At 41.3% G+C, this 57,671-nt stretch carries 46 protein-coding genes, 2 tRNA genes, 3 rRNA genes and 1 riboswitch (2 of these 52 cut by a window edge); of the genes, 3 read left to right on the top strand and 48 right to left on the bottom strand.

Annotated elements, in window-relative coordinates:
- The 20 genes from J5A74_01335 to J5A74_01430 form a co-directional block, all read right to left on the bottom strand.
- Window positions 1-538: the 5' portion of an HD domain-containing protein gene (locus J5A74_01335; GenBank protein ID QUI96029.1), read on the bottom strand. Its footprint begins 71 nt before the window's first position; 538 of the gene's 609 nt are visible here — the first part of the coding sequence; the start codon lies at window positions 536-538; its stop codon lies off the left edge, out of view.
- A 158-nt stretch (window positions 539-696) separates the two neighbouring features.
- Window positions 697-769, bottom strand: a tRNA-Gly gene (locus tag J5A74_01340).
- A gap of 62 nt (window positions 770-831) precedes the next feature.
- Window positions 832-3,726: ribosomal RNA gene (locus tag J5A74_01345) — 23S ribosomal RNA — on the bottom strand.
- A 199-nt stretch (window positions 3,727-3,925) separates the two neighbouring features.
- Window positions 3,926-3,998, bottom strand: a tRNA-Ala gene (locus J5A74_01350).
- Between the two features lie 4 nt (window positions 3,999-4,002).
- A 5S ribosomal RNA gene (gene rrf, locus J5A74_01355) occupies window positions 4,003-4,120 on the bottom strand.
- Between the two features lie 60 nt (window positions 4,121-4,180).
- Window positions 4,181-5,710, bottom strand: a 16S ribosomal RNA gene (locus tag J5A74_01360).
- Together the 16S, 23S and 5S rRNA genes with 2 tRNA genes alongside form the textbook arrangement of a ribosomal RNA operon.
- Window positions 5,711-5,959: 249 nt before the next feature.
- On the bottom strand, window positions 5,960-6,823 hold the full coding sequence (locus tag J5A74_01365) for a hypothetical protein (protein ID QUI96030.1): 864 nt from the start codon (window positions 6,821-6,823) through the stop codon (window positions 5,960-5,962).
- Window positions 6,820-7,371 carry a transcription repressor NadR gene (locus tag J5A74_01370; GenBank protein QUI96031.1) on the bottom strand — a complete coding sequence of 184 codons (552 nt, stop codon included), beginning with the start codon at window positions 7,369-7,371 and terminating at the stop codon, window positions 6,820-6,822. The genes J5A74_01365 and J5A74_01370 overlap by 4 nt, the downstream gene beginning before the upstream one ends.
- Window positions 7,328-8,983 (bottom strand): energy-coupling factor ABC transporter ATP-binding protein, encoded by a 1,656-nt coding sequence (locus tag J5A74_01375; GenBank protein ID QUI96032.1) that lies wholly within the window; start codon window positions 8,981-8,983, stop codon window positions 7,328-7,330. The genes J5A74_01370 and J5A74_01375 overlap by 44 nt, the downstream gene beginning before the upstream one ends.
- Window positions 8,956-9,738, bottom strand: a complete 783-nt coding sequence (locus tag J5A74_01380; protein ID QUI96033.1) for an energy-coupling factor transporter transmembrane protein EcfT — start codon at window positions 9,736-9,738, stop codon at window positions 8,956-8,958. Before J5A74_01380 ends, J5A74_01375 begins: the two co-directional genes overlap by 28 nt.
- Window positions 9,738-10,340, bottom strand: coding sequence for an ECF transporter S component (locus J5A74_01385; protein QUI96034.1), 603 nt, complete (start codon window positions 10,338-10,340; stop codon window positions 9,738-9,740). The genes J5A74_01380 and J5A74_01385 overlap by 1 nt, the downstream gene beginning before the upstream one ends.
- A gap of 56 nt (window positions 10,341-10,396) precedes the next feature.
- Window positions 10,397-11,929, bottom strand: a complete 1,533-nt coding sequence (locus J5A74_01390) for a HAMP domain-containing protein (GenBank protein ID QUI96035.1) — start codon at window positions 11,927-11,929, stop codon at window positions 10,397-10,399.
- The gene (locus J5A74_01395) at window positions 11,922-12,602 is read right to left on the bottom strand and encodes a response regulator transcription factor (GenBank protein ID QUI96781.1); all 681 of its coding nucleotides are present in this window, start codon (window positions 12,600-12,602) and stop codon (window positions 11,922-11,924) included. Before J5A74_01395 ends, J5A74_01390 begins: the two co-directional genes overlap by 8 nt.
- A 67-nt stretch (window positions 12,603-12,669) precedes the next feature.
- Complete coding sequence (gene aspS / locus J5A74_01400; protein QUI96036.1) at window positions 12,670-14,460, bottom strand: aspartate--tRNA ligase; 1,791 nt, start codon at window positions 14,458-14,460, stop codon at window positions 12,670-12,672.
- Window positions 14,461-14,471: 11 nt separating this feature from the next.
- Window positions 14,472-15,737 carry a histidine--tRNA ligase gene (hisS, locus tag J5A74_01405; GenBank protein ID QUI96037.1) on the bottom strand — a complete coding sequence of 422 codons (1,266 nt, stop codon included), beginning with the start codon at window positions 15,735-15,737 and terminating at the stop codon, window positions 14,472-14,474.
- Window positions 15,738-15,754: 17 nt separating this feature from the next.
- Window positions 15,755-17,230 carry a coproporphyrinogen dehydrogenase HemZ gene (gene hemZ / locus J5A74_01410; protein ID QUI96038.1) on the bottom strand — a complete coding sequence of 492 codons (1,476 nt, stop codon included), beginning with the start codon at window positions 17,228-17,230 and terminating at the stop codon, window positions 15,755-15,757.
- 7 nt (window positions 17,231-17,237) lie between these two features.
- Window positions 17,238-17,876 carry an MBL fold metallo-hydrolase gene (locus tag J5A74_01415; protein QUI96039.1) on the bottom strand — a complete coding sequence of 213 codons (639 nt, stop codon included), beginning with the start codon at window positions 17,874-17,876 and terminating at the stop codon, window positions 17,238-17,240.
- Complete coding sequence (locus J5A74_01420) at window positions 17,876-20,167, bottom strand: bifunctional (p)ppGpp synthetase/guanosine-3',5'-bis(diphosphate) 3'-pyrophosphohydrolase (GenBank protein QUI96040.1); 2,292 nt, start codon at window positions 20,165-20,167, stop codon at window positions 17,876-17,878. Before J5A74_01420 ends, J5A74_01415 begins: the two co-directional genes overlap by 1 nt.
- A 162-nt stretch (window positions 20,168-20,329) precedes the next feature.
- Complete coding sequence (locus tag J5A74_01425; GenBank protein ID QUI96041.1) at window positions 20,330-21,091, bottom strand: ECF transporter S component; 762 nt, start codon at window positions 21,089-21,091, stop codon at window positions 20,330-20,332.
- 72 nt (window positions 21,092-21,163) lie between these two features.
- Window positions 21,164-21,281, bottom strand: a riboswitch (FMN riboswitch).
- A gap of 45 nt (window positions 21,282-21,326) precedes the next feature.
- The gene (locus J5A74_01430) at window positions 21,327-21,974 is read right to left on the bottom strand and encodes an HAD family phosphatase (protein QUI96042.1); all 648 of its coding nucleotides are present in this window, start codon (window positions 21,972-21,974) and stop codon (window positions 21,327-21,329) included.
- A gap of 103 nt (window positions 21,975-22,077) precedes the next feature.
- Between J5A74_01430 and J5A74_01435 the strand changes: the two genes are divergently transcribed.
- A complete protein-coding gene (locus J5A74_01435) occupies window positions 22,078-22,353 on the top strand; it encodes an N-acetyltransferase (protein ID QUI96043.1) in 276 nt (91 codons plus the stop codon).
- Here the strand turns inward: J5A74_01435 and J5A74_01440 are convergent.
- From J5A74_01440 to J5A74_01465, 6 genes are all read right to left on the bottom strand, one after another.
- Window positions 22,350-23,255, bottom strand: a complete 906-nt coding sequence (locus tag J5A74_01440) for a LysR family transcriptional regulator (GenBank protein QUI96044.1) — start codon at window positions 23,253-23,255, stop codon at window positions 22,350-22,352. The two genes, J5A74_01435 and J5A74_01440, sit on opposite strands and share 4 nt — an antisense overlap.
- Window positions 23,233-24,435, bottom strand: a complete 1,203-nt coding sequence (locus tag J5A74_01445; GenBank protein ID QUI96045.1) for a glycosyltransferase family 4 protein — start codon at window positions 24,433-24,435, stop codon at window positions 23,233-23,235. Before J5A74_01445 ends, J5A74_01440 begins: the two co-directional genes overlap by 23 nt.
- On the bottom strand, window positions 24,398-25,366 hold the full coding sequence (locus tag J5A74_01450) for an ABC transporter ATP-binding protein (GenBank protein QUI96046.1): 969 nt from the start codon (window positions 25,364-25,366) through the stop codon (window positions 24,398-24,400). The genes J5A74_01445 and J5A74_01450 overlap by 38 nt, the downstream gene beginning before the upstream one ends.
- A complete protein-coding gene (locus J5A74_01455; GenBank protein QUI96047.1) occupies window positions 25,341-26,969 on the bottom strand; it encodes an iron ABC transporter permease in 1,629 nt (542 codons plus the stop codon). Before J5A74_01455 ends, J5A74_01450 begins: the two co-directional genes overlap by 26 nt.
- Before the next feature lie 5 nt (window positions 26,970-26,974).
- Window positions 26,975-28,060 carry an ABC transporter substrate-binding protein gene (locus tag J5A74_01460; protein QUI96048.1) on the bottom strand — a complete coding sequence of 362 codons (1,086 nt, stop codon included), beginning with the start codon at window positions 28,058-28,060 and terminating at the stop codon, window positions 26,975-26,977.
- A 71-nt stretch (window positions 28,061-28,131) separates the two neighbouring features.
- Window positions 28,132-28,683, bottom strand: coding sequence for a hypothetical protein (locus tag J5A74_01465; GenBank protein ID QUI96049.1), 552 nt, complete (start codon window positions 28,681-28,683; stop codon window positions 28,132-28,134).
- A 129-nt stretch (window positions 28,684-28,812) separates the two neighbouring features.
- Here J5A74_01465 and J5A74_01470 point away from each other — a divergent pair, with 129 nt between their 5' ends.
- Complete coding sequence (locus J5A74_01470; protein QUI96050.1) at window positions 28,813-29,052, top strand: hypothetical protein; 240 nt, start codon at window positions 28,813-28,815, stop codon at window positions 29,050-29,052.
- Window positions 29,053-29,193: 141 nt separating this feature from the next.
- Window positions 29,194-29,895, top strand: a complete 702-nt coding sequence (gene srtB / locus J5A74_01475) for a class B sortase (protein QUI96782.1) — start codon at window positions 29,194-29,196, stop codon at window positions 29,893-29,895.
- Between the two features lie 83 nt (window positions 29,896-29,978).
- On the opposite strand, the gene J5A74_01480 is transcribed toward srtB, so the two are convergent.
- The 22 genes from J5A74_01480 to J5A74_01585 all read right to left on the bottom strand — a co-directional run.
- Window positions 29,979-31,154: a pyridoxal phosphate-dependent aminotransferase gene (locus J5A74_01480; protein QUI96051.1), complete on the bottom strand. Its 1,176-nt coding sequence runs from the start codon at window positions 31,152-31,154 to the stop codon at window positions 29,979-29,981.
- Between the two features lie 3 nt (window positions 31,155-31,157).
- Window positions 31,158-32,315, bottom strand: coding sequence for a PLP-dependent transferase (locus J5A74_01485; protein ID QUI96052.1), 1,158 nt, complete (start codon window positions 32,313-32,315; stop codon window positions 31,158-31,160).
- Between the two features lie 250 nt (window positions 32,316-32,565).
- Window positions 32,566-34,188 (bottom strand): trypsin-like peptidase domain-containing protein, encoded by a 1,623-nt coding sequence (locus tag J5A74_01490; GenBank protein QUI96053.1) that lies wholly within the window; start codon window positions 34,186-34,188, stop codon window positions 32,566-32,568.
- Window positions 34,189-34,387: 199 nt separating this feature from the next.
- A complete protein-coding gene (locus J5A74_01495) occupies window positions 34,388-37,036 on the bottom strand; it encodes a calcium-translocating P-type ATPase, PMCA-type (protein QUI96783.1) in 2,649 nt (882 codons plus the stop codon).
- Between the two features lie 24 nt (window positions 37,037-37,060).
- A complete protein-coding gene (locus J5A74_01500; GenBank protein ID QUI96054.1) occupies window positions 37,061-37,654 on the bottom strand; it encodes a TerD family protein in 594 nt (197 codons plus the stop codon).
- Between the two features lie 12 nt (window positions 37,655-37,666).
- Window positions 37,667-38,473: a toxic anion resistance protein gene (locus J5A74_01505; GenBank protein QUI96055.1), complete on the bottom strand. Its 807-nt coding sequence runs from the start codon at window positions 38,471-38,473 to the stop codon at window positions 37,667-37,669.
- Window positions 38,440-40,398, bottom strand: a complete 1,959-nt coding sequence (locus tag J5A74_01510; GenBank protein QUI96056.1) for a hypothetical protein — start codon at window positions 40,396-40,398, stop codon at window positions 38,440-38,442. Before J5A74_01510 ends, J5A74_01505 begins: the two co-directional genes overlap by 34 nt.
- 68 nt (window positions 40,399-40,466) lie before the next feature.
- Entirely contained in the window at window positions 40,467-41,045 is a 579-nt protein-coding gene (locus tag J5A74_01515; protein QUI96057.1) for a TerD family protein, read from the bottom strand.
- A 13-nt stretch (window positions 41,046-41,058) separates the two neighbouring features.
- On the bottom strand, window positions 41,059-43,821 hold the full coding sequence (locus tag J5A74_01520; protein QUI96058.1) for an InlB B-repeat-containing protein: 2,763 nt from the start codon (window positions 43,819-43,821) through the stop codon (window positions 41,059-41,061).
- A 93-nt stretch (window positions 43,822-43,914) separates the two neighbouring features.
- On the bottom strand, window positions 43,915-45,279 hold the full coding sequence (locus tag J5A74_01525) for an LCP family protein (GenBank protein QUI96059.1): 1,365 nt from the start codon (window positions 45,277-45,279) through the stop codon (window positions 43,915-43,917).
- 20 nt (window positions 45,280-45,299) lie between these two features.
- Complete coding sequence (locus J5A74_01530; protein QUI96060.1) at window positions 45,300-46,706, bottom strand: undecaprenyl-phosphate glucose phosphotransferase; 1,407 nt, start codon at window positions 46,704-46,706, stop codon at window positions 45,300-45,302.
- Complete coding sequence (locus J5A74_01535) at window positions 46,703-47,686, bottom strand: glycosyltransferase family 2 protein (GenBank protein ID QUI96784.1); 984 nt, start codon at window positions 47,684-47,686, stop codon at window positions 46,703-46,705. The genes J5A74_01530 and J5A74_01535 overlap by 4 nt, the downstream gene beginning before the upstream one ends.
- Window positions 47,686-49,890, bottom strand: a complete 2,205-nt coding sequence (locus J5A74_01540; protein QUI96061.1) for a glycosyltransferase — start codon at window positions 49,888-49,890, stop codon at window positions 47,686-47,688. The genes J5A74_01535 and J5A74_01540 overlap by 1 nt, the downstream gene beginning before the upstream one ends.
- Window positions 49,880-50,743 carry a bifunctional 5,10-methylenetetrahydrofolate dehydrogenase/5,10-methenyltetrahydrofolate cyclohydrolase gene (locus tag J5A74_01545; protein QUI96062.1) on the bottom strand — a complete coding sequence of 288 codons (864 nt, stop codon included), beginning with the start codon at window positions 50,741-50,743 and terminating at the stop codon, window positions 49,880-49,882. The genes J5A74_01540 and J5A74_01545 overlap by 11 nt, the downstream gene beginning before the upstream one ends.
- 9 nt (window positions 50,744-50,752) lie before the next feature.
- Window positions 50,753-51,373 (bottom strand): cyclodeaminase/cyclohydrolase family protein, encoded by a 621-nt coding sequence (locus J5A74_01550; protein QUI96063.1) that lies wholly within the window; start codon window positions 51,371-51,373, stop codon window positions 50,753-50,755.
- A 1-nt stretch (window position 51,374) separates the two neighbouring features.
- Entirely contained in the window at window positions 51,375-51,995 is a 621-nt protein-coding gene (locus J5A74_01555; protein ID QUI96064.1) for a GNAT family N-acetyltransferase, read from the bottom strand.
- A 131-nt stretch (window positions 51,996-52,126) separates the two neighbouring features.
- Complete coding sequence (locus J5A74_01560; protein ID QUI96065.1) at window positions 52,127-52,441, bottom strand: hypothetical protein; 315 nt, start codon at window positions 52,439-52,441, stop codon at window positions 52,127-52,129.
- A 225-nt stretch (window positions 52,442-52,666) separates the two neighbouring features.
- A complete protein-coding gene (locus J5A74_01565; GenBank protein QUI96066.1) occupies window positions 52,667-53,968 on the bottom strand; it encodes a citrate:proton symporter in 1,302 nt (433 codons plus the stop codon).
- Between the two features lie 20 nt (window positions 53,969-53,988).
- Complete coding sequence (locus tag J5A74_01570; protein ID QUI96067.1) at window positions 53,989-54,921, bottom strand: glycosyltransferase family 2 protein; 933 nt, start codon at window positions 54,919-54,921, stop codon at window positions 53,989-53,991.
- A complete protein-coding gene (locus J5A74_01575) occupies window positions 54,918-55,994 on the bottom strand; it encodes a zinc-binding dehydrogenase (protein QUI96068.1) in 1,077 nt (358 codons plus the stop codon). The genes J5A74_01570 and J5A74_01575 overlap by 4 nt, the downstream gene beginning before the upstream one ends.
- Window positions 55,991-57,130 carry a methyltransferase domain-containing protein gene (locus tag J5A74_01580; GenBank protein QUI96069.1) on the bottom strand — a complete coding sequence of 380 codons (1,140 nt, stop codon included), beginning with the start codon at window positions 57,128-57,130 and terminating at the stop codon, window positions 55,991-55,993. The genes J5A74_01575 and J5A74_01580 overlap by 4 nt, the downstream gene beginning before the upstream one ends.
- A protein-coding gene (locus J5A74_01585; protein ID QUI96070.1) for an NAD(P)-dependent oxidoreductase crosses the window boundary here: on the bottom strand, window positions 57,102-57,671 show its 3' portion. It continues 363 nt past the right edge of the window; the window shows 570 of its 933 coding nt (coding positions 364-933); the start codon falls outside the window, past its right edge; it ends in the stop codon at window positions 57,102-57,104. The genes J5A74_01580 and J5A74_01585 overlap by 29 nt, the downstream gene beginning before the upstream one ends.

Here is a 57,671-nt window from a genome sequence, read left to right on the forward strand (position 1 = left end):
AAAGATCAAGTTCCTCTCTCAATTCAGTCAAATACTTTGAAAAAGCTGTGTTCTTTACAGCATAAGTAAATTGTAAAGTGTATTCCAGTGGGATCCAAGTTTGAATATCTGATTCATCATGTGAAATCACGGCCTCTAATTTATCCAATGCCTTATAAGTCTTGGCCTCTATGGTCTTAAGATCTTCCATCTCCCTTAAAAGCTCTTGCCACTCTCTTTTTTGTGATTCAGGAAAAGTTTCTACCCAAGAAGTAAAAATTTTCTCCTCTTCCTTGACATCCGCATCTGTCTTGTCAAAAAACGGTATATCTCCTGTAAATGCTTCACCTAAGTCATGAATTAAACACATCCGAATCACTTTATTCATGTCCACCTTGGCAAATTCCTCTTCCCAGGACAAGAGCATTGCCATTAGTGCCATTCGATAAGTATGATCTGCGACACTTTCCTTTCGATTTTCCTCTGTGTAGCAATGGCGAGTATTCACCTTCAATCTCCCTGCAATTTTTAAAATTTCTAAAAATTCTGTTGTTGTCATCTCCTACCTCCCTAAAAAATTATCACTGATTACCATTCTATCGATATTCAAGAATCTCTTCAAGTCATAAATTCCAGTAATATTTAACCAACGAAAAAACGACATTGTAAACTACCTACAATGCCGTTCTCATCTATAAAACTATTCTTATTCATTAGAGCGCGAGACGGGACTCGAACCCGCGACCCCGACCTTGGCAAGGTCGTACTCCACCAACTGAGCCACTCGCGCAAATTCATACCTTCAAAACCACATATCAAACACCATCTATCCATTTCCAACCAATCCGACTTGTTGGTTAAACCCTCGACCGATTAGTAACAGTCAGCTAAGTATGTTGCCACACTTACACCTCTGCCCTATCTACCTCGTCGTCTTCAAGGGGTCTTACTACTTGCGTATGAGATATCTCATCTTGAGGGGGGCTTCACGCTTAGATGCCTTCAGCGTTTATCCCGGCCCGACTTGGCTACCCTGCGATGGGGTTGCTCCCCAACAGGTGCACCAGCGGTCAGTCCATCCCGGTCCTCTCGTACTAAGGACAGCTCCTCTCAAATATCTTACGCCCACGCCGGATAGGGACCGAACTGTCTCACGACGTTCTGAACCCAGCTCGCGTACCGCTTTAATGGGCGAACAGCCCAACCCTTGGGACCGACTTCAGCCCCAGGATGCGATGAGCCGACATCGAGGTGCCAAACCACTCCGTCGATGTGAACTCTTGGGAGTGATAAGCCTGTTATCCCCAGGGTAGCTTTTATCCGTTGAGCGATGGCAATCCCACTTTATACCACCGGATCACTAAGTCCTACTTTCGTACCTGCTCCACCCGTCGGTGTCGCAGTCAAGCTCCCTTCTGCCTTTGCACTCTTTGAATGGTTTCCGACCATTCTGAGGGAACCTTTGAGCGCCTCCGATACCCTTTCGGAGGCGACCGCCCCAGTCAAACTCCCCATCTGACAGTGTCCCCCACCCGGATCACGGGTGCAGGTTAGAAATCCAATCATACAAGGGTGGTATCCCAACAGCGGCTCTGCAAAGACTGGCGTCCTTGCTTCTTCGCCTCCCACCTATCCTGTACAGGTATAATCGAATCCCAGTATCAAACTAGAGTAAAGCTCCATGGGGTCTTTCCGTCCTGGCGCAGGTAACCAGCATCTTCACTGGTACTTCAATTTCACCGGGTGCATTGTTGAGACAGTGCTCAAATCATTACGCCTTTCGTGCGGGTCGGAACTTACCCGACAAGGAATTTCGCTACCTTAGGACCGTTATAGTTACGGCCGCCGTTTACTGGGGCTTCAATTCAAAGCTTCGTTGCCTGACTTCTCCTCTTAACCTTCCAGCACCGGGCAGGCGTCAGCCCATATACCTCACCTTTCGGTTTCGCATAGACCTGTGTTTTTGCTAAACAGTTGCTTGAGCCTATTTTCTGTGGCCATCCCGGAGGATGGCACCCCTTCTCCCGAAGTTACGGGGTCATTTTGCCGAGTTCCTTAACAATGCTTCTCCCGCCGGCCTTAGGATTCTCTCCTCATCCACCTGTGTCGGTTTACGGTACGGGCACTTATTATACAATAGCGGCTTTTCTTGACAGCTCCTTCTCCAACTTCCCTACTTGATTTCGGTCCGCATCACCTATTCCTGTTGCATGGCGGATTTTCCTGCCATACCAGTACTTGGCTTGCCCCAGTCTTTGCATTCCTGGGTTTGGATACGTCTCTGTGTCCCCACATTTCTGATAATAAGCGGTACAGGAATCTAAACCTGTTGTCCATCGACTACGTCTTTCGACCTTGCCTTAGGCCCCGACTTACCCAGAGCAGATCAGCTTTACTCTGGAAACCTTAGATATTCGGCCTGAAGGATTCTCACCTTCATCTCGCTACTCATTCCGGCATTCTCTCTTTTTATTACTCCACTGCTCCTTATCGGTACAGCTTCTACGCCTATAAAAATGCTCCTCTACCAATGTATTGCTACATTCCTAAGCTTCGGTGTTGTGTTTTAGCCCCGGACATTTTCGGCGCAAGACCTCTCGACTAGTGAGCTATTACGCACTCTTTGAATGTGTGGCTGCTTCTAAGCCAACATCCTAGTTGTCTCTGAAATCTCACATCCTTTTCCACTGAACACATACTTTGGGACCTTAGCTGTAGGTCTGGGCTCTTTCCCTTTTGACTACCCAACTTATCTCGTGCAGTCTGACTCCTGTTCATCATTTCGATGGCATTCGCAGTTTGATATCTCTTAGTAAGCTTTGACGCCCCCTTAAGAATTCAGAGCTCTACCTCCATGAAACTAAAACAAGGCTAGTCCTAAAACTATTTCGAGGAGAACCAGCTATCTCCGGGTTCGATTGGAATTTCTCCCCTATCCACACCTCATCACCACCCTTTTCAACGGATGTGTGTTCGGTCCTCCATTCACTTTTACGCGAACTTCAACCTGGACATGGATAGATCACCCGGTTTCGGGTCTACATCCACTGACTATCTCGCCCTATTCAGACTTGGTTTCCCTTCGGCTTCACACCTGTAGTGCTTAACCTTGCCAGTCAATGTAACTCGCCGGACCGTTCTACAAAAAGTACGCGGTTGTGCGTTCATGTATCGCACTTCCACAGCTTGTAAACATAGGGTTTCAGGTTCTCTTTCACTCCCCTCCCGGGGTCCTTTTCACCTTTCCTTCACAGTACTATGCGCTATCGGTCACTAAGGAGTATTTAGCCTTGGGGGGTGGTCCCCCCGACTTCCCACAAGGTTTCTCGTGTCTCGTGGTACTTTGGATCCTGCTCGCTGTCTATTGCTTTCCCATACGCGGCTCTCACGCTTATTGCCAGCTTTTCCAAAACTGTTCTGGTAACAAATCGACTCACTTGTTGCAGTCCGTAACCCCGCGGTGCACGCACCACGGTTTAGGCTCTTTCGGTTTCGCTCGCCGCTACTCCCAAAATCGAGTTTTCTTTCTTTTCCTCCGGCTACTTAGATGTTTCAGTTCACCGGGTTCCCTTCCATACGTTATGTATTGGCGCATGGATACTTGGAGTTTGTCCAAGTAGGTTTCCCCATTCAGATATCTACGGATCAAAGGATATGTGCTCCTCCCCGTAGCTTTTCGCAGCTTATCACGTCTTTCATCGGCTCTTAGTGCCTAGGCATCCACCCTACGCTCTTTATGTTTAACCAACTTCGTCATCTTCTGCGGTGAAGATCACTTTCTCAGATACTAGCGTGTATCTAGTTGGTCGGTTTGGTTTGTTTCTTTTTTCGGATACTAAATCATTGCGATTTAATATCACCTCGGATGTCTAAAATATTTAATCAAATATTCTAAATCTGTTTGATATGCAGTTTTCAAAGTACGATGCTAGATCTCTCTAGCGAGTGGAGATGGAGAGATTCGAACTCTTGACCCCCTGCTTGCAAGGCAGGTGCTCTCCCAACTGAGCTACACCCCCATAAATTTGGCACCCACCTACTCTCCCATACCGTCTCCAGTATAGTACCCTCGGCCGCTTAGGTCTTCACCATCGTGTTCGGGATGGGAACGGGTGTTACCCCTAAGCGCATCGGCACCAAAAAGGTTGATGACCTTGGATTAAAGATTAAACAGTACCCACAACCCCTACTTCTTCCTTAGAAAGGAGGTGATCCAGCCGCACCTTCCGATACGGCTACCTTGTTACGACTTCACCCCAGTTATCCTCCCTGCCTTCGGCAGCTCCCTCCTTGCGGTTGGGTCACTGACTTCGGGCATTGATGACTCCCATGGTGTGACGGGCGGTGTGTACAAGACCCGGGAACGTATTCACCGCAGCATGCTGATCTGCGATTACTAGCGATTCCAGCTTCATGTAGGCGAGTTGCAGCCTACAATCCGAACTGAGACGTTATTTTTGTGATTGGCTTGACCTCGCGGTTTCGCTTCACTTTGTTTACGCCATTGTAGCACGTGTGTAGCCCAAATCATAAGGGGCATGATGATTTGACGTCATCCCCACCTTCCTCCAGGTTATCCCTGGCAGTCTCCCTAGAGTGCCCATCTGACTGCTGGCTACTAAGGACAAGGGTTGCGCTCGTTGCGGGACTTAACCCAACATCTCACGACACGAGCTGACGACAACCATGCACCACCTGTATCCGCTGTCCCGAAGGAAAGTTCCCATTACGGAACCGTCAACGGTATGTCAAGACTTGGTAAGGTTCTTCGCGTTGCTTCGAATTAAACCACATGCTCCACCGCTTGTGCGGGTCCCCGTCAATTCCTTTGAGTTTCATTCTTGCGAACGTACTCCCCAGGTGGAATACTTAATGCGTTAGCGGCGGCACCGAAAGACTATGTCCCCCGACACCTAGTATTCATCGTTTACCGCGTGGACTACCAGGGTATCTAATCCTGTTTGCTCCCCACGCCTTCGAGCCTCAACGTCAGTTATCGTCCAGTAAGCCGCCTTCGCCACCGGTGTTCCTCCCAATATCTACGCATTTCACCGCTACACTGGGAATTCCACTTACCTCTCCGACACTCTAGCTTCACAGTTTCCAAAGCAGTCCCGGGGTTAAGCCCCGGGCTTTCACTTCAGACTTGCCAAGCCGTCTGCGCTCCCTTTACACCCAGTAAATCCGGATAACGCTTGCCCCCTACGTATTACCGCGGCTGCTGGCACGTAGTTAGCCGGGGCTTCTTAGTCAGGTACCGTCATTTTCTTCCCTGCTGATAGAGCTTTACATACCGAAATACTTCTTCACTCACGCGGCGTCGCTGGATCAGGGTTCCCCCCATTGTCCAATATTCCCCACTGCTGCCTCCCGTAGGAGTTTGGGCCGTGTCTCAGTCCCAATGTGGCCGATCACCCTCTCAGGTCGGCTACTGATCGTCGCCTTGGTAAGCCTTTACCCCACCAACTAGCTAATCAGACGCGGGTCCATCTTGCACCACCTCAGTTTTTACCCCTGTACCATGCGGTACTGTGGTCTTATGCGGTATTAGCAGTCGTTTCCAACTGTTGTCCCCCTGTGCAAGGTAGGTTACCCACGCGTTACTCACCCGTCCGCCACTCAGTCTGTTATTCTTCCACCCGAAGGTCTCCAAACAACAGCTTCGTTCGACTTGCATGTGTTAAGCACGCCGCCAGCGTTCATCCTGAGCCAGGATCAAACTCTCATGTTTAAGTTTTTGATCTAGGTCATGATTGCACTAGCAATTTGTATCCTATGATTACTGAAGCTTTGTTTTCACAAAGCCAAAGGTTTTATTACATTCTTGAAATTCTTTAAGAAATTTCAGGGTTATGTGTACTGTTTAATCTTTAATTTTCAAGGTTCTTTGTTGTCGCTTCGTCAGCGACTCAGATATAATATCATAGTACTATATCTGCGTCAAGTATTTTTTTGATTTTTTTTATTTTTTATTCAAACCTTATGATAAATCAACTAACTCCTCTAATTTTGGCGGATCAAAGTGGAATCCAACGCCAATACTTCCACTCTTCATCACAATTTCTGCCGCATACTCTGTAGCCATTTTCAACGCCCTCTGCACATCTTGGTCTTTCAAATAACTGACCAAAAAAGCAGCAATAAAAGAGTCTCCTGCCCCCAGTGCATCCTTTGCCGCCACTGCCTTGACATCCTGCTCATAGTAGTTCTTGCCATCATAGGCAAAGGCTGATTGCGTCCCTCTCGTTCCAATGGCAATTTTGCACCCCGCCTCCACAGCAGAGCGTAAAACAGACTTTGTCTTCTCATCATCTAAGTGACTGCACGAAAAAAATCCATAGTGAATATAGGGTGCCATTTCTTTAATTTCTTTTTCTGTAAATACTTCATAAAAGTCATAGCAAACCTTAATCCCTCTGTGCGATAACATTTCAATTTTTTCTCTGGAAACATTGGCACATCGCCCAGCACAGAGCACATCAAATGTCTCAATATATTGAAGTTCCTCTTCCGTAAATTGGATAGGATTTTTATCTGCTGCTCCTTCTTGATTCCACATCAAAAAAATGCGGTCGCCATCTTCCTTCAATTCCACAAGGCTGTATCCACTGGAGCCTTTTTCCCTTCGACAAGCACACATATCCACACCCAAATTCTTCAATGTGTCCTGCAAATATCCTGCCGCCAAATCTCTAGCAAAAACACCTAAAAAGCCAGCTTCTTCGCCCAGTAATGCGACATTACAGGCAATATTATACTCATTTCCTCCCGGAAACATTTCCTTATGTGCTGGATAGATGTCCATTGTCGGTACACCCGTCCCCAATATTCGTATTTTTCTCATTCGTCTTTCTTTTCTTCCCAAAAATTTACTGGCTCATAATCTTGCAATTGAGCCAAAAATCCCCTCTCTTTCAATTTTTCTTGAACCAAATCAAGAATCTCACTGCTTTCTGCCACAATGGTGTGGTAGTGATATCCGGCCGTTGTATTCTTCAGTAGACTTGATTTTCCCGTGCGAATATCTTCCATAAAGCGTTCAATATCGATGCGGCTTTTAATATCCAATTTGGCACGCACCACGCCGTAAGCTCTATGATAGACAAATACATCCTCAACCACTGCTCCACAATCGACAATTAAGCTCAACTCCTCCTCCACCTCATTGTCACTGTGAACAACTTTAAAAATTCTTTTTGCTTTCTTGTTCAGACAAATATAGCCCGAACTGGTTGCTACGATTTCATCGCCTGATGCACGCAATATTGCCATATCCTGTACTATGACTTGTCTACTCACTGCACAGAGTCTTGCCAATTCCTTTCCAGAAACAGGAATGCTACTCTCTTTAAGAATTTTCATTATCTTTTCTCTTCGTTTTGCTGCCTCCATATATTTCCTCAATCTTTTCTTTTAATGCTATGCGATAGGGTTTTTCCAATTTTGCCTGCTGAAGAATCTCATCCTGACAAAATACTTCTTCGGCTTCGCCCTCTGCCAATATTTTACCATGAAATAACACCATGACACGCTCAAAATTTTCTAACACAAAATCCATGTCGTGCAAGATAGCAATCACACATTTTCCCTTTGCCCTGAGCACTTTAATGATATTTGCAATTCTATCCTTTCCCACACTATCTTGTGCAATGGTTGGCTCATCAAGAATCATAACTTTTGGATCCATTGCAATAACACTGGCAATTGCGATCATCTTTCTTTCTTGTAAACTCAAATCATAGGGATTGGCCTGTGCTTGATGGGAAAGTCCCACCATCTCTAGTGCCTCGTTTGCCATTTCTTCAGCATTTTTCATTCCTAAATTTTTCGGGCCAAACATCACTTCTTGTAAGACATTCGATTGAAAGATTTGGTCATCTGGATTTTGGAACACATAGCCAACCTCTTTCGCTAGGCTTGCCACCGTTTTTTCCTTGATATTCTCTCTGCCATATAGAATATCACCTTTCTGCGGGCTCAACAATCCCTTTAGTAATTTGACTAAAGTGGTCTTTCCCGCACCATTTTCTCCCACAATCGCAGTAGAACGGGCATCTAGAGAAAGAGAGAAATCTGAAAAAATAGGGGAATCCTCGACATAAGAAAAATCCATTCCTTGAATGCGAAATACCTCTTCTGCTTGATAACTTTCTCTTTTTTCATCTAGTGAAAGATTCACCTTCTGTTTCACACTTTGTAAAAATTCTTCTGCGGTGATCGGATAGCGTCCTTGTGCTGTCTTTATATTGTGTTCTCTTGCTATACGAACATAGATTGGAGGGGCAATCCCTAGGTCTGTTCTCTGTAAAACTTCTTCTGTCTTTCCAAAGGCAATGCATTTTCCTCCCTCTAGTACCAACAACTTGTCACAATGTCTTGCCATCAATTCTATCTTTTGCTCGACAATGATGATGGTCTTGCCCTCTTTTGCCATGTCTTCTACAATTGAAAATATTTCCTTTGTTGCTCTAGGATCTAGCTGTGATGTTGGCTCATCAAAAATCATCACCTTGGGATTCATCACAAGCATTGAGGCAATCGCCACACGCTGCATCTGTCCACCGGAAAGCAAAAATGGATTTTTCTCTCGGTATTCCCATATACCCAATTTTTTTAATACTTTTTCGACTCGCCTGTGAATTTCATCCCTTGGAATCCCCAAATTTTGAAGCCCATAAGCAACTTCTCCATAGACATTGTCCTTTGCTCCTGATAGTTGTGTAAATGGATTTTGAAAGATCATTCCAACATCTTCGCACATCTGCTCCACTGGACATTCCCCCACAACCTTTTCTCCTACTCTTACCCGTCCACCATAGGCTCCTCGGTAGAAATTTGGAACTAGACCAATCAAAGCTTGAGCCAAAGTGCTCTTTCCCGATCCACTTCTTCCTATCACACCAATAATTTCTCCCTGCTCAATCTCCACATTGATGTCATCCAGTGCCAGTTTATTCATCCCTGGATAGCGATACTTTAAATGCCCAATAGAAATGATCCCCATTTTACTAACCTCCACAAAAATGCAATTAAAAGAATAAGCCCACACATCCACAGTATCACTCGATCTGCATTTGTTTTCTCTTTCCTATCTAAATAGGTCTTTTTTGTCTTTCTTCCAAACCCTCGAACCTCTAGAGCCATGGCCCTTTCTCTGGAGGCATTGAGTGCACTAATCACTACAGGAGAAACTAATGGCAATGTGGCACGAATTCGTAGCCAAAGATTGCCATCCACCTCCATTCCTCGACTTCTTTGTGCATCAATAATGGCATCCTTTGTTCCAAGCATTTGAGGCACAATTTGAAATACCGCAATAATCATGTAGCCCATTTTTGTTGGCATTCCCATTTGTTCTAATTCTTCTACAAATTCATCGATGGAAGTAGTCAACACAAAGACAGCAAAGGCAAAGAGCATATTAAAGAGATTAAGCCCTAGAGAAAGTGCATAGAGTAATCCCTCTCGAAAAAACTTCGCCATAAAAATATGAAAGACTTGCGTTTGATTGTGCTTATAAAACATTCCTTGAATAATGAAAATCACCACCACCAAAGTAATCGAAAATCCAAAGAGTGGAAGTGCTCGGAAAAACACCTTTCCACTCCAAAGGAGTGCTAAGCTACAGAGTATAGTCACCACAAAGAGCCATCTCTTTCCAACCAATAATGGCAATAAAATAGCTGTCAGTGCATACACAGCCATTGTACATGGATGCAGGCGATTTAGCCATGTTCCTCTATTTTGATATAATTGCATTAGTCCAACCTCTCAATCTCTGTATTGACATCATACAGTGCCACTAGTTGTTTTGGTAAACCACGAAGTAATTGCCTAGCAATAAGGACAGTAATGACCTTATCGGGAATATCTACCACCATCTCATCGACAAAGGAACCAAAGAGCAAACTCATTCCTCTTGCCTGTGTCAAGCCAAATAATGCATCCCCCCAGACATTGCCCGTAGTACCTCCCCAAAACAAAATATTGAGCGGTGTCGAAATGCACACGGCAACCAGTCCAGCCACAATGGCCGTAATCACTGCACCGACTGGTGTCCTCACCAAATCAAGCCGTGCCAAAAGTCCAACAAAAAAGCCAATTCCCGCACTGGTGAGCGAATAAATTAAGGTGATGTTATCTCCCGTTGTCAATCCATAAATCAAATTATTGAATGCTCCACACAGTGCGCCAACAATTGGTCCACCAAGACATGCCCCCATACAAGTTCCAATGGAATCCAGCCAAAGTGGCAATTTTAATAGCGTTGCAAAAAACTTTCCCAAGTAATTCATTCCGATACAGGCTGGAATCAACACCACCACTGCTGTCGAAAACCTTGTTTTGAGTAACTTTCCCATGATGACCTCCATTTTCTAGCTGACAAGACAGCTGTAAATACAGTCACATCATACTTCTAGCACTCCTTTTTGTCAAGATTCTTCAGTGATTTTTCCAATGTAAACCAAAAACACACACCCTCTTTTGTGTTATACACACCACAATGTTGATGATGAGCTTCCACAATCGCCTTGACAATAGACAAACCAATGCCACTTCCGCCATAACTTCTAGAATGTGCCTTGTCCACCTTGTAGAACTTATCCCAAAGATGTTCCAAATCCTCGTCTGAAATACTTTTTCCTGTATTCTTTATGCTCACACACACACCGTCTTCTTCTTTCAGTTCAATCTCAATTTTTCCTGGCTCACTGACATGGTGAATGGCATTGCTCACAAAGTTTGTTACCACCTCTTCTATTTTAAATTCGTCAGCACAAACAAAAATAGATGCGTCCCCTTCCAATGTCATTTCCACATTCTTATCGACAAGAAGAATTTTTGTTGAGTCCATCACATCGTGAATGAGTTCACAAATATCAAAGGTAGACAGCTGCATTGACTGTGTTCCTGATTCGAGGGCACTTAAATTTAATAATTGCTTGACCATTAAATTCATCTTCTCTGCCTCATCCATAATGACTTCTGTGTAGTAATTTCTGCTCTCCTCATCCTCACAAAGACCATCATTTAGCCCCTCAGCATACCCCTGAATCAAAGCAATCGGTGTCTTTAATTCGTGAGAGACATTGGCGATAAATTCCCTTCGCATCTCATCAATTTCTTCCTTTTTCTTGATGTCCTCTTGGAGCAGAGCATTGGCCTCCTTTAATTGTGCAATGGTTTCTTTTAACTTCTGTGCCATCACATTCATATTTGTTCCCAACACCCCAATTTCATCCAAACTATTGCCCACATATTGAGCATCAAAATCCAGTTTTCTCAATCGCTCGGAGACTTGAGCCAAATCTTGAATTGGTTTTGTAATATGTCTTGCAATCGTGTAACTAGCTATGGTCGCAAGAATAAGCGTGACAATTCCAATATAGAGCAAAAAGCGGTTAGACAAATCCACACTCTCTTTTAGACCTGCAACTGGCGTTGACATCAAAATCATACTCTGATTGTCTCTACTATAGCCGAAGCATTCAATATAGACATAATCTGTATTCTGCACACGGTGAATCATAATGCGATAATTTTCATTCTTGTAAATGCTAGTGACCCCATTGCCTTTTGTACTGTCAAACAGTCCTGCCCGAACTCTCTTATCTAACAACTCGCCATCTCTTTCATTAGAAACAACGCCTACATTGGTAACGGAATCCACAACCGCTACCGAAAGATTATATTTATTGGAATAACTTTCGATTAAATTTCCTAATTTTTTTAGTGTGTCTGTGTCATCTGAAATCGCCGTGTCCTTATTTTCTCTGGTTATAATAATTTTATCTATGCTCTCATAGGCATTTTTAATTACCCCCACCTTTTGAGCACGATAAAACAATTCAAGCCCAAATGTATTGAGCAAAAATAGACTCGCAAAGAGCAGACAAATAATGCCCCAAATTAAAAATGTCAGCTTTGCCTTGATGGAATATCTATGCATTTTCCACCTCAAACTTATAACCCATTCCCCAAATGGTCTTAATATACTCTCCCTTTGTGCCCATCTTTGCTCTCAACTTCTTGACATGGGTGTCAATGGTTCTGGCATCTCCAAAATAGTCATAGTTCCAGACATTATTCAAAATCTTTTCTCTAGACAGTGCAATCCCCTTATTCTCCATAAAGTAATTGAGCAACTCAAACTCCTTATAGCTAAGTTCAACAATCTTTCCATCGATACTCACTTCGTGAGCAGCCTTATCAATGACAATACCACCCATTTCAATTTTTTCTTCCTCTACCCCAAAACTTCTTCTCAAGATAGCCTCGACTCTCGCCACCAAAATTTTAGGACTAAATGGCTTTGTGATATACTCATCTACTCCCAAAGAAAATCCCTGCAATTCATCTCTTTCCTCACTTCTTGCTGTCAGCATGATAATTGGCACATTTGAATTTTCCCGAATAATACGCAAAGTCTCCCACCCGTCCATCTTTGGCATCATAACATCAAGTAAAATCAACTTGATATCTCGATTGGCCATAAATTTTTCTACGGCATCTTCCCCATTTTCTGCTTCCATTACCCGGTAGCCCTTAATCGACAAAAAGTCTTTCACTAACTTTCTCATTCTCGCCTCATCATCTACCACCAATATTTTTACTGCATCCATCATTTTCCTCCTCTAAAAAAAATCTGCCAAAATCAGTAGGTCACCGATTCTAGCAGATCTTTTGTTTCTAATTATTTGTTTCCTTGATTTGAATATTTAATTCTTCCAATTGCTGTGGATCCACAAAGTCAGGTGCCTGTGTCATCAAATCTGATGCATCCTTTACCTTTGGAAATGCCATAACATCGCGAATAGAGTCTGCACCAACCATTAACATTACCACTCGGTCAAGGCCATAGGCCAATCCTGCATGTGGTGGAACACCGTATTTAAATGCTTCCAACAGATAGCCAAATCTCTCTTCGGCCACTTCCTTTGAAAGTCCAAGAACTTCAAACATCTTCTCCTGAATATCTGCTTGATGAATTCTCACTGAACCGCCACCAAGCTCTGTTCCATTGAGTACAATGTCATATGCCTTTGCACGAACTCGGCCTGGATCAGAATCAATATATTGCCAATCTTCTTCCATTGGCATAGTGAATGGATGATGCATCGCCTTAAAGCGATTTTCCTCATCAGACCACTCAAGTAATGGAAATTCAGTAACCCACAAAAACTTAAAATCATCTTTCTTAAAAAGTCCAAGTTGTGCAGCAATTTCACAGCGAAGAGCACCGAGCACAGACCAAACAATGGTGTTTTTATCTGCTGCAAAAAGGAGTAGATCTCCTGGCTCTCCCTCCATTGCCACCACAATATTTTTCAATTCTTCCTCAGACATAAACTTTGCAAAGGAAGACTTTACATTTCCATCTTCCTCCAGTGCAATGTAGGCCAGTCCCTTTGCCCCATATCCCTTGGCAAATTCTACAAGTGCATCAATCTTTTTTCTTGGCATATGTCCCTGTCCCTTAGCATTAATGCCTCGAACTGTTCCGCCAGCGGTGATCGCATTTTTAAAAACTGCAAATTCTGTATTTTTTACTACTTCTGTAATATTCTTTAATTCCATTCCAAAGCGAAGGTCTGGTTTATCTGAACCAAAGCGATCCATAGCCTCTTGCCATGTCATTCTCTGAATTGGAAGGCTAATTTCTACACCAAGCACTTCCTTAAATAGTCTTTGCAATAGACGCTCATTGACTTCCATAACATCTTCTTGATCGACAAAGGACAACTCCATATCAATTTGAGTAAATTCTGGCTGTCGATCTGCTCTTAAATCCTCATCTCTATAACAGCGAGCAAGCTGAAAATAGCGGTCATATCCAGAGCACATCAACAATTGCTTAAAGAGCTGGGGAGATTGTGGAAGTGCATAGAATGCACCTGGGTGTACACGGCTTGGTACAAGATAATCCCTTGCTCCCTCTGGAGAGCTCTTAATTAATGTCGGTGTCTCAATCTCTAAAAATCCCTCCTGTGCAAGAAAAAGTCTCGTCAAAGTTGCAATCTGACTTCTTGTCATAATATTCTTTTGAAGATCTGGACGACGAAGATCAAGATAGCGATACTTTAGTCGAATGTCTTCCTTGGTCTTTGCATTTGCCTCAATTGGAAATGGAGGTGTCTCTGACTCAGAAAGAATGCGAATAGCTTTTGCCCTTACTTCTAAATTTCCTGTGGTAAGATTTTCATTGGATGCACCACTTCTTTTTTCCAGCACCCCTGTCACAGCAATACAAAATTCTGCACGCAACTTTCCTGCCTTTGCAAAGGCCTCACTTCCACAGTCATCCTCCTCAAAGACGATCTGCAAAAGCCCTGAGCGGTCTCGAAGGTCAACAAAGATCAGACTTCCCTTATTTCTGCTCTTTTGTACCCAACCCATCACCGTCACTTCATCGCCAATACTAGCATTGACTACTTCTGCACATCTATGGCTTCTCTTTAAGCCCAACATTGATTCTGCCATTATCTTCTCCCCTACTTCTTTAATTCTTCTCTATAAAATTCTCTAAATTCTGTATAGCCCTCTGCCTCTAATTGTGTCTTTTGGAATTTCTTATTCTTGTTCATTCCTGAAACAAGGACAATATTTCCTGCATTTCTTTCTGCATCTGCTGTCTGTAAAATCTCGGCCATTTTTTCCACCTCTATTCCCTTTTCAAATAAAAAGGCCTTCTTCTCTCTGGCAGGGATTTGAAATTTTTGATCCAGCAATATCGTAATAATTCGCTCAAAGCCAATAGAAAATCCACAAGCTGGTGTATCCTTTCCTGTAAACTTTCCAATCATCTTGTCATAGCGACCACCACCAGCAACCGATCCACCAAAGCCCTCCATAGAAACCTCAAAAATCGTTCCCGTGTAATAGCCCATTCCACGCACAAGTGTCGGATCAAATTCCAGTGAAAAACTTCCCTTCTTGCAAGCACTGACCATATCCATAATCTGTGCAAGATTTTCTACGGTCTCCTTTTTGATATGTTCTTGTCCAAGCTTTTCAAAGAGTCCACGAACAGCACTAGCATCCTTTCCAAGGGTTGTAAACAATGCCATATACTTGTCCACGGCTTCCCTTGAAAATCCATTTTCAACCAATTCCCCAGCAACACCATCCGCACCGATTTTATCCATCTTATCTAAGATAATAAACACCATATCGGTGCTTTCTTCTGGAAATCCTGCATAGGAAGCCATCGCACGAAGAATTTCCCTATCATTCATTCTTACACAAAATTGATTGTCTGGGCAAATTCTAGAAAGTGAGGTTGTCGCCGCCAAAATCAATTCAATCTCTGCCAGATGGCTGGCCTCACCCAAAATATCAATATCACATTGTGTGAATTGACGAAATCTTCCCTTTTGTGGACGGTCCGCTCTCCACACACTTCCAATTTGCAATGCTTTAAATGGCGAAGGCAAGTTTGCAGCATTATTGGAGTAATAGCGTGCCAAAGGCAAAGTTAAATCGTAGCGAAGCCCAGAATCTGTTAAATCTACCTCCTCCTTAGCTTCCTCTACATTTAATTTTTCTCCACGCTTTAACACTTTAAAAATTAACTTTTCATTATCTCCACCTTGTTTTGAAAGCAAGTTTTCAATATGCTCCACACAAGGCGTTTCAATGGACGAAAATCCAAAACTTCTATAGATATCCTTAATTACATTCATCAGATAATCTCTGATAGCCATTTCTTCTGGAAGAATATCCTTCATTCCAGTCACCGGTTTTTTTATCAATGCCATAGTTTTCTCTAAACCTTTCATCTATTGTATACATCTATCTTAGCGTCTGTGTCTGATTTTGCAAGTAAAAATTGTTCTTTTCTTTGAATCAATTGATCAAGTCGCTCGATATAGAGCTTTGGGTCTTTGACATTTTCCACACGCTCAATGCGGTCTTCTTTTGGAAATACAATTTTTGAACTCGTCCCTGCACCACAGGCGACAATCGTCTGTTTTTCTTCCATAATTAGAATATTGTAGATGCACACCTTTCCCTCTTTCGCATAGCCCACATTTTCAAAATTTCCTGCCATATTCTTTTGTCGATACAAATAATAGGGAAGCAGTTGATTCTCTTGGCAAGCACTTGCTGTCGCCTCAATCATCTGCCAAGTATTTTCAATCTTTAAATCGATAAACTCTTCTCTGTTGGTATTTAGCCTTGCCGCACGCTTAATAGCAAGAGAATGGACGGTCACCGAATCAGGAGCAAGGGCCATGACTTGAGCGAGAGTATCCTGTACATCCTCTAAGTTCTCCTCTGGTAGTCCAACAATCAAATCCATATTAATATTTTCAAAGCCCAATTGCCTAGCGAGAAAAAATTGCTCCCTCACTCGCTCCACACTATGTCTTCTGCCAATAATATCCAATGTTCTCTGTTGCATAGTCTGTGGATTGATCGAGATTCTCTGCACACCATGTCTTCTCATCACTTCCAATTTTTCTCTTGTGATGCTATCTGGTCGTCCTGCTTCAATGGTTATTTCTAACAGATGAGAAAGATCAAATTCTCTTTCCACACAGCACAAAATCTCATCTATCTGTTCTGGAGAAAGAGAAGTGGGTGTTCCCCCACCCATATAGATAGTCTGCAACTTTCTTTTTCTCATCATTTTGGCCACCGCAACCAATTCTTTTTTTAGTGATGCCAGATATTCATCTGCCCCACCATTTTTCCAGCGGTCAATAGGATAGGAGGTAAAGGAGCAATACGCACATCTTGTCGGACAAAATGGAATGCCAATATATAGACTCCAGCCATTTTGATAGTCCAAAGGATCCAGAATTTCCTTTTCCCTTTTCGCTGTCAAAATACACAACTTTGTCTTTTCATCGCTAACCAAATAGACCTCTTGTAAATGTCTTTTTACTTCTTCTTCGCTCTTTCCCTCTTCGAGCATTTTCATTGCAATTTTAGTTGGGCGAATCCCGGTGAGTGTTCCCCACGGCAGGGATTTTCCTGTCTCCTCTGCCAAGATTTGATACAAATTTCTCTTCAATTCATTCTTTGTGTCAATCCGCTCTGTGTGCTCCCTAAATGTAAACTCTCTTTTGCTTCCATCTCCAAAGCGAAGAAAGGCTCTATAGTGATCTTCCAAATGCTCCGCCCAAAAAGTAAGAAAGGCTTTTGCTCCAGATTCGTGAATAAACTCCTCCCCTGGATAAAAAGCCATCAGCAATTCTCGGATGTCTTGTTCAAACAAGACATCCTTTAGTAGTATTTCAATCATTTCTGCCTCAATTTGCTGCTAATGGATTGTGCAGCTTTTCGTATTCTATCGTTGTCGCACCACCATGTCCTGGAAGAACCAAGGTCCTCTCAGGCAGTTGAAATAACTTCCCACGGATGGAATCTTCAATCTCTATCTGCGAACCGCCTGGAAGATCCACTCTTCCATAGCTTTCACGAAACAAGGTATCTCCAGAAAACAAAATATCCTCGCTCTCACAATAATAACAGCAAGATCCCTTTGTGTGTCCTGGTGTTGCCATCATCACCCACTCACAATCAAGGAAAAAAATCTTTGCCCCATCTTTGAGGTACTCATCTGCAACCACCTTTTTTCTCTGGTGAACAAAGTCCCAAATAGCATTGGCATTAGGATCTTCAAGCAAGGACTTTTCTTCTGCACTTGCATAGACTTTGATGCCATATTCTTTTCTGAGCTCATCGACAGCCTGAATATGATCAAAATGTCCATGAGTCAAAAAAATTGCCCTCGGCAGCAGATGATTTTGAGAAATTTGCTTCATAATCTCTGATGCCTCATCTGCTGGGTCAACAATAATGCATTCTCTGTTTTCTTTATGAAAACAAGTATAGGTATTGGTTCCCACCATACCGAGCACTTGAACTAAAAACTCTAATTTTTTCATTATCCTGTTGCCCTTTCTATATCCATCACACCTGGAACTTGTCTAAGCTTGGCCTGCAATACACGAAGTTCCTCTGTTCCCTTGACATCAAAACTAATCTTCATCGTCGCTATTTCTTGTTTACTCACCTTTGATGTGAGTGATTTGATATCAATATTTTTCTCTGAAAACACCTTGCTGATATCAAGGAAAATGCCTGTACGATTTTGTGCATAGATCAATACTTCCACGCTATAGGTCTCTATGGTCTCCTTGAGACTTTGCCACTCCACAGGAATTAGACGCTCTCTTTCATTGTCTGGAAGATGAATAATATTGACACAATCTGTTCGGTGCACCGATACGCCATGCCCCCTTGTAATGAAACCAACAATTTCATCACCTGGCACTGGCATACAACAGCGCATCAATCGAATCGCCACATTTCCCTCAAGTCCTCTGACAATGACACCATTATTCGCCTTTCGAATCTTTACTTTGTCAGGAGTTTTTGTCGCCTCTTTGATGCTCTTGATCAGCTCTTCGTCTGTCATATTTTTCTTTTGTGACTTCTTGTACTCATCTAAGAGCTTATTGACAATCTGACCTTCCTTCAATCCACCTCGACCAACAGTCGCAAGCAGGGTATCCCATCCCTGAATCGAATACCTTCTGAGCACCTTTTCCTGAAACTCTGGCCGATTGATTTTGGCAAGCTCAATCCCCTTTGCTCTGCTGTCCTTTTCAAGTAATTCCTTACCTCGAGCAATATTTTCTTCCTTTGACTGGTTTCGAAACCACTGATTGATCTTGTTCTTTGCCTGAACGGTATGCACAATTCTCAACCAATCCATACTTGGCCCTGTAGAATTTTGAGAGACAAGCACCTCAACTCGATCGGCATTTTGAATGACATAATCAATGGGAACAGACTTTCCGTTGACCTTTGCTCCCACCATCTTATTTCCAATAGCCGAATGAATCGAATAGGCAAAATCAATGACATTTGAGCCTAAAGGCAGGCTCTTCACATCGCCCTGTGGTGTAAAACAATAGACTCTTCCTGACAATAAATCAAATTCTTCCTTGATCTGCTTTAAAAATTGAATATTGTCTTTGACATCGCCCATCGTCTCCAAGACTTCTCGCAACCAATTCATCTTTTGGTCAGTCAAGTCAATAACTCTTGCACCATTTCCATCTTCCTTGTACTTCCAATGGGCGGCAATACCATATTCCGCCACTCTGTGCATCTCATAGGTTCGAATTTGTACTTCAAATGGTTTACCATCTTCGGTCATCACTGTAGTATGAATAGAGCTATATTGATTGGCCTTTGGTCCTGCAATATAGTCCTTAAACCTAGACTGAATTGGGCGATACAAGCGATGAACAATTCCAAGTGCCTGATAACACTCTGCGACCTCTTTGACAATGACTCGCACAGCAAATAAATCATAAATTTGATCCAATGTCTTATTCTGCCTAGTCATTTTCTTATAAATAGAGAAGAAATGCTTTACCCTTCCCTTCACTTCCCCTTTAACGTAGGCATCTTTTAGGGCCGCAGAAATCTCATCGACAATCGAATTGACAAATTTTTGTCTATCACTCTTTTCAAGGTCAATGCCTCTGACAAGCTCCTCATACTTTTCCGGTTGAAGATAGCGAAGCGCATAGTCATCCAGCTCGACCTTAATCTTTGAAATCCCCAATCTCTGTGCAATCGGCGCATAAATTTCCATGGTCTCTCTCGCCTTTTCTTTTTGCTTATTGGGCGGCTGATATTGCAATGTACGCATATTGTGGAGTCGATCTGCAAGCTTAATAATCATCACACGCACATCTTTTGACATCGCAAAAAACATCTTCCTCAAGTTCTCAGCCTGTATGCTCACTCGATCCTCTGTCAGCGAAAGCTTTGTCAACTTGGTCACACCGTCTACAAGATTGGCAATCTCCTTGCCAAACATCTTCTCCAAATCCTCATAGCTGTAGGCGGTATCCTCAATTACATCATGCATCAACGCCGCAGCCAAAGTCTGTGCATCCATATTTAGCTCTGCCAAAATAATAGCCACACAGATTGGATGGATGATATAAGGCTCTCCAGATTTTCTCTTTTGATTCTTATGCGCATCCTTGGCCACATTATATGCTTTATCAATAACAGCAAGTTCTGTTTTTGAGTGCGAACCTTCGACCTTTCGAATCAACTCCTTATAGAGTATATCGGGATCAGTAAAATCCGCTGGTCTCTCCAATTCCCCGGCCTCTGCAATATTATTGACAAGTTCTCTTCCTTTATCCATATATGCATCCCCGCCTTTCTATCTTTCTATACTTGAAATATTGATATTATAAGAATTTTAGCGAAAAATTGCAATGGAAACTATATTTTTTTCGTATATTCCAAGGGAGAGTTCCCAAATCAATTGCTAACTTGAAAACTCTCCCTCTATTTTTGCTCATAACTAGGCAATCGTTGCCTTTCTATTTTTTTTTATATCCACATAATCTGCCTTAATAATAACGCTCAACTTCTTGTAAAGTAAAAGGGTCACCACAGATACCGCCACGCCCTTAACTAAATTTAAAGGTGCAACAGAAAAGAGTACCATCGTTGTCACTGAATGAATGGATGGATTAATCGCTGTTCCCATTTGTACTAAATTATCCAATGGCATGCCATAAAGCTGTGCAAACTTTGGCAATAAATAGATGGCATTAAAGGCTGAGCCAAAGATAGTCATACAAAGTGTTCCCACTACCATTCCAATCAATGCGTGATTGCGATTCTTTCTCATCAGGTAAACGACACTGGAAGGAATTAACAAACTACAACCCACAGCAAAATTAGCAAGTTCACCCACAAATGCCGTCGATGTTGACTTAAAAATTACTTTAAGCAAAATTTTACAAAACTCGGTCAATACACCCGTCACTGGTCCAAAGGCAAAGGTAACAATCATAACAGGAACCTCTGACAAATCAATCTTATAAAAGTTTGGTGCAAATGGCATAGGAACCTCAAACATCATTGCAATGGTACTTACCGCCGCAAACACACCGACCATCGCGATCTTCTTTGTCGTGATGATCTTTCCACTGTACCCTGTCCTTTTGTTGCTCCACCGCTCTAAAACATAGGCCAGGACAAATACTGCGACAACAATGCCCAAAAATTCTGTGAAAAATACAAGATTTTCCATAATTGCACTAAAAAACTTACCCATTTTTCCTCCTTTTTCCAGGGAAGGCACCAAAAAGACCCTAGTACTTAAACTAGGGCCTATGTCTTGTGTATACCAATCTTCTTCCATCCAGACTATCACTGTCGGTTCTGGAATTGCACCAGATCAGCTGCCAAAGCAGTTCGCAGACTTTACTGCCGGTGGGGACTTGCACCCCGCCCTGAAGTATTTATTTTTCTTATTGTAGGATATTTTTTTTCAAAAATCAAGACACTTCCTAAATTTCGTCAAAAATGTCAATCAAATCATCAAGTCGACCAATAACTCGATCGGTCATTGCTCTAAGTTCATCGGTCGCCGGAATCTGGTCAGGAACCATAATCACATGACAGCCCGCAGCATGACCAGCTTGAATTCCATTGATGGAATCTTCGAGCACAATACAATTTGTTGGATCTTCACCAACCATTCTAGCTGCCTCCAAAAAAATATCGGGTGCTGGCTTTCCATGAGTAACCCTATCGCCACAAACCAATGTGTCAAAATACTTTGTCAAATTCGTCATTTCCAGAAACTTCTTGACTAACTCTTCCTTTGTCGATGATGCCACGGCACATTTAATCTTTCGTTCATTGAGAAATTGCAATAATTTTTCAAGCCCTGGCTTTACAGGCACTCCATTCTTGTCGATATAATCAAGTACATATTGCGTCTTTTCTTCTCTTGCCACTTCTGGATTAAATCCCTCCACGGCCTCGCTTAACATTGCATTCCCAATGTTCTTTGCACTTCCCTTTACTCTCATCAAAAGATCATGAGGAAGCTCAAATCCCTGTCTCTTTCCTGCCATCTTCCATCCATGGTAGTGCAATACTTCTGTGTCGAACATCAAACCATCCATATCAAATAACACTGCTGTGACCATAAAAAGCCCTCCTTTTTGTATTTCCTCCTATTATACCATTGTTTTTTACAAAAAAACATTATATAATTCAAAATATATGTGCAATTTTTAGAGGAGGTACAAAATGACCATTATTTATGAACAAGAAAATCAACGAAGTGCCGCATATGATGGCACTGCACTGATCGGTCAGTGCAACTACACCTTAAACGCTGGCACTTGGTCCATTGAACACACGGAGGTGGACAAAGCCTATGGTGGACAAGGTATTGCCAAGCAATTGGTCTATTGCCTAATTGACGCAGCCAGAAAGAACAATGTCAAAATTCTTCCGATCTGCTCCTATGCAGTCAAGCTCTTTGAAAAAGATCCCTCATTAGAGGATGTTCTTCTTCACTAGGGATAGAGCCTTTCAATGGCACGCTGAATTTGCTGTGCGGACTCACTCATATTGTCCTTGCTATTGTAAACGAGGCTGATCGCTCGATGTGCCCCACCCTCGCCCAAACTAAAGCCAAGCAGCGTGCCATCTTCAATGTATTTTTGTGCAGCCAGCTTTGATATAACCGTAATTCCCATTCCGCCTGCAATGGATTGTAAAAGCGTCAATGGATTACTAATGATGGCCACAATATTAAGATTTTCTTCCGCAATTCCCAATCGCTTCATCACTCTCATCGCTTCTTTTCTCGTTCCAGATCCTGCCTCTCGAAGAATAATCCTCTCTCCTTCAATCCAACGAATATCTCGATGTTCCCTCTGAATCCCTTGATAATATGGATTATTTGGTGCTACCACAATCAGTTCATCATCATAAAATGGCAAATATTTACAATAGCGATTTTCAATCACACTTCCTGCAAATCCGATATCGACCAATTGATTGCCCACCTTATTGGCCACTTCCTCGCTGTCACACTCAATTAAACGAAATTGCAAGCTCTTATCCTGCTTACTCGCCTCTAAAAGAATCTGCGGAATAAGATATTGAGCTGGAACAGTGGATGCCGCAATGACAATTTCCATTCGCATTTCTCTCTCCCGCTTCCGATCAAAAATGCGGTCAATCATTTTTGTTGCGTCCACAATGCGCTTAGCTTGAATATAGAGTTTCTCCCCATTTTCTGTGAGGGCAACACTGGTTGTACTGCGAATAAATAAGGGTGTACCCAATTCCTTTTCCAAATTTGTGATATTCGTACTAATGGTTGGCTGTGTCAAATGCAATTCCCTCGCCGCCTTTGAAAAGCTATTGTTTTTTGCCACCATATAAAAGGCTTCAATTTGTCTTAAATTCATCATTTTTACATCCCCCTAAAACTTTTTGTGCAACCCCACGCCAAGATACCCTTGACAAATCTGTTGCCTTAATCCTATCACTCTCCACTGCTCGGTCAAGCACCTTTGCCAACTCTTCCTCAAATTTTGGCAAAGCCTCCTGATCTGGCTCATCAATGCAATACATCTTTGGCATTTTTACATAGTCAATATTTGGATTTTCAATATTTTGATTGATCCACTTTTGTACCCCCGGCAAATCCGTCATTACGACTCGGTTGCCACAGGCCATAGCCTCAATCACTGTTAGAGGAATTCCTTCATAAAACGAAGGCAAAACAAAAATATCTGATTGATTGTAAGCATCTGCCATCTGCATTTGATTCAGTTTTCCTAAAAATGTAATGTTTTCGCCACGACCAAGAGATAAAATTTCTTGATACTCTTTAGCATTTCCACTCCCACCTGCAAGTTCTAACTCCACATTTTTTTCCTTCATCAAATGCATCGCCCGCAACAAGCTGGCCACACCTTTTTTTTGTGTAATCTTTCCAGCAAATAAAATCTTCTTTCTCTTCCCTGACACTCTCTTTTTCTGGTCAAAAAACACATCGGCATTATAGCCCATTCCGACAACAGAAATCTTTTTTCTCTCAGCTCCATAGATTTCTTCCACCAGCTCAATTTGCTCTTCTCTGAGCACATAAATGCCATCCAATTTCTTAATTTGACTTTTTATAAATTCTCTCTCCAGAGGATGACTCTGCATTTGACGCAAATCTGTGTTGTGGCAAAAACCATAGATTTTTTTTTCAGGAAAGGCCTCTCGAACAATGGCTGTCAATAAATACAGATGATGACAAAAAATAAGATCAGGAGAAAACTCATCCATTGCCCTTTTTAGTTCACGCAAAAAGATGGACTTAAATTGGAAAACCATTTCCTCTGTCATATCCTTGTATCTCGTGGAAGTATAGGGCATTTCGTCACTCATTCCGCAAACAGGGAAGGGCAAGTCCTTGCTCATAAATTGTACAGGGTAAACACTTGCCTCAAAGGGAAGAGCAATTTCTTCTCCCATCGAAATTCCCGCCACAATGGCCTGCTTGTGACCAAGCTTTTCAAATTCCTTCATCAATTCTGTCAAATACACACCACTACCTGTACTATTTGGCTTCTGTGCTGTGACACTCAATATTTTCATTTTCTTCCCTCCCAAGCTTTTGATTGATGCACACAAAGGATCCAATCTCAACATCTGCGTTTTCGCAAATTACAATTTCCCCTGCTTCGGTGTCCACAAGATATTCCCAAGATGCACCGTGAAATTCTTTTTCCACCACTCTTCCCTGCCACATTCCTTCTTCATCCACAAAACAAAGCTCTTCTGGATAGAGATAGTGGACTTTATCCTGCCAATACAATTGATTGACTTGTCCAAAAAATTCCTTGACCCACAAATCTTTCGGGTGGCGATAAATCTCTTGTGGTGTTCCAATTTGAACAATCCTGCCCTCCCTCATCAGGGCAATTCTATCTCCCAATGCCATGGCCTCCTCCTGGTCGTGGGTGACAAAAATCATATTTATCCCCAGTCTCCTCTGCAATTGTTTTAAATCTTTTCTCAATCTCCTGCGCAAATTGGCATCGAGATTACTAAATGGCTCATCGAGAAGCAGTAATTTTGGCTCAATGCAGACAGCACGGGCAAAGGCAACCCTCTGTTGCTGCCCACCACTTAAGTCCTGTATGCGTACATGAGAAAACTCCAAAAGCCCCACAAGTTCAAGAGCCTTTTTCCCTCTTTCCAAACGATCAGCTTTACTCAATTTTCGAAATCGCAGCCCATAGCTAACATTTTCAAACACATTCATATGGGGAAAGAGGGCATAGGACTGAAATACAGTGGCAATCTCCCTCTCCTCTGCCAGTTGCCTTGTGATATCCAAACCATTGAGTTCAATTTTTCCACTATCTGGACTTAAAAACCCTCCAATCATTTGTAAGGTCGTTGTCTTTCCACAACCAGATTCTCCCAAAAGGCATACAATCTCCCCCCGTTCCATTTCAAGGTCAAAATTGCAGACCACCTGCTTCTCTCCAAAAAATTTATTGATCTTTTGTATTTTTAGCATACATCCTCTCCCGCAAAATAGAATTGACCAACCAAGAAACGAACACAGACACCAAAATAATCATTGCCGACATCAAACAAGCCACACCGTACTCTCCCGCATTGATGGCATCATAGAGCGTATAGACTGCCATCTTATATCTTGGGGTAATTAAGAATAACACTGCTCCCGATGTCGTCATTGCCCCAGTAAAATTGTAGACAAAACCTGTGACATATGTTGACTTTAAACTTGGCCACACCACATCTCTCAATACCTCGATCTTTGTCGCCCCCAAGTCTCTTGCTGCCATCTCCACCCTTTCACTCATTTGAGCCAATGATGAACTTGCCGATTGAATAATCACAGGCAATTGTCGAAAGAGGATATTCAAAATAATAATATACGCTGTCTGTGTCAATTTCAATGGCTGATGATGAAATGCCAAAATATATCCTATACCAAAACAAGTTCCTGGAAGGACATAGGGAATCATTGCCAAAAAATAAATGACCTTCTTTAACCATCCCCTTCGTTTTTCCACATAGTAGGCAAAAAAGAGAGCAAAAAATGTTCCTACAACAGCAACCACCAGTGCAATTTTGATACTCACCCAAAAGCTTTTGATATTATAGCCCAAAAGTTTTTGAAGATTGTCAAGTGTAAAATAATATCTTCCCTTTTTTGACTTTAAAAAACCCATAACAAAAATACAAAGATATTGTAATGCCATAAAGATGGCATAAAAAATAGACACCAGACCAAAAAAATATCTCCATTTTTTCTCTGGACGAAGCCATTCTAAGAGCTCACCACCCACTCGTCCGTCCACACCATAGATTTTATTTCCCTTTTTCATTAAGTAGAGATAGAGAAAAAGAGAAAAAATAGCAGGAACTACGAGTAAACTATTCATTGCTGCCGCCTTATCAAGGCGTGCATAGCCGATCATTTGCATATAAATTTCTGCTGCCAGTGTATTATAATTTCCACCAATCACTGCAGGTGTAACAAAATCAGACAATGACCGCATAAAGGAAAGAATCCATGCCACAGCAACCACTGGCCAAAGTAGAGGAAGGATCACTTGATAAAAGCATTCCCACCAACTCGCTCCAAGCCCTCTGGCCGCTTTTAAAATGCTGACCTCCATTCTTCTTAGATATTGCATGAATAAGAGCGTACTCAGTGCCACAAAATGCATAGTCTGCATACTAATAATTCCCCATCGATTGTAGGGATTGAGATGCAAATGAAGGAGCATATAGGTGATCACTCCTCTTCGACCATACAGCTGTATATAGACCAATGCCCCAATAAACGGCGGTGAAACCAAAGTCATCACAAAGAGTATTTGAAAAAATTTTTGAATTTTTTGATGTGCACTGCCCACATAGATGGCAATCATAAGAGCAATTATTGTGGAAAATGTGGCCGAGAATACCGCTGTATATATACTATTTCCCAATAACACTCGATTTTCCTGCCACAAATTTTGATAACTGCTTAAGGGACGGAAAAAGACCAATAAAAGTGGGTAGGCAACAAATAAAACGACCGATGCCATCAGTAGCATCTGAAAGCATCGGTCAATCCCATCAGAAAAAATATATCTTCTCTTCATGGACACTATTTCTCTGATTTTGCCCCAGCAAGGGTATCCCACTTGGCCAGAATGGCATCTCTATTCTTTCCAAAGAGCGATAAATCTTCTTTTAATAATGTATTGGTGTCAAAAGTCAAGTTCAATCCCTCAATGCTTGGCTTTACTACCTTAATGGTATCTTTTCCATCAATTTCTGCAAGTAATTTTAAGTTTTCATCATCACTATAGAGCCAATTTAAAAACTTCTCCGCTTCCTTTTGATGTGCTGCTCCCTTAAATACAGCCACACCCTCTGGCACATATGGAATTCCATCACTTGGATAAACTAAACTGCAATTTTGCTCCTCTGCCAACTTTGCTGTCTTATTGTCCATTGGAGTGATACCAATGGCCACCTCTCCAGCCGCTGTCTTTTCTCTTGGATCTCCACCTCGTTTAGAATAAAAGTCAATATTTTCATTGAGTGCAGTCAAATACTTCCAGCCCTCATCTTCGCCCTTAACCTGTAACATTGCATTGACTACACCATAGTTTGTTCCTGAAATTGCAGGATTGGACATCAAAATCTGTCCCTTATACTCTGGCTTAATTAAATCCGCCCAGCTAGCCGGAGCTGTCAAATTCTTCTCCTTCAATACATTATTATTGACAATAAATCCAACAATGGTAAGTCCCTTGGTATACCAATAGCCATCTGGGTCTTTGTACTCTGGAGCTAAACTATCCGCAGCATCTAATTTTACTTGTGCAAGCAATCCTTCTTCCTTGGCACTCATAAAGGCATCAATTCCGCCACCAAACCACAAATCCGCCATTGGTGTTCCATTTTCTGCCTTAACCTTAGAAAGCACCTCTCCAGAAGACATCGATAGCATCTCAGTCTGAATGTTGGTGTCTTTGGTAAATTTGTCAAACAGACGCACATAGTCCTGACTCGTTGCCACAATTTCCAATTTGTCTGTGCTAGAGCCTGCATCCTTGGCCACCGTGGTAGTCTCTGCTGCTGATGAATTTGTCTCTTTGTTTGTTGATGCACCTTTTGAACATCCCATCAAAGTTCCTGCTAAACTCATCGCAATTGCTGCATAGGCTAAGTATTTCTTTAACATCTTTCCCTCCTATTGTGAAATTATTTTTCCCTTTGTATACATTATGCCATAAATCCTAAAAATTTCAACACCTATTCTTCGTGATGATGCCCTATTTTTTTCCATTGTACTCCCGCATTTTCTAGTAAATATTTTGTCTTTCCTCCTTCGGTACTGAGCTTTACTGTTCCTGTCACCTCAATCCCCATCTCTTCACTTGGTAAATGATCCATACTTCCAACATCTCCAACAAATTCTATCCCCTCAGGCAACAGACTATAGAGATCTTCAACCACACAGTAATTTTTTTCTCCCCTCGGTGCATATCCTCCCTGAATGCGAAAAACCTTTCCCTCATACTTCTTTGGATTGCTCAACACATCTTTTATTGTATCCTGCATAAGCTCTGTTCCCATCTTTGTGAAATCATAATCCACGCCTTCAGTTTGCCCAGCCCATTTGCTCTGACTCTCTCTCTCTGCACTCCTAGATTCCGCCATAGAACTTTCAATCATCACCTGTGCTTCCTCAATCGCACTCAAATTTCGATCTTTTTCTGAACGCAACTTCTTTTGACAGCCACAAAGCCCCACAATCCCAAACAATGTAACAAAAAACATTTGATAAAAAACTCTTCTTTTCACCGTTCTCTCTCCTTTATTTTTACAATTTTATCACAGCTTTTACCTCCCTACAACTAAGCTCACTCTTTACCATAACCAAACTTTGTAGTAAAATAGAGCACATAATAAAAAAGTAAAGGAGAAGAAATAATGAAGAAATTACGCCACTTTATTGGCTTTACCCTTGTTGCTACAGCGATTGCTGCTGGTATTGCTTATGTATTACAGTACAAAAACTTCCACAAGGAACTTTCCCATGATCTAGAAGACTTTGAGAATCAAGATGATGAGGATATCGAAAGTGATGAAGACCGCAATTACATTCCTGTAACTCCAGTCAAAAAAGAGAGCGAAACTGAAGTTCAAGACAAGGAAGAAGATACAGAATAGAGATTAAAGGATGAGTTTATGAGCAAGAGACTACTCAGCAACATTATTATGGCTGTTTCCATTGTAATGATTGTCATTGGAATCGCTGGTGCTGCTCCCCACATCTATGGATATCTCCAAGGGGATAGTACATACAAAAATATGGAACAATTTGTCAAAGACGAAAGCATTGAAGAGACAACCACTATAGAACAAGAGACAGGTAATCATGCTGGTGAGGATGCGAATGCAAAAAAGGAGGAGCAGACAACCAAAAAAGAACTCACTCCTGTAGTCAATCACTGGCCATCCGTCGATTTTTCTGCCCTCAGCAATATCAATTCTGATGTAAAGGCCTGGATTAAAATCGAAGGTACCAAGATTAATTACCCTGTCGTCCAAGGCAGTGATAACGATTTCTATCTCAATCATATGGTAAATAAAAAGCAAAATGCTGCTGGGAGTATTTTCTGGGATTATGAAAACAAAACTGACTTTTCTGATGTCAATACCATTATCTACGGTCATCATATGAAAAATGGATCGATGTTTGCTGGCTTACAAAGCTATGACTCCCAAGATTACTATGAGGTTCATCCCACAGGTATGCTCGTTTTACCAAATCAAAAGTATGAAATTCACTTTGTTGCCGCCTATGTGGCCAATGTCAATGACAATGCTTGGCAGATGGATTTTTCTGATCAAGCAGGTATTGACAAGTGGATTAACTCCGCCATTAAAAAATCAACATTCAAAAGTCACTACTCTGTAAAGCCTGGTGACCACTTCGTCACTTTGTCTACCTGTAGTTATGAATTTGATGATGCAAGATATATTTTGGTCGGTGTAGTCAAACCCGTATAAAGTCCACAGCATACAGGAAAAATAGAGCTGCAAACATGATTTGCTAGCTCTATTTTTTGACCTATAGACGATGTCACTCTATACTATAAATTTCCAAAGACTTCTCTCAATCGATCTAGGGCCTCCTTGAGTACACTTCTTGGACAGGCAATATTGATTCTCTCAAATCCTTCACCATCCACACCAAAAATCGCACCACTATCAAGCCACAACTTTGCCTTTTTACAAATCAACTCTTCTCTCTCTTCTTCACTCAAACCAAGTGCACGAAAATCAATCCAAATTAAATAGGTTCCCTCTGGCTCGATTAACTTTAATTTTGGCAAATGCTCCTCTAAATACTCTCTGGTAAAATCAAGATTCTCTTTAATATAGAGCTTTACCTGATCAAGCCAATCTCTTCCTGTCTCATACGCTGCCTGACAAGCCACCAGTCCCAGACCATTGAGCTGGCTGTATCCTGCACTACTCTTTACTCTTTTAAATCCATTTCTCAATTTTTCATCAGCAATCCAAACATTGGAAACTTGAAAACTGGCAATATTAAATGTCTTTGACGGTGCTGTTGCCACAATAGAAATTTTTTCAAATTCTGGTCTTAAACTTGAAAAGACAAAATGTTTCTTTCCATAAGTAAAGTCTGAATGGATCTCATCCGAAAAGACAATCACATGGTGACGAAGGCAAATTTCTCCCACTCTCTCCAGCTCTGCTTTATCCCACACTCTCCCCACTGGATTATGTGGACTGCAAAGCAAAAATAACTTCACCTTATTTTCTACAATTTTCTTTTCAAAATCCTCAAAATCCATTTTATATTGACCATCTCTAAGAACCAGTGGGCTATTCACAATATTTCTTCCATTATCCTTAATGACTTCACTAAATGGATAATAAACTGGTTGTTGAATTAATACCCCATCCCCTGGCTTTGTATAGGCCTGCACAGCCATAGCAATTGCAAATACTACGCCTGGAGTCTTTACTAACCAGCTCTTTTTTGGTTCCCAAGAGAAATTTTCTCTATACCAACCTGCAACAGCTTGATAGTAATCCTCTTTTGACTCACTGTAACCAAAAATGCCATGTTCTACACTTTGGTGCAGTCTTTCTCTAATCCCATCTGCCACTTGAAAGTCCATATCGGCAACCCAAAGTGGCAACACATCTGCATCTTTTCCTCTCTCCACAGCAAAATCATACTTTAAGCAATTTGTTCCCCTGCGGTCAATAATCTGATCAAAATTATATTTCTCCATACATTACTCCTTTTCGCCAAAGGCTTGATCAAGGTCAGCAATCAAATCATCTACATTTTCAATTCCTACCGACATTCTAAGGAATGTCTCTGTAATGCCAAGACGCTCACGAATTTCTACTGGAACATCTCCATGTGTCTGAAGCATTGGATAAGTAATTAAAGATTCTACTCCTCCAAGGCTCTCCGCATAGCTAAACACCTTGACATTTTCAAGGATTTTTCTTGCTGTCTTTTCGTCCTTTAAGGTAAAGGAAATCATTGCACCAAATCCTCTTGCCTGCTTTTTGTTAATCTCATATCCTGGATGCTCTGGAAGACCAACATAGTAGACCTTTTCCACTCGGTCATTTTGCTTTAACCACTGGGCAATCTTCATTGCATTTTCCTGTTGTCTTTCCATGCGAACAGCCAAAGTCTTAATTCCCCTGATCATTAAATAGCTGTCAAATGGAGAAAGCTGCATCCCGATCGTCTTATAGAGTAGTCTTACCTTTTCTGCAAGTTCCTTTGTATTGACACTTAAAAATCCCGACAATGTATCATTATGTCCACCTAGATATTTTGTTCCACTGTGAACTACAATATCTGCACCAAGATCAATCGGATTTTGGAAATATGGAGATAAAAATGTATTATCCACAATAAGAAGTGCACCATGCTTTTTTGCAATTTCTGAGACAGCAACTAAATCACTCACCTGCATGGTTGGATTGCTTGGCGTCTCAATATAAATGGCCTTTGTGTTTTCTTTGATTGAAGCTTCCACTACAGCTAAGTCTGTGGTATCAACATAAGAAAATTCTCTTCCTCTTTCTACACCAATGGTGTCAAAAATTCGTACCGATCCTCCATACAAGTCCTCTGAACATACAAAGTGATCTCCCTCGCCAAAAAGTTCAAGCACAATGCTCAGTGCGGCCATTCCTGATGATGTGGCCACGGTGTCATAAGCGTGCTCCAATGTATTGACTATCTCTTCCAATTCTGTTCTGGTTGGATTGCTCTCCCTCGTGTAATAATAGCCTGTGGTCTGTCCAATTCCTGGATGAGCAAAGGTTGCTGATTGATAAATTGGCACAGAAATTGCCCCAAATGCATGATCATCCGTGATATTTTGTCCATTGTGAACGCAAAGCGTCTCGATATTATATTTGTTCATTTTGCCTCCGCCTTTTGCATACTATTTATATAGGTTTAATATGCTTATTTTATTGCAAAATCTCTCCTTTGTCAACAAGCGTTAACTTTGATTCCTGCCATCGTTCTTCCTTCCCTAAACAGAAAAAATAAGGACCTTCAAAGTTTATTCAAACTCCAAAAGTCCCTATTCTACCTTGCACCTGTTCTATTCTTCTAGCACACTATTGCGATCATATTCAAGTTCTAGAAGTGGATTTTTCTAGTTTCCTCTAGTTTCCAAAGAACTGTGCAAATGGATCTTCCAATCCACTCTGATCATTGCTTTGACCTTGTTCTGGTGCAGTTGCACCATCATTTGTTCTATTCTTTTGTGTTTCTTCTGTACCAGACGACTGCTGCATATCTGCCTTTGATCCTAAAGTAACTTCTACTTGTTTTTCCTCGTACTTGCTTCCATTTAATCGCTGTACGGTCAAGGTCACTTTCTCACCACTTGCATAGTAGGTCAGCTTCTTCTTCAAGCCTTCCATATTGCTTACACTATCTCCATCAATCTTTGTGATCACATCCTTTTCCTGCAATTCAGACTTTGCTGCTGCCCCATTTTCAACAATCTTATAGACATACACACCCTTTGGAATATCATAGGCCTTGGAGATCTCATCATTGATGTCCTGTCCCTGAATACCCAAAAGCCCCTGCTTATCCTCGGCAACAACGGTTCTGGTTGGCTTATTTGATAAGCTTGTAATAATATCTTGAACCTTAGAAATTGGAATTGCATAACCCATACCCTCTACCTGTGTAGAAGAATACTTTGCTGAATTAATGCCAATGACTTCTCCATTCATATTTAAGAGTGCACCACCTGAATTTCCTGGATTGATCGCTGCATCTGTCTGCATCAAAGACTTTGAAGTATTGGCATCTGTCTTTACCTCACGATTGAGTGCAGAAATATATCCAACGGTTACAGACTGACCATATCCAAGGGCATTACCAATGGCTACAACACCCTGACCTACCTTGACATTGTCCGAATTTCCGATACTTGCCAATGTAATGCTCTTTCTTGTCTCCTCTGGAATATCGGAGAGTTTAACAGAAATGACTGCAATATCATTGTCGGCATCTCCACCCTTTACGCTGGCCTTTACTTCCTTGTTATCCACAAAGACAACGCTCAAAGAATCTGTGTCTGCAATGACATGGTTATTGGTGACAATTAAAAGTTCCTCATCATTTTCTCCAATAATAATACCTGAACCACTGGACTCCGCTTGATAGGACTGGGAGCGACCAAATACATTCTGTTGTTTCACAGTCTGTGTACCATTGATCGCCACAACGGATGGCATTGCCTTTTCTACAATTTTCGATACATCTGCGGTACTTCCAAGTGTAGAAGTTGTTGTGCTATCATTTTCTGTAGTTGCTGTAGTTGTTGCACTATTTACATCTCCAGTGGATGCAAGATTACTTCCAAGTGCAACCTTCTTTCCTGAGGAAACAAATCCTGTCTGTTGTGCAACCTTGTTGACACCAACCATTGTTCCACCAGCTACACAGCCAAAGACTGCTGCTGAAGCAACCAATGCAACCGCTCTCTTTGCAAAAGAATTTCTCTTTTTAAACTTAACCTTTTTTACTGGAATGTCTTTTTCAATTTCTTGCTCCACTGTTTGCTTATCAGCCATCTTTTCTTCCTCCTTTTCCCGTTCTTCCCTCTCTTTTTCTATTTCCTTGCTGACCTTTTCGTATGCGCTCATTCCCGCATCCTCAAAATCACTAATATCCTCTGTGATATGATTTACTTCCTCTGTATTCTCCACATTCTGTGTGTTCTCTGTATTTTCTATATTCTCATGATCAAAAATGTTCTTGTTATCCATAATCAAACTCCTCTCCACTTCGTTTGTTCTTTCTTAACTATGCCTAGAGTATACAAAGGCTTTGTGTTGAATTTGTGTCTTTCTATTGATAGATTCGTGTCTTTCCATTGACGAATTCGTGAAAAAAGAGCCTGTAACACATTGTGCTACAAGCTCTTTTCTGTGATTTATTCATCCGTTCTGATGAATTCTTACTTTGTTACTTTGTCAAGGACTTGCGGATTAAATCGACTGGAATCATTGTCGCAGCCAGAATAATTACGGTAATCCATCCCTGAATGCCAAATGGCACGCAGCTAAACATCTGTCCAATCCACTGGAATGGAGCAAGTGGAATGAGTGCCGCATTGACAATACAAAACTGTACAGCAATAATCAATGCTTCTACACGAAGGAACCCTGGGTTCTCGTCGAGTCGATCAAAGATGGCATACTTTTCGCTTCGCACATTAAATCCATTGAACAGTGCAGCGAGAATAAAGAATACAAAATAGGCTGTCTTATGTTGCTCATCACTTTTAAACATACTAGCAAAGAATGGTACCTTTAAGAAGATAAAGCTGACAATCGTCATCCAAATGCCCATAATCAGAATCTGACTCATCATCTTCTTGCTAATAATGCTCTCATCTCTTACACGAGGCTTTTCCTGCATGTAGGTATCGAGTGCTGGCTCATTTCCAAGCATAATCGCACCAAGACTATCCATAACAAGGTTGACAAACAACAAGTGGGTTACCTTCAATGGCTCTACAACACCAAAAAATGGGGCAATTGCACTGACAATCACGGCCACAACATTGATGACCAACTGGAAGGTACAAAACTTTAAAATATTGTGGTAGATCGTTCTACCATAGAGAATGGCATCCTTGATGGATCTAAAGTTGTCATCGAGAATAACAATCTTTCCTGCTTCCTTTGCCGCCTCTGTTCCGCTTCCCATCGCAAAGCCAACATCGGCTCTTTTTAGAGCTGGCGAGTCATTGACACCATCTCCCGTCATTCCGACAACTAAGTTCATCTCTTGGCAAAGTCGTACCATTCTTGACTTATCGGTAGGAAGTGCTCGAGCAATTACACGAATATCAGGAATAATCTTTTTAACTTCTTCATCGCTCATCTCATTTAAAATGGCAGAGGAAAGAACTTTATCTGTATCTTTCTTAAGTAGACCTGCATCTTTTGCAATAGCAGCTGCTGTCTCTAGGCGGTCACCTGTAATCATCACTACCTGAATTCCTGCTCTCATTACTTGTGCAATGGCTTCCTTTGCCTCTGCACGAACATCATCTCGAATACCAACAAGACCAATAAGGACAATGTCATCGTTGATTTCATTTTTCACCATAGGCTTTTCTGAATAGCCAAAGGCCAAAACACGCATAGCCTTTTCAGCGAGTTCATCAATCTTTCGATTGAGTGCTTCCTTGTCGATGGTCTTGACTGTGCCATCTTCTGCCAAGTACTTTGTCGCCTTTAAAAGTCTCTCTGGTGCACCCTTATAGAATGTCTTTCCAAGTGCATCAATTCTCGATTGACTAAACTTATTTGTAGAATTAAAGGATTGCATATCACTGATTTGATATCTCTCATCACTTTCCAGCGTATGATAGGTTGTTTCACCCAAAAACTTCATCAATGCCTGGTCAGTGGCATTTCCGCCGATAACCTGGTGATTGGCATCAAATAGAGATTGTGAGTTTTTACCAATGGCAAAGTCGATATTTCCCTTAATCGCACTGTAATTGCTCATCTTGTTCAGCTCAATGTTCATGCCATTTCCAAGGAAAAACTCAACAACTTCCAATCTTCCCTTGGTGATGGTTCCTGTCTTATCACTAAAGAGGATATTTAAAGAACCTGCCGTCTCAATACCCTCGGCCTTTCTTACTAAGACATTGTGAGCTAACATCTTGCTTGTATTTTGCATCAATACCAAAGAAATCATCAGTGGCAATCCCTCTGGCACAGCACATACAATAATTAAAATAGAAAGGGACACTGTATTAATGACATTTTCTAGTACGACTGGCCATCCCTGTGCAAGATATGGGCCAACGCCCCCTGCCCTGACAATAAAGTTAATCATATACAAGACAGCGATCACAATTGCACCGATATATCCAAAAGTTGAGATTTGATTGGCCAACTTTGCAAGCTTTACCTTCAATGGGGAATCTGGCTCGTCTTCTTGCATCTCCTGTGCCATCTTTCCCATCATTGTCTTCAATCCAACTTTTCGAATGTCTAAAATTCCCTCGCCATCAAAGACAACGGCACCGCGAAATAGACTGTGGCGATCAACGAATGTATCACCCGTTACATTTTCTGTGAGCTCAAAAGATGGATCTGTCGCTTCCTTTTTGCACTCCTCGGCCTCACCATTGAGTGCGGAGTTGTCTACGGTCATCTTTCCTTCAATTAAGACACCATCTGCCGGAATTTTATTTCCCGATTGCAACAGCACCTTATCTCCGACAACAACATCATCGACATCAATCACAGTAATCATACCATTGCGGTAAACCTTACATTCGTCGTTTTTACTACTTTCTTTTAGCTCTCTGTACTTTGTATCACTTGCCACACCTGTCTTTGCCGTAACAAACGCAACAATAATAATGGCAACAATGGTTCCAATTGGCTCATAAATCTCTGCGTAACCAAGTGCAAACATAATCAACATCAATACTACAATGGCAAGCAAAATTCGAATCATTGGATCTTTAAATGTCTCCAAAAATTCCTTCCACATCGTAGTTGGTTCAGAGTCTGGAATGGCATTGGAACCATACTTTTTTCTGGACTCTTCGACTTCTTTGTCATTTAAACCCTTATGCTCTATCATCTTTTCCTCTATCCTCTTATTTTATTTAAATCGATTAAGAATTTCACTCAAACTCTTATCCTGTGTTGGCTGACCAATGGCGGAGAATTTCCACTCCCCATCATGTCTGTAGACTTCACCAAAGATCAGTGCTGTCATATTTGAGCAATCATCTGTCAGGTTGTAGCGTGCCAATTCCTTGTTGTTTCTTTGATCCACCACACGAATAAACGCATTCTTTACCATACCAAAGTGCTGATGTCTTTGCTGAGCTTCGTAGATGTTGACAACAAAAATGAGGCGATCGACATCCTTTGGCACTTGTGAAAGATCAATCATAATCTGTTCATCATCGCCCTCTCCTCCACCAGTGAGATTATCTCCCTGATGAACAATGGCCCCTGACTTGTGTCTCAAATTTCCAAAATAGACAAGGTCTTCTCTTGCTTGGAACTTGCCATTGCGAAGTAAAATAACTGATGCGTCGCAGTCCATATCTGAACTTTGAAATATCTTGCCAAAAAATCCCTTACTCGCACCAATCTCATCCCAGCCAAGGGCGACCATAATCTTGCTAAGACCTGTATTGTCCTTTGTCAGATTAATTTTTTGTCCCTTTTGTAAACTTACTGCCATATCCTTTCCCTCCTATTGATTTTTTCTGCGTATGTCCTCTAACTTTTGCAGATTCTTTTTCTGATTTTCTTGCATTGTCTCCCTGATATGCCTTGTCTTTTCAATTCCATTGACAATCACTCCACTATCTACTTCCAAGCGACTGCGTTTTTGTTGTATAGCACGCCTTAGCTCTTCCTTAAAAACAGGCAGTGTAACCACAAAGGCACTGTGAATGCTAGCCACCAGATTTTTACTATTATACCCCATCATCTCCAGCATTGGAATAGTTTGAAGAGCAAGATTTTCTCCAATTTGTAGGTCTTGAATTCTTCTATTCAACAAATTTTGAGCATTATACAGTGTGGCTTGATCTTCCTTTGGCACAGTATTGACTGCGGCCAAGATTTCTTCACATCCCTTTTTTGCCGCAAGAATATACTTTTTTAATTCTTTTTGTGCCCTTTGATTCGATAGAATAAGGAGCTGGTAACTCCTTTGTAAGCGTCTTTGCTCCTCCTCATATTGACGAAACCCAATATAGATTTCCTCAATTTCTCTGCCAATACGCTCATATTTTTTTGTCTCATCTTCTCTGCTTTTTTTCCACCAAAAAAATTTGCTCTCTTCTTTTTTGTTGATTTCACCCATTACCTTTTCCAATCTCTCCAAAAAATCATCTGGGTTACTCTCATTGGCGTTTGAGAGCATTTGCACAACTTTTTCGGTCTCTTCAGCTAAGTGCTGTGCTGGCTCCTTGCCAAACTCAATAATGCTTCTCGTGTCAAATACATAAATTTTTGATGTCAATGCTTCAATCTCTGCATAATTTTCTTCCAAATATTTTCTCCCTTCTCCATATCCGCAAAGGAAAGGTCATACATATATTCTCCAATCACACATTCTTCAAGCAATGGCTTCGTGTAGTACTTTTCTACACTTTGATATCCTGTTGGGACATAACAGAGCACATCAAAGCCCAAGAGACTTAAAAACAGTAAAATTATCGCATCTTCTATTGGTGGAACTTTATCATCGGTCTTAACATAGACCAGTTTTGGATTTTTTCCAACAAAATCCATCTTTTGAATCATTCGAAGTAATTCTTGATCTAAACTAAGTAACACCCGAACAATTTGTCCTGTGACATCCATTCCCGACAAAGATTTGATCATCTTTTGAGCAATCATCATCTCAACTTTATCCAAAATATGTTCCTGCAAATTTTCTCGCAACATTCCATAGTGATAATGAACATTGCTTTGAATAATCTTTCGGTCTAGCTTCCCATTCTTTACAAAAATTTGCAAAAGTCCAGAATGAATTTCATCACTGACCTTCCACAAGCCCTTCCGTCCATCAACAATCCATGTATTTTCTGTTCGAAGATTGCGAATTTCTTCCCAATATCGCTCCACATCTGCTTCCATTACCCCAGAAATTTTTGAAAAAATGACTGGCATACGAATGCTTTGATCATCTCCATAAAAATAGGGACGATGACGCTCGTCCACATTCCAAAGTTCAAGAATTTCTTGATGGACAGACTTTAAAATGACAGAAGATGCCTTCTGCACCTGTTCTTTATCATAGAGTTCACTTCCCTGATAGAGAAGCGTCTTTGCCTCTTCCTTGGCGTGATAGGCCGTGGTTGCCATTTGCATCACGCCCTCTTCAGAAGGAAAATGGGGCATTTCCAGTCTTTCATCCTCCTCAATAACAAAGATAATGTCGTCATTTATGCGTCCCCTATGATGATTTGGATCGAGTACTAACACATCGACTGGAATTCTCGCAAGAAGTTTACAAAAGTCAATGTCCAGTGCATCGTCACAGCCATTAAAAAAAATCACACAGCCCATCTTCTCAGAAAACAGGGTATCTTGGTATCTCTCTAGCCACACCAATAGGCTGACAGCATAATTTTTTAGTTTCCCAAATGGCCAATTTTTCTTTTCTTGCATTTGCTCTGCCAATGCTCGCTCCGTAATTCCTTGAAGCTCTGCATTTTGAATAAATCGAAGCCCTCTTTGCACATCCTTCCACAAAGATGAGACATCCCTTCCCTCAAAGACAAACTTTTCAATTTCTTCTGGGCGTGGTCTCTGCATTCGACCTTCAATCACAATCACTGGGCGATTGACTTTTTTTAGATTTTGATCAAACTTGAGTAAATCATTAGGATAACTGACCTTGCTATAAACCCCCATAACCTGAAAGAAAGCATTATAAAATAATCGCTCATCCGTTCCTCTCTCCCTTGGATCTTTTAAAATATCCACAAAGGGATCGGGCAAAATCCATGTATTGGTCGCATTGACCTTAATAATTTTTGTGTTTTGTAGATCTTCAAAGGCCAATTTTTCAATAATTTCCTTGCAGGCATGTTCATCTTCCACATAAAAGACATCGCAACCGGCACTGGATAAAATTTGTAAAAGGTCAATGACGGTTTGACTTTGCCTGCCAAGGCAAAGAATGGTGACATTGGCATTGAGAGCAGTTTTTAGTGGTCCATTGAGCCAGCACAACCACTTAATATAGCGATTTTTTGCTATACTCTCTCCCTTCACTCCCTTTAAAAACTCTGTTCGTGCATTAAGAGCCTTCTCAAGGTCACTTCTTAATTTTATCCCTTGAATTGCATTTTGCACACTCTGCACCTGTTCCTGTGTTGGATTTTGCAAGGGATCCTTGATCCATACCCCCGATTTGACTGCACTCATCAAATCTTCCTGTTTGACTCTAATTGTTGTTTGAAACATGACTCTCTCCAAAAAATAAATTGGGGATCAATAATTTATATTACCGATCCCCAATTCTTACATCTTAATTATACATTGACACCAAAGTTTTTGCACAATGCATATAGGCCACCTTGGAATCCACTTCCAATGGCATTGAACTTCCACTCATTGCCATGGCGATAAATCTCTGCAACAACCAATGCTGTCTCAATTGAAAAATCTTCACCAAGATCGAATCGGAGCAATTCCTCACCTGTCTCTTCATTCACTACATGAATGTAGGCATTACTTACTTGTCCAAAGTTTTGATGACGTGCCTCAGCCTCATAGATCGTTACCGTAAAGTCTACTTTGTGAATGTCTGCTGGCATCTTGGATAAGTCAATCTTTAATACCTCGTCATCACCATTTCCACTACCTGTCAAGTTGTCTCCTGTGTGCTCCACAGCTCCAGAAGAATGCTTTAAGTTGCCATAGAAGATAAAGTCGCTATCGCTCTTTACCTTGCCATCTTCTCCAAGGATGAATGCGGATGCATCGAGGTCAAAATCTGCACCACCATCATACTTGTTCACATCCCAGCCAAGACCAACAATCAATTTCTTTAAATTTGGATTTCCCTTGGTCAAATCAACTTTTTGTCCCTTTGATAAATTTACTGCCATAATGTACCTCCTTTTACTCCTCGTCTTCTGTGTCTTTTCTTGCTTGCTCAACATATCCAACAAAGACCACTGACTTTAAATTCACCTGCACTGATCTTTTTGAACTCGGTGCTTCGACCTGTGGATTGAGTGCCACAGGTAAAATTGTGCCATCTTCATTGACTGTTGGCGTGATCACCTCTTTGTCCTCCTTTAATGGCACCGCATTTTGGCGAATATCTTGATAGAAAAATTGCTCTCGATCAAGTGCTCTTCCATCTCTTGACTGAATCTTTACTGTGGCCGAGAGATTTCCTTCCTTATCCGCAACAACCGTGTAAACGAACTGGGCATCTGCCCTGCTGTAATAGCCATTTTCTAAGGTCAACAAATTATATATATACTCCCCTGGTTGTGTAAAGATAATCTGATTATCTTCCAACGCAACTTTGCCTGCTGCTTTCACAGTTTCTATTCCAAGTACTCCTCGCTGGTCTGCCTTTGTATATAATGGCATTTTTGCATATTGGTACTTTTCCCAGATGGCATAGAGTGTGATCTCATCCTGATTAACTGTTGTCCAATTTCTCACAGAGGCACCATCTTCAAAGTCAACATTTCCTCCTTTGATTCTGCCCCAACCTTTAAAGATATATCCTGCTCTTTCATAGTTGTTCTTTGACAAGACACCATCTTCATCATAAGAAAAAGTTCCATCAATCATCTTTCCCGTCACATCCTCTGCTCCCGGTGCATAGATAATTTTGTACTTAATTGGTGCATAGACCGCTCGAATAATGGTATCATCCTTAATTTCTGAAAGATTAGTATCCCAATGGTCAAAGACATAGCCCAACTTATTGTTTGGCACAGCTTTTGGTGCTACTGCTGTCTCACCGGCCTTTATTCGTTCCTCATCCAAAAACTCATCCGCATGGTCTCCATCGGCATCCTGTGCGTCATGAAATTCCACATGGTACTGCCGTTGAACCCATTCGGCCTTTAAAGTCATTCCTGATTCCACTGGCTGAGTAAAGTCATATGGCACCCCCTGAGCGTCCAGCCATCCATTAAAGGAATATCCTGTTTTTGTCGGTGTAGGATCGGGAACGCCAACACGATTTCCTCTCAAAACAATCTGTGGCACAATGGTCTGATCTGCCCCCGCAGTGTCAAAATTGACTTGATATCTTGGACAGCGATAGTGATCTGTAAAGACAATCTCATCAACTTTTTCTCCATCCTTATAGATTTCATTTGTCTGCGTCAATCCTCGCTCCCCCTGCACAACATGGTAGCGAATCTCATAGGTACTTTTATCAGCGACATATCCTGGAAGACCGTCGTCTTGCTCTGTCAATTGATAGATGTAATTTCCTGGTTCTGTAAAGACAATCTGATTTAATGTCTTTTTGTTATCTCCTGTGATGGTAAAATTATAACTTCTCTGTGTTCCCTCTGGCGTTGGCATAACGGTCACATTCTTTGCATCCGTCTGCATTGCCATCAATGTAAAGTGAAAAATATCTTTTTGGGCAGGAACCTCCCCGTCAATCTCTTTTCTTACTTCCAATGTCGCCTTTGCTGGCTCAACTTTTTTCCAAACTGCATAGAGCTGAATGACCTCTCCATCATTTGTTGTCAGATTGACTGCATTGGCATTTTCTGCATAGTCAGGAACTTGTGCATCAGGACTTTTTGCCCAACCGACAAAAATATCATCACCATGGCTAAACTCATTACTCTTTAACTTTTCTTGCCTCTCATAAGTTCGATCCTGATCACTCATCTGACCACTTCCACCATTGGCATTATAGTGAATGGTATAGTGAATTGGCTCATAGGTCGCACGAATCAACATATCTGAACTGACATTGCTAAAGTCCTTATTCCATCCCTTAAACTTATAGCCCAGTTTGTGATTTGGTACTGGCGGTGCAACAACACTTTCACCATAGGAATATCGCCCTGCTGATAGCACCTCATCCTTATAAGGTTCATCGGCCGACACATCCTCCCGAAACTCTACAAAATACATTTCCTTTGCCCAGGTTGCCTTCAAGTGAACATCTTTGGTCACTGGAGTTAAAAAGTTATATGGACCTGAGGCCTCATCTATCCAACCGCCGAAGACATAGCCATCTTTTTCTGGCGTATCAGGCTGTTCTGCAAGCATTTCATAGCGTACACTCTGCGTCCCAATGACATCCTTTGCTCCATCAACATCGAAACTCACTTGAAATCTAGGCAGAGTATAGCGATTATTAAAGACCAATCCCTCCACACGATTTCCAAATTTTTGAATCTCTGTTGTCGCTTCCAATGTCGTCTGATCACTCGTCTGCTCTTTCTCTAGCCCAAGTTCTCTTTGTACCTGAGTAACATGAAAGATCAATGTATATTCTGCACCGTCTCCCTCATACCCTTCATCTGAAACCCGAACCTGCTTCACTTTATAGGTATAATTTCCCGGCTTTGTAAAGACAATACTTGGAATTTGTGTAGTTGTTCCGCCATAGACATTGACCTCACTCTCTTGAGCATCCTGTGCACTTCCCGCAGGCATAGGTAAATCTGAAATTCCCAATGCATCCGTAGACTGTGCAATAATTTGGTAGGTAAATGTAGCCTCTTGATAGGGCTCATCTCCCATAATGCTATTGGTCAATGGAACAGTAACTACGGCTGGCAATGCGCTGACATCCGCAAAGCCTTGAATGGGCAAGACACTAATACATACGGCAACGACTAATAACATTGCAATTATTCGATGCCATCGTCGATTCATTTCTCTCACTCTATGCCTCCTTTCACTCTCATATGTGGTTATTATAGCACAATATAACCAAAAAAAGGAAGACTCCTCTAAGAATCTTCCTCACAATCTACATTATCGATGCCCTTTCGTCTGTGGCATAACGGTGGGAACCGCTCCTGCCCTTGGGTCATCTTCTTTTGTTTCTTCTGTTGTCGGTGCCACCTGCTCAGCTTCTGGCTCAGCTACACCTGTTCGCACACCGCCATTGGCATTGCCCTCAAGATAATTCTCCTGTATAGGTACGGTATCCTGTGCCGATGTCTCCTCTTTCTTGTCTTTCTTTTTCTTTGTTGGTGTAGCTGCAAAGGTGGAAGCTTCTGTCTCTCCAAAATTTGCCTTGGGAATAACATAGTCATCTCCCACACCATAGGCATTATTATAATTGCCTTCCTTATACATTCCCGTTTCTCTTGAGATTCTCGCACTAATTTGCTCCACCGTAGTGGAAGTATCATAGACCTCATCCTCAAACAAAAATTGATGAAGTCGAACAACATTGCTCTCCAATGTCAAGGGCACAATGCAATCTCCCTTTCCCGCAATACGCTTTTCTCCTTTGGCAAATGGGAATCCCTTGGTATCTAAAATATGATACTTGTCTGCCTTTGAAATAAAATCCAGTCCATCCTGCCAAGTCATATTTGTGGCCACCATAGAGAGAACATTGCCAAGCAAATCATTCTTTGTTTTTAAATCTGCTACCTTTGCCTTTTCAAAGCACATTTCCATCACTTTTCTCTGGCGCTGCGTGCGAACAAAGTCATTATCTGTGTAGCGAAGTCTCGCATAGGCCACCGCCTGAACTCCGTCGAGATGATTCATCCCCGCATGCTCCAATTGAACAGAGCCAATCCCCGTTCCATTGACCGTATCGGTAATATAGGAATTGATGTAATGAAATTCTTCATCTGTCAAGTCAATATCCAATCCACCAAGAATATTAATTGCTGTCGCCACACCCTTCCAGTTAAAGGTAATATAATCTGTAATGTTTAAGTCAAGGTTTTGATTGATTGCACGAAGTGCTCGCTCAGGTCCTCCCATTAAATAGGCACTATTAATTTTATTGTACTTATTATCACCCACATTGAGATAACTATCACGGAACACACTGCACATCTTAATATTGCCCGTGTCTTGGTCGATGCTGACAATAATAATGACATCTGAGTTTACTCCTGCACCCAATGTATTGTCTCTGGCATCCACACCAAATACTGCAATATTTTTGTATCCTTGCATCTTCTTGATATTTTCCTTTGAAAGCTCTTTATTGGTGACTGCCTCCACATCGATATTCATTCTTTGAATTTTATTGTATTGCTTTAAAAAATAGGCATATGCAAAAATTCCAACCAATACAATGACTTCAGCAATCGCAAATATCAATATCTTTGGCCAAATTCTCTTCTTTTTGTTGCTATTGGCTTGTTCCATTTCTTCCTTCCCACCAGACGCTAATATGCGTTTTTATTAATAAATCCCTTAAAAATCGTCAAAAATAAAATTTTAAAATCAAACCCTATCGTCCAATTTTCAATATAGTATAAATCATGATCTATGCGCTTTGCAATCGAAGTATCTCCTCGATAACCATTGACCTGGGCCCAACCTGTGAGTCCTGGTCGAACCTGATGTTTAATCATGTAATGTGGAATCTCATCTCGGAATTTTTCCACAAAATAAGGTCTCTCTGGTCGTGGCCCAACAAGGCTCATATCCCCCTTGAGCACATTAAATAACTGTGGCAACTCATCAATACTGGTTTTTCGTATAAATCTTCCCACAGGTGTCACTCTCGGATCATGTGCTGTTGTCCAGCCCTTCTTTTCCTTACTCTCTTCCTGCACAGTCATGGAGCGAAACTTGTACATACGAAATGGCTGATTATGTAATCCCACCCTTTCCTGCGAAAAAATGATCGGTCCTTTACTCGTTTTCTTCACAAGAATAGCTGTCAAAATCATCACAGGTGAAAACAAAATAATGGCAACGATTGCCCCAAAAATATCCACAATGCGTTTCATAAACGCATGATGAAATTCTGTCAATGGAACATGGCGAATATTAATCACTGGCAGTCCCAATAAATCCTCTGTGTAAGGGATCGTCGGAACAATATTGTGATAGTCGGGAATAAATTTTGTGTGCACGCCTGATCTTTCACATTCATTGACAATTTCCTCCAGACGGTCATAGTCACGCAGTCCCAATGTCACTGCAATCTCATCGAGCACATTCATACTCAAAATTTCTCGAAGATTTCCCGTTTCCCCAATCACTCTCACACCCTTATACTCAAATCCTCGCTCCTTGTCATCATCTAAGATTCCTCTAATCTTATAGCCCCACTCTGGATTGGCTGCCACTCGATCAATATAACTTTCTGCGGCTCGGCTATAGCCAATCAATAAGATATGCTTTAAATTATATCCCCTCGCACGAAATGCACGCAGTACAATGCGAATGCCATTTCGCTCGATCGTCTCTAGTACAATTGAAACAATATAAAAAACAACTGTCAATTTTCTCGAAAAATGATAGATATAGGGATTTTTTGAACCTAAAAATAAAATCAAGGTAAAAAGCAAAAATCCAATCGAATTTGCCTTACAAATATTGGCAATTTCTCTTCGCCTACCCGACACTCGCTTTGGTGCATAGAGTCCAAAGATTCCATTGAGTGCAATATACACAGGTACAATGGCAATCAAGGTCAAAAAGTAATAGCGTGGCAGTAATACCCCTGTTGTCGGTCGCTCACCAAACAGAAAAAACCACGACCCCAGATAACTGATAATAATCACTAGGGCATCGAGTACAATGTGCAGTCGATTTAATTGTTTTTGATAATCCTTGATCATCTATCTCTTTGCATTCTCCTTTTCAAAAAGTGTAGGCTATAGTCCACCATTCCAAGGATCATCTCACCTTCTATGGCCAATACCCTTGTCAATGGAACTTGACTTTGGTCCACTCGCTTACATTTCTTACAATTTTTTATTCCTTCAAAAAGACCCTCCAAATACTCCTTTAAAAAGCCCTTTTTGTAGAAAAATCCTGCCTTGATGACTATACCAGCAAAAAGGAAGAAACTATTGAAAAGAAGCTGCCAGTTTGCTTGATTTTTATAGTGCAAGTAGATATTATTTCTCGCAGCAAGTCGAACTTTAAAGCCATTATACTTTGAACCACTGGTACCACTGCCAAAGTGATAAACCTTGGCCCTTGGCTCATATCGATTAAAATAACCTGCTAACTTTGCACGATATCCCAAATCAATGTCCTCGAGATAGGCAAAATGCATTTCATCAAAGTATCCAATTTCATCTAACACCGCTTTTCTATAGATTGCCGCACCTGCACAGGCCGTAAAAACATCCTTAGCCCTTGTATAGCCAGAAATCTTTTCTCCCACGCCAATTTGATATCCCCAGCCAAGAATGCACATTCCATCGCCAGCATCATCCATCAAATCCCGATTCATCGATTGAATCATCATCGGACTCACAGAAAAAATTTTCTTTGACTTTTTAATGGCCTTGACAAGCTCCTCAATATAATCTGGAAATACTTCGGTGTCATTATTTAATAAAATGACATACTCTGTATTTACTTCTTTTAGGCCAGCATTGACTCCACCAGCAAATCCCAAATTCTCCTTTAAAAACAAAGTTGGAATTTTTTTCTCCTTTAACCATTCTACACTTCCATCTGTCGAACCATTGTCGACAACGAGGACATCAAAATGTCGATAGCTTTGTGCGTTCAATGCATTCATACAAGTTTCCATAAACTTTAAGCCATTGTAATTTGGAATAATAACTGTTACATCGCTGATCATCATAGATATTTCTCAATTCCCTCCATATGATAAGGCTCGCCAATTTTTTCCTTCAGTAAATCCCTCAATGCAAAGTTTGATTTTAACAAGGTGAGATTTGGATTGTAATATGGATCGCCATTTTTTAAAATTTCGGGCCACTTTTTCATAAATGTCACAATCTCTCGGTTAAATCTCTCCACCTTTTCTGGAGTGTCTTCTAACCCTCTTGACTTTGATTCATAGTGATAAAACACAGCATATGGATTATATACCACAAGTTTTTCCTTTTGTCTAATTTTCATACACAAATCAATGTCGTTAAAGGCCACGGCAAGCTCCTCAGAAAATCCACCCACGGATAAAAAGAGTTCTTTTTTGGTGAGTAAGCAGGCCGCCGTCACTGCAGAATAATCCTGTGCAGTCATTGCACGGTGGAAGTAACTTCCCTCCTCCTCAAATCGACCAATAAAAGTATGTCCTGCAATTCCTCCAAATCCAATGACGACACCTGCATGCTGAATAGAGCCATCCTCATAGAGCAATCGACATCCACAGGCCCCAACATCCTCTCTTTGTACATACCCAAGCATCTCATACAGAGAGTCAGGATTGATCATTTCTACATCATTATTTAAAAACAATAGATATTCGCCCTTGGCATATTTTACGCCATAATTGTTAATGGCCGAATAATTAAACTCCTTATCCCAATAGACCACTCGAACATTTGAAAATTCCTTTTGAATATTTTCATAGTACTTTGTTGTCTCTGGCTGTGTCGAATTATTCTCCACCACAATAAACTCAATATTTTTATATCTTCCCTTTTCATAGACAGAGCGAATCGCCACATCGAGGTCTTGGGTGTGATCCTTATTTGGAATAATAATAGAAATCAATGGCTCTTTCTCTATTTTAAAATAGGTATGATAGATGCCATAGTCAATGCCCTTTTCAATCTTTTCAATAGCAATCTCTGGATGTACACGCAAATAGTGGGCACGAATCGCCTTCTCCCCCGCTGTAAAGGCATAGAGCTTGCTCTCTGGATTGCTAGCTGTCGAATTCATATGGCAACGCCAATGGTAGAGCACCTTTGGAATATGCACAATCTTTTTTGCATGCTCTGTCATCCTAAAAATAAAATCATAGTCCTGTGCTCCATCATATTCAGGGTCAAACTCACCATATTGTGTGATCAATTCCTTTTTGACCACAAACAGATGGCAAATATAATTGACACTACACAGCATATCAATATTAAAATCAGGCTTAAAATGTGGATCAAAGAGGGAACCGCCATCCATATCCAACTTATCCTCGTCAGAATACAAACAATCGCACCCTGTCTCATTGATGGCCTTGGCATTCTCAAATAGTGCATGCTCTGGCAAGACATCATCATGGTCACAAAGCACAATATAGTCTCCCGTTGCCATAGCCAATGCCGCATTGGTATTTCCAGAAATACCCAAATTCTTTCCTAAAATTTGATAGCGAATGCGTGCATCCTTTTTCGCATACTCACGAAAAATCTTTTCTTTATTTTTTCCCGCTCTACTTCCATCAGCAAAACAAACCTCAAAATTTTCATAGGTCTGTGCCAAAATCGAATCAATTAGGGCACGAAGATATTGATCAGGTGTTTCAAAGACAGGAACAACAATAGAAAACTTTGGCATATACTCAAACACTTGATTTCTTTGGGCCTCTAGCTCTTCCTTGGTCGGTCTGGTCTTTTCATACCACTCGGCGTACTCATAGTCATTATCTAGTCCTTTAATTTTTGCTCTTGATTTTCTCATCAATGCCTTCAGTCCATGTTTTTTTAAGTAATCGCCAGCCACCTTGACTGTCTCCATATTGCAAAGGTCACGGAGCTTTTCCATTCTCTTGTGGGCAACACTCGCACGTTTTGCAATTAATTCTTCATTATATCGAATGCGAGCTTTTCTCCCCTCACATTCAATCACTAAATAATAGTTTTTTCCTCGCTCATAATCAAATTGAATATCAAATCCTAAGTCTCTGTCTACCACCTTGTCATAGTAGATTTTACTGACATCATCTCTTTTCGTGGAAACTAGCTTAAATGGCACTGGCTCTTTTCTTCCATCTAGGACTGAATAGACCACTGGCGATTTTGCATTTTTTCCGACCACCCATCCATTTAATGTAATTTTATTTTCTCGGATACGCACAATATCAATTTTATATTTCATCCGCGATTCCCCTTCTCTTTATTGCTGCTTCCAAAACATGCTTTGCCAAAATGCTGGTAGTCACCGCACCAACTCCGCCTGGCACAGGTGTGACCGCTGCCACAACTTCCTCGACATCATTTGTAACTACATCTCCACAAAGCTTTTGTGCCTTTTCATCCCAATGAATTCCAACATCAATGACAATCTGTCCTTCCTTGATATAATTTCGATCAATGCTCTGCATTTGTCCTGCTGCCGCAACTAAGATATCTGCTTTTCTCGAAATCTTATCAATTTTCTTTGACCTTGAGTGACAAATGGTCACAGTTGCCTGCTTGTGCATCAACAACATGGCCACTGGGCGGCCAATGACTAAAGATCGTCCAATCACGACTGCCTTCTTTCCTGCCATCTCAATACCATAGTAATTTAAAATCGCCATCACAGCTTCTGCCGTACATGGAGCAAAGCCATCGCCTGTATTGGCATAAATGCCTGCAAGAGAACCCTGTGTATTGCCATCAATGTCCTTTTCCACAGCAAGCAATCTCGTCGCAGCCTCCTCATCGAGCTGTTTTGGCAAGGGACGAAACATTAAAATGCCATCTACCCCATCATCTTGATTGAGCTCCTCTAATTTTTTTAAAAATTGTTCATTGTCAATGTCACCATCAAGAACCACTTGCTTTACTTCAATCCCAACTTGTGCACATCTTTTCATTGCTCCTCGCTCATAGGAAAGATCATCCTCTCTCTTTCCCACTCGCAAAATAGCAAGCGTAGGTACAATTCCCTTCTTTGACAATTTTTCTACTTCAAGGCGCAGCTTTTCCGTAATTGCGTCTGCAACTGGTTTTCCCTTTAATAACATTTTTTCCCCCTATGCATACTTGTGATATATATGCTCAAAAATACTGTCAGCAAGTGGTAAATACTCCTCAACTAGCGCATCCACCTCTTTATTTACGCTATCTGCATATTCTCTGTCCTTCATTGACTTTGTATTGATCTTTACATTTACTGCTGCACCAAGAAGCGACGAACGAAGAATGCTCGCACCAACTGCTGCATCTGATTGAATCATCACACTGCCAAGAACAGCAAATCTTTCTTCTAACTTAATTGCCTCACAGACCAAATGAAGAATCTCCATCGGAACCTTCGCCGCATCCCTCAGACAATTTTCCATAACGATATCTCGATTTTTGTCATCCTTTGGTATTGCATACGCCCTAGAAAGAGGTTCAAATGCTGCAGCATCTCTTTCAATACAATTTAAAAATTTCCTAGAAAGATCCTTTGCCCTAGCCATACAGACCCTTAGTTCCTCCTCAGCATCGGCATACTTTTTCTTTCCCACAGTAAATTCTCCCACCATATTGCCTAGAGCTATGCCAAGACTAGCCGCTAAAGCACTTGCACCGCCTCCACCAGGTACAGCCGCCTTGGAGGCCAAAGCATCTACAAATTCTTCCAAAGAATACTTTACAAACTTTTCCATCTTACTTTCTCTTTATTCCTTTCTGCACAATAGGATATTTCTTTCTCATTCTTATTCTTTCTCTGACACTAGAATATGTCTGAATGGGTTTCGCCTTTTGATGTTCTCCAATCATCTTTTCCATCCAAATCATATCATACCAATGCTCAAACTTATAGCCACTATTGTGAAATCGACCTACCAATGAAAAGCCCAATTTTTGATGAAATTTTGCACTGCTCTCATCGAGATAGAGATCTTTTCCCCTCGGCATGGCAATACAAGCATTCATATTTAAAATTCCCATTTCCTTGCAGATTTCTTCAATGGCCTGATAGAGCACTCTGCCCACACCGGACTTTCTCTCTTTTCTGTCGACATAGACACTGGTCTCCACCGACCAATCGTAGGCTGGACGAGCATAAAAGGCATGGACATACGCATAACCGACAATCTTTCCTTTCCTTTCCGCCACAATATAGGGATAACGACACAGAACCTCCTCTATGCGCCGTTCAAATTCTTTTACACTTGGCACATCATATTCAAAGGTAATCGCCGTTTCCTCTACATAGGGAGTATAAATCTCGACCAGTCGCTTGGCATCCTCTAATTTTGCCGTGCGAATACAGATTTCTTCCAATAGATGACCTCCTAAAAATCATGCTAACATCATAACATACTATTGTAAAAAAGACAAAATAAAGAAAAAAGAGGCTGCTGCCTCCAATGATATCACTGGAAACAACAACCTCCTCAAAACAATCTTCTAAATTAGTTAGCAGCTGCTGAAGAAACTGCACTCTCTGCTGCTGATGAAGCTGCGTCAACTGCTGAAGAAGCCTTATCTGCTGCTGATGAAGCTGTATCAGCTGCCTTGTCTGCTGCTGAAGAAGCCTTGTCTGCTGCCTTATCTGCTGCTGATGAAGCCTTGTCTGCTGCCTTATCTGCTGCTGATGAAGCCTTGTCTGCTGCCTTGTCAGACTTAGCTGCTGTTGTTGTTGTTGTGCTGCTGCTTCCGCCACAAGCTGTCATAGCACCTGCTGCAAGTGCACATACTGCTGCCAATACAAGAATATTCTTTTTCATTATTTTTTCCTCCTCAAATTGCATTACTGCATCAATCATTCTTTATTAACTGTTACATACGCCATTATAACCTACTTTTTGAAAATGTCTAGTCTATTCACGATTTATTCATAATTTATTCATATTTGACTGAGCAAAATATTCCTATTTGTATTCTTTTACTTCCATTATGTTCAAAACCAGAGAGTGCAAAGTAATTTTGTACTCTCTGGATCATTTTCTATCCTACAGTGGAATAATGCCAAACACAATTCCAAGGATTAACATAAACATACTGATCACAAAATATGGTGGAATAGAAAATTTCATATGATCCTTTAACTCTGTATTGGTAAGTCCAATGGCCAGATAGGTTGCTGGAACTAGAGGGCTAACCATAAGAGCAAGATTCTTTCCAATAATCATCGTCAAAGCCGTAGATAGAGAAGCCACACCATAAGTCTCTCCCACTTTCATTACCAATGGCATAATGCCATAGAAGTAAGCATCTGTACCTACACAAAGTCCCAGCGGAAGTGCGAGAATACCAAAGATAACATGAATGTATCTTCCTAGAGGTGCAGGAATAATACTCATCAAGGCCTGTGCCATTGCTGTGAGCATTCCTGTACCCTCAAAGATTCCGACCATAGCACCTGCTGCAAACAAGGTTGCTGAAATAATCAGTGCCGCCGGTGCATTCTTTTTGATTAATTTATCCTGTAACTTCTGATTTGGATAATTTACGGCCAAAAGAATACAAAGACCAATCATAAACACAATGTAACTTGAGACAATTCCACTCGCAAGAATGCCAATCAGTGCAACAGTAAGAATCAGATTAAAAACTAGATAAGGTGCTGGCTTTCTCAAGGCCTCTGCCTCTGCCGTCGCCTTTTCATCGACTTCGTCTTCCACCCCTTTGCCCATTCCTGCTCCCTGCTTTACTGCAAGCATGCCCAACAATACAGCAAGTACAAAGTTAACGATCAAACCAATAATCTGAAGTGGAATTAACATATGCCAAAGTGTTGTCGCATCCATTTCCAAAACTGTCGCAGCTCTGGCTGTAGGTCCACCCCATGGCAACAAATTCATTACTCCCATACATCCACCGGTCAAGCAGAGCAAAATTTTGGGACTAATATTCATTTTCTTATAAACGGGATAAAAAGATGGAACTGTAATCAACACAGTCGCTGCGGTCGTGCCATCGAGATGAGCAATGGTTGCAACCACCGCTGTGGCCACCGTAATCGCAATGACATTGTTGCCCGCCTTTTTTACTAAAAAGTTTACAATAACATCAAAAAATCCTGTGTCAGACAAGATACCAAAATAAATCACTGAGAAAATAAACAAAATTCCATTTCCCATCGTTGTCTCAACACCTTTCTTGATAAAGCCACCAATGGTGACTGGATCATAACCAAGAATCAGTGCGGCAATCGATGGAATCATCGCCAATACAACAATCGGAGACATCAGCCCCCTAAGAAGTAAAAACACGATGACAATAATCATTAAAAATCCAACAATCGCTACCATTTTTTCTCCAATCTAATCGTCTAAAAATTCAGCCGCTCTTCTTCGACAACCAATGGTCTTTTCATCACACGCTGATTAATGGTCAGAACATATTCTCCAACCATTCCAATAAAGAAAATCTGTACGGATCCCAAAAATAACATCCCTAAGAGCAGTGGTACCATACCTGCTGGAAAGCGATTCCAATAAATTAATTTCATAATCAAGTAAATGATTGCTGCAATAATGCTCACGCCACAACTAATGGCTCCTAAAAATGTGGCAAATCGAAGACCAACTTTTGTGTAGGAAGTCACAGAAAGCATGGCCGCATCATAGAGTCGATAAAAATTATTGCTCGTCTTTCCCGCCCTGCGCTTTGGCTGTTCATAGGGAATCTCTTTTCTTCGAAAACCAAGCTCAGCCACAATACCTCGCAAAAACGGTGTCGGGTCATCTAACTTTCTCAAAACATCCATAAACTCTCTGTCATAGAGCCCAAAACCTGTAAAATGCTCAATTTGCTCGACATCTGATAATTTTTTGATGCTCTTATAATAAAAACTGCGCAAATGATACATAATTGGACTTTCCTTGCTCGATTCCTTAATTCCAATAGCAATCTTATATCCCTCTTCCCAAGCCTTGACATACTTTGGAATCATTTCCACAGGATCTTGAAAATCCGCAGCCATCAATATGGTGGCATCTCCTGTTGATTGCAACATTCCGTAGTAGGGCGAATTAAATTGCCCAAAATTTTTGGCATTAAAAATCGCCTTGATATCTTTGTCCTGTGCACAAAGCTGTCGAATAATTTCCCTTGTCCCATCCTTTGAGTCATTATCAATAAAAATAATTTCATATTGATAGTCCTTTAATTGCTCGTGAAAAATCTTTCGAATTTCATTGCTCAGTGGAAGGACATTTTCTTCCTCATTGTAACAGGGTACTACTATACTGATTTTTTTCATTTTTCTGCCCATTCTGGTATAACCTGTATTTTTATCACATCGGGTTGATTTTTTCTCATCATCTCTAGTGCCAATGGCAATTGGTCAAAGCCATGCAAGGTATGGGTAATCATCTGCCTTGGGCAAATGCGTCCAAAAGCACACAAAGCTAACAGTCTCTCCATTCTTGCACGTCCTCCCTTTCCAAGCTCCGTGTATATGCTCTTTCCAGCCATTCCACGACCCCCAGAAAACTTAGGAATCATCATTGCCCCATCTCCTGGATAATGTTTCAGATTGACCACTCGCCCAATGCCATAGCGAACCATATCCACTGCTTGGCTAAAGCTCTCATCATTCCCTCCACAAATGACCACGACATCAGCTCCAATGCCATCGGTCATCTCCAATACCTTCTTTGTGATATCGCATTGATGATAATCTAAAATGTCACTGGCCCCATATTGTTTTGCCAACTCAACCCTCTTTTTTCTACTGCCCACAGCAATAATTCGACCAGCACCTTTTAATTTTGCTCCGAGAATAGCCATCAAGCCCACAGCTCCAATGCCCAATACTACTACCGTATCGCCAAAGGCAATCTCTGCTGCCTCAATGCCAGTAAAGCCTGTAGTAACCATATCTGTGCACATCAGAGCATCTTCTACCATCACATTTTTAGGAACTTTTGCCAGCGTAGTGTCCGCATCCGCAATCATAAAGTACTCGGCAAATTCTCCAGGAATACTCCTTCCAAGGGCATTGGCTGAAAAAGGTCTTCTCGCATGTAAGGTATTGCCCTCTTGAATGGCCTTTTCCCTCCAATTTGGTGTCATTGCTGGCACAGCCACTACATCCCCAACTGAAAAATCATAGACTTCACTTCCAACTTCGCAAACCCTTGCCACGCACTCATGCCCCAAAATCAAATCATCAGGCTTTTTGCTGCCACTTCCATAGACTGTATTGACATCCGATGTACACACACTCATCGCAATTGGCTGCAAAATTGCACTGTAGGGATTTTCTAATCTTGGTCTTGGCATATCCTTAATCTCTACTTTTCCAGGTGCACTCAACACAAATGCTTTCATTGCTTCTCCTTATACCTTGTTAAATGGTCACTCATCAATGTATAAATTTCAATCTGCTCGCCCAATTTTTCCCTGATATTTTGTGCAATCTCATCGGTGTAGCCTGGTGCAACAATCACAATCACATCCACAGGGTTTTCCTTTGCTTTAGCTGGAGAAACAATCGGAATATGTGAAGCTGGTGCAAATCTCCCCTGCTTAAACGGTGCAGAATCAATAATATAAGCTATCTTATCGAAAAGATGCATTGTTGCACAGAGCGTAAATCCCTGATGACTTGCTCCCCAAACGGCCATCCTTTTTCCTTCCCTCTCCACCGATGCCATTAGGTCATACACTTCATCTTGAATTACCTTCTTTTGTTTCAAAAGTCCATCAACATTTACCTTTGGCTTTTTTTGAATAATCACAGCCAAAGTGTCTCGATTGACTCTCTCCTCTTTCAACACCAAAAATCCTGCTCGGTCTAAAATAAAATGTAAACTCTCTCTTGTATAGTAGGCGATATGATCAGGAATAATTTCATAAAAGCTCTCCTGCTCCAAGATATACTCAAAACTTGGCACTGTCAACAATCCATAGCCACCATCCACTAGATTATGGGCAATGGCTCGCAAATACATCGCTGGATCTGGCTGATGTTCCAAGAAATTAAAAGAAGTAAAAGCATCAAAAGGTGCATTTTCAAATACATCCTCTTCACTATTTGGATAATACTCTTGAACCTGTAATCCTATGCTTCTTGCCTTTTCTACAAGTTCCCGCTTGTGCTCCATTCCATAAGCTTTGACAGGATAGTCCGACCAAATCTTTAAAAACTCTCCCTGTCCAGCACCTGCCTCAAGAATCTTTTTTCCCTGTAAGTGGCAGACTTCAATAAATTCATCATATTGTTTTCTTCTCAGGGCATCCATTGTCGTAGAATAGCCACCCGCACGAATGACATCTCGATAGTAACTTACTGGTGGTGTATCCAGTTGCACCAAACCACAGCCATTACATTGACAAAGATGAAGATCCATTCCTTTTTCTGTCTTTACTTCATTGGCATCAGGAATATCTTGTGCCGTCGCTGGCATATTTTCAATATACAATAATTTTTCTAATTTACCCCCGCATGCGATACATCTTTTCAATTTCTCTCACCCCTTCTCTAAATGTGGTATGTTCGACAAATCCTGTCCATGCCACAAGTTTTTCAATGGAGGGCTCTAAGTAGGGCACACCCTCTTCTGGTTCTTTTCTTTGTTCAAATTGAACCTTCCCATTGCTATGACAAGTTTTACATATCTCAGAAACAAAGCTGCGAAGTCTTCGTGTATCCTGTCCAGCTACATTGACCACACAACTTCCCTCTCCATAGACACAGAGCCCCAGATTTTCTATTGCCCTTGCACAATCATCAATATAAAGATAATTCCACATTTGTTGACAAGGTCCAAGGCCGATATCCTCCCCCAAAACAGCCGCTCTTGTGACCACCATCGGCAGTGCACTTTCATGGTCACCGGGTCCATAGACACTAAAAATGCGCATATGAACATACTCTAGTCCTATTTCTTTGCTTATTTTTCTTGCCCTTTCTAGGACCTCTTTTTTCGCCTTGCCATAGGCAGAAATTGGGCGACAAAGTGTCGATTCATCACAAAGTCCCTCAATCCTCTGCCTCGTCGTCAC

It is taken from the genome of Lachnospiraceae bacterium oral taxon 096 (assembly GCA_018141845.1).
Lineage (GTDB): Bacteria > Bacillota > Clostridia > Lachnospirales > Lachnospiraceae > F0428.

What these genes read in the sequence shown, in the direction of transcription:
- J5A74_01425 (QUI96041.1), bottom strand. Translation starts at nt 21,091, where the DNA reads ATGGGTAAGTTTTTTAGTGCAATTATGGAAAATCTTGTATTTTTCACA.
- J5A74_01390 (QUI96035.1), bottom strand. Translation starts at nt 11,929, where the DNA reads ATGCATAGATATTCCATCAAGGCAAAGCTGACATTTTTAATTTGGGGC.
- J5A74_01480 (QUI96051.1), bottom strand. Translation starts at nt 31,154, where the DNA reads ATGGAGAAATATAATTTTGATCAGATTATTGACCGCAGGGGAACAAAT.
- J5A74_01570 (QUI96067.1), bottom strand. Translation starts at nt 54,921, where the DNA reads ATGAAAAAAATCAGTATAGTAGTACCCTGTTACAATGAGGAAGAAAAT.
- J5A74_01370 (QUI96031.1), bottom strand. Translation starts at nt 7,371, where the DNA reads ATGGAGGCAGCAAAACGAAGAGAAAAGATAATGAAAATTCTTAAAGAG.
- J5A74_01395 (QUI96781.1), bottom strand. Translation starts at nt 12,602, where the DNA reads ATGGATGCAGTAAAAATATTGGTGGTAGATGATGAGGCGAGAATGAGA.
- J5A74_01455 (QUI96047.1), bottom strand. Translation starts at nt 26,969, where the DNA reads ATGAAGAGAAGATATATTTTTTCTGATGGGATTGACCGATGCTTTCAG.
- J5A74_01430 (QUI96042.1), bottom strand. Translation starts at nt 21,974, where the DNA reads ATGGTCACAGCAGTGTTATTTGATATGGATGGTTTGATGTTCGACACA.
- J5A74_01565 (QUI96066.1), bottom strand. Translation starts at nt 53,968, where the DNA reads ATGGTAGCGATTGTTGGATTTTTAATGATTATTGTCATCGTGTTTTTA.
- J5A74_01510 (QUI96056.1), bottom strand. Translation starts at nt 40,398, where the DNA reads ATGTTTCAAACAACAATTAGAGTCAAACAGGAAGATTTGATGAGTGCA.
- J5A74_01445 (QUI96045.1), bottom strand. Translation starts at nt 24,435, where the DNA reads ATGAAAATATTGAGTGTCACAGCACAGAAGCCAAATAGTACAGGTAGT.
- J5A74_01450 (QUI96046.1), bottom strand. Translation starts at nt 25,366, where the DNA reads ATGCTAAAAATACAAAAGATCAATAAATTTTTTGGAGAGAAGCAGGTG.
- J5A74_01415 (QUI96039.1), bottom strand. Translation starts at nt 17,876, where the DNA reads ATGAAAAAATTAGAGTTTTTAGTTCAAGTGCTCGGTATGGTGGGAACC.
- J5A74_01525 (QUI96059.1), bottom strand. Translation starts at nt 45,279, where the DNA reads ATGGAACAAGCCAATAGCAACAAAAAGAAGAGAATTTGGCCAAAGATA.
- J5A74_01500 (QUI96054.1), bottom strand. Translation starts at nt 37,654, where the DNA reads ATGGCAGTAAGTTTACAAAAGGGACAAAAAATTAATCTGACAAAGGAC.
- J5A74_01460 (QUI96048.1), bottom strand. Translation starts at nt 28,060, where the DNA reads ATGTTAAAGAAATACTTAGCCTATGCAGCAATTGCGATGAGTTTAGCA.
- J5A74_01470 (QUI96050.1), top strand. Translation starts at nt 28,813, where the DNA reads ATGAAGAAATTACGCCACTTTATTGGCTTTACCCTTGTTGCTACAGCG.
- J5A74_01440 (QUI96044.1), bottom strand. Translation starts at nt 23,255, where the DNA reads ATGATGAATTTAAGACAAATTGAAGCCTTTTATATGGTGGCAAAAAAC.
- J5A74_01490 (QUI96053.1), bottom strand. Translation starts at nt 34,188, where the DNA reads ATGGATAACAAGAACATTTTTGATCATGAGAATATAGAAAATACAGAG.
- J5A74_01540 (QUI96061.1), bottom strand. Translation starts at nt 49,890, where the DNA reads ATGAAATATAAAATTGATATTGTGCGTATCCGAGAAAATAAAATTACA.
- J5A74_01380 (QUI96033.1), bottom strand. Translation starts at nt 9,738, where the DNA reads ATGCAATTATATCAAAATAGAGGAACATGGCTAAATCGCCTGCATCCA.
- J5A74_01515 (QUI96057.1), bottom strand. Translation starts at nt 41,045, where the DNA reads ATGGCAGTAAATTTATCAAAGGGACAAAAAGTTGATTTGACCAAGGGA.
- J5A74_01545 (QUI96062.1), bottom strand. Translation starts at nt 50,743, where the DNA reads ATGTTATTAAAGGGAAAACCAGTTGCAGACGCAATTACGGAAAAGCTG.
- aspS (QUI96036.1), bottom strand. Translation starts at nt 14,460, where the DNA reads ATGGCAGAATCAATGTTGGGCTTAAAGAGAAGCCATAGATGTGCAGAA.
- J5A74_01435 (QUI96043.1), top strand. Translation starts at nt 22,078, where the DNA reads ATGACCATTATTTATGAACAAGAAAATCAACGAAGTGCCGCATATGAT.
- J5A74_01560 (QUI96065.1), bottom strand. Translation starts at nt 52,441, where the DNA reads ATGAAAAAGAATATTCTTGTATTGGCAGCAGTATGTGCACTTGCAGCA.
- J5A74_01375 (QUI96032.1), bottom strand. Translation starts at nt 8,983, where the DNA reads ATGGGGATCATTTCTATTGGGCATTTAAAGTATCGCTATCCAGGGATG.
- J5A74_01385 (QUI96034.1), bottom strand. Translation starts at nt 10,340, where the DNA reads ATGGGAAAGTTACTCAAAACAAGGTTTTCGACAGCAGTGGTGGTGTTG.
- J5A74_01535 (QUI96784.1), bottom strand. Translation starts at nt 47,686, where the DNA reads ATGATCAGCGATGTAACAGTTATTATTCCAAATTACAATGGCTTAAAG.
- J5A74_01485 (QUI96052.1), bottom strand. Translation starts at nt 32,315, where the DNA reads ATGAACAAATATAATATCGAGACGCTTTGCGTTCACAATGGACAAAAT.
- J5A74_01575 (QUI96068.1), bottom strand. Translation starts at nt 55,994, where the DNA reads ATGAAAGCATTTGTGTTGAGTGCACCTGGAAAAGTAGAGATTAAGGAT.
- J5A74_01420 (QUI96040.1), bottom strand. Translation starts at nt 20,167, where the DNA reads ATGGATAAAGGAAGAGAACTTGTCAATAATATTGCAGAGGCCGGGGAA.
- hisS (QUI96037.1), bottom strand. Translation starts at nt 15,737, where the DNA reads ATGGCATTGATAAAAAAACCGGTGACTGGAATGAAGGATATTCTTCCA.
- J5A74_01530 (QUI96060.1), bottom strand. Translation starts at nt 46,706, where the DNA reads ATGATCAAGGATTATCAAAAACAATTAAATCGACTGCACATTGTACTC.
- J5A74_01365 (QUI96030.1), bottom strand. Translation starts at nt 6,823, where the DNA reads ATGAGAAAAATACGAATATTGGGGACGGGTGTACCGACAATGGACATC.
- J5A74_01550 (QUI96063.1), bottom strand. Translation starts at nt 51,373, where the DNA reads ATGGAAAAGTTTGTAAAGTATTCTTTGGAAGAATTTGTAGATGCTTTG.
- srtB (QUI96782.1), top strand. Translation starts at nt 29,194, where the DNA reads ATGGAACAATTTGTCAAAGACGAAAGCATTGAAGAGACAACCACTATA.
- hemZ (QUI96038.1), bottom strand. Translation starts at nt 17,230, where the DNA reads ATGATTGAAATACTACTAAAGGATGTCTTGTTTGAACAAGACATCCGA.